42 protein-coding genes and 3 pseudogenes are annotated in these 57,292 nt (G+C 60.6%); 18 read left to right on the top strand and 27 right to left on the bottom strand.

The genetic code is table 11. The annotated features are described in order from the left end of the window. Positions 1–148: pseudogene (locus OC605_RS26900) on the bottom strand (IS5/IS1182 family transposase); the annotation flags it as partial. Positions 149–339: 191 nt separating this feature from the next. Here OC605_RS26900 and OC605_RS26895 point away from each other — a divergent pair. The 3 genes from OC605_RS26895 (at position 340) to OC605_RS26885 (ending at position 2,665) form a co-directional block, all read left to right on the top strand. After that, on the top strand, positions 340–603 hold the full coding sequence (locus tag OC605_RS26895; RefSeq protein ID WP_024014619.1) for a helix-turn-helix transcriptional regulator: 264 nt from the start codon (positions 340–342) through the stop codon (positions 601–603). Continuing rightward, a complete protein-coding gene (locus tag OC605_RS26890; protein WP_262140371.1) occupies positions 596–1,882 on the top strand; it encodes a type II toxin-antitoxin system HipA family toxin in 1,287 nt (428 codons plus the stop codon). The genes OC605_RS26895 and OC605_RS26890 overlap by 8 nt, the downstream gene beginning before the upstream one ends. A 411-nt stretch (positions 1,883–2,293) precedes the next feature. Next, positions 2,294–2,665: a DUF6124 family protein gene (locus tag OC605_RS26885; protein WP_186568943.1), complete on the top strand. Its 372-nt coding sequence runs from the start codon at positions 2,294–2,296 to the stop codon at positions 2,663–2,665. Between the two features lie 128 nt (positions 2,666–2,793). Here the strand turns inward: OC605_RS26885 and OC605_RS26880 are convergent, their stop codons facing one another. Both OC605_RS26880 and OC605_RS26875 read right to left on the bottom strand, forming a co-directional pair. Next, the gene (locus OC605_RS26880) at positions 2,794–7,677 is read right to left on the bottom strand and encodes a hypothetical protein (RefSeq protein ID WP_262140370.1); all 4,884 of its coding nucleotides are present in this window, start codon (positions 7,675–7,677) and stop codon (positions 2,794–2,796) included. 192 nt (positions 7,678–7,869) lie between these two features. Further along, positions 7,870–8,538 carry a polysaccharide lyase family 7 protein gene (locus OC605_RS26875; protein ID WP_186568941.1) on the bottom strand — a complete coding sequence of 223 codons (669 nt, stop codon included), beginning with the start codon at positions 8,536–8,538 and terminating at the stop codon, positions 7,870–7,872. 312 nt (positions 8,539–8,850) lie between these two features. On the opposite strand from OC605_RS26875, the gene OC605_RS26870 reads away from it, so the two are divergent. Genes OC605_RS26870 through OC605_RS26860 form a run of 3 tightly spaced genes read left to right on the top strand, consistent with a single transcriptional unit; the run spans position 8,851 to position 11,828 of the window. Next, positions 8,851–10,974 carry a putative bifunctional diguanylate cyclase/phosphodiesterase gene (locus OC605_RS26870; protein WP_262140369.1) on the top strand — a complete coding sequence of 708 codons (2,124 nt, stop codon included), beginning with the start codon at positions 8,851–8,853 and terminating at the stop codon, positions 10,972–10,974. A 44-nt stretch (positions 10,975–11,018) separates the two neighbouring features. Further along, entirely contained in the window at positions 11,019–11,513 is a 495-nt protein-coding gene (locus OC605_RS26865) for a YgjP-like metallopeptidase domain-containing protein (RefSeq protein ID WP_073476602.1), read from the top strand. Positions 11,514–11,531: 18 nt separating this feature from the next. After that, positions 11,532–11,828, top strand: a complete 297-nt coding sequence (locus tag OC605_RS26860) for a helix-turn-helix domain-containing protein (protein ID WP_003229005.1) — start codon at positions 11,532–11,534, stop codon at positions 11,826–11,828. 96 nt (positions 11,829–11,924) lie between these two features. Here the strand turns inward: OC605_RS26860 and OC605_RS26855 are convergent, their stop codons facing one another. Further along, positions 11,925–12,377 carry a GNAT family N-acetyltransferase gene (locus OC605_RS26855; RefSeq protein WP_056786498.1) on the bottom strand — a complete coding sequence of 151 codons (453 nt, stop codon included), beginning with the start codon at positions 12,375–12,377 and terminating at the stop codon, positions 11,925–11,927. Between the two features lie 255 nt (positions 12,378–12,632). Between OC605_RS26855 and OC605_RS26850 the strand changes: the two genes are divergently transcribed. Beyond that, on the top strand, positions 12,633–13,370 hold the full coding sequence (locus tag OC605_RS26850; RefSeq protein ID WP_186568939.1) for a substrate-binding periplasmic protein: 738 nt from the start codon (positions 12,633–12,635) through the stop codon (positions 13,368–13,370). A 111-nt stretch (positions 13,371–13,481) separates the two neighbouring features. Here the strand turns inward: OC605_RS26850 and yccS are convergent, their stop codons facing one another. The 9 genes from yccS to betI all read right to left on the bottom strand — a co-directional run bounded on the left by yccS (position 13,482) and on the right by betI (position 27,628). Beyond that, positions 13,482–15,674, bottom strand: coding sequence for a YccS family putative transporter (gene yccS / locus OC605_RS26845; protein ID WP_262140368.1), 2,193 nt, complete (start codon positions 15,672–15,674; stop codon positions 13,482–13,484). A gap of 230 nt (positions 15,675–15,904) precedes the next feature. Beyond that, complete coding sequence (locus OC605_RS26840) at positions 15,905–17,083, bottom strand: NAD(P)/FAD-dependent oxidoreductase (protein WP_262140367.1); 1,179 nt, start codon at positions 17,081–17,083, stop codon at positions 15,905–15,907. 153 nt (positions 17,084–17,236) lie between these two features. Then, positions 17,237–18,622 carry an ATP-dependent RNA helicase DbpA gene (dbpA, locus tag OC605_RS26835; protein ID WP_024014613.1) on the bottom strand — a complete coding sequence of 462 codons (1,386 nt, stop codon included), beginning with the start codon at positions 18,620–18,622 and terminating at the stop codon, positions 17,237–17,239. Positions 18,623–18,914: 292 nt separating this feature from the next. After that, the gene (gene mdtD / locus OC605_RS26830) at positions 18,915–20,342 is read right to left on the bottom strand and encodes a multidrug transporter subunit MdtD (RefSeq protein ID WP_042606617.1); all 1,428 of its coding nucleotides are present in this window, start codon (positions 20,340–20,342) and stop codon (positions 18,915–18,917) included. A 190-nt stretch (positions 20,343–20,532) separates the two neighbouring features. After that, on the bottom strand, positions 20,533–21,870 hold the full coding sequence (locus tag OC605_RS26825; protein ID WP_130900721.1) for a TldD/PmbA family protein: 1,338 nt from the start codon (positions 21,868–21,870) through the stop codon (positions 20,533–20,535). Further along, positions 21,870–23,312: a TldD/PmbA family protein gene (locus OC605_RS26820; protein ID WP_262140366.1), complete on the bottom strand. Its 1,443-nt coding sequence runs from the start codon at positions 23,310–23,312 to the stop codon at positions 21,870–21,872. Before OC605_RS26820 ends, OC605_RS26825 begins: the two co-directional genes overlap by 1 nt. 251 nt (positions 23,313–23,563) lie before the next feature. Further along, positions 23,564–25,267 carry a choline dehydrogenase gene (gene betA, locus OC605_RS26815; protein WP_186568934.1) on the bottom strand — a complete coding sequence of 568 codons (1,704 nt, stop codon included), beginning with the start codon at positions 25,265–25,267 and terminating at the stop codon, positions 23,564–23,566. A 206-nt stretch (positions 25,268–25,473) separates the two neighbouring features. Next, on the bottom strand, positions 25,474–26,946 hold the full coding sequence (gene betB, locus OC605_RS26810; protein ID WP_024014608.1) for a betaine-aldehyde dehydrogenase: 1,473 nt from the start codon (positions 26,944–26,946) through the stop codon (positions 25,474–25,476). 88 nt (positions 26,947–27,034) lie between these two features. Beyond that, on the bottom strand, positions 27,035–27,628 hold the full coding sequence (gene betI, locus OC605_RS26805) for a transcriptional regulator BetI (protein WP_008085771.1): 594 nt from the start codon (positions 27,626–27,628) through the stop codon (positions 27,035–27,037). Between the two features lie 486 nt (positions 27,629–28,114). On the opposite strand from betI, the gene OC605_RS26800 reads away from it, so the two are divergent. Beyond that, positions 28,115–30,055 carry a BCCT family transporter gene (locus OC605_RS26800; protein ID WP_223630511.1) on the top strand — a complete coding sequence of 647 codons (1,941 nt, stop codon included), beginning with the start codon at positions 28,115–28,117 and terminating at the stop codon, positions 30,053–30,055. Positions 30,056–30,244: 189 nt separating this feature from the next. Here OC605_RS26800 and choV read toward each other — a convergent pair whose 3' ends face one another. The 3 genes from choV to OC605_RS26785 form a co-directional block, all read right to left on the bottom strand. After that, positions 30,245–31,423 (bottom strand): choline ABC transporter ATP-binding protein, encoded by a 1,179-nt coding sequence (gene choV, locus OC605_RS26795; RefSeq protein WP_016772804.1) that lies wholly within the window; start codon positions 31,421–31,423, stop codon positions 30,245–30,247. After that, positions 31,420–32,265: a choline ABC transporter permease subunit gene (gene choW / locus OC605_RS26790; RefSeq protein WP_016772805.1), complete on the bottom strand. Its 846-nt coding sequence runs from the start codon at positions 32,263–32,265 to the stop codon at positions 31,420–31,422. The genes choV and choW overlap by 4 nt, the downstream gene beginning before the upstream one ends. A gap of 77 nt (positions 32,266–32,342) precedes the next feature. Next, a complete protein-coding gene (locus OC605_RS26785; protein ID WP_016772806.1) occupies positions 32,343–33,290 on the bottom strand; it encodes a choline ABC transporter substrate-binding protein in 948 nt (315 codons plus the stop codon). Between the two features lie 435 nt (positions 33,291–33,725). On the opposite strand from OC605_RS26785, the gene OC605_RS26780 reads away from it, so the two are divergent. Then, entirely contained in the window at positions 33,726–35,102 is a 1,377-nt protein-coding gene (locus tag OC605_RS26780) for an L-serine ammonia-lyase (RefSeq protein WP_262140365.1), read from the top strand. Positions 35,103–35,646: 544 nt separating this feature from the next. Then, complete coding sequence (locus OC605_RS26775; RefSeq protein ID WP_007949927.1) at positions 35,647–36,750, top strand: GlxA family transcriptional regulator; 1,104 nt, start codon at positions 35,647–35,649, stop codon at positions 36,748–36,750. 146 nt (positions 36,751–36,896) lie between these two features. On the opposite strand, the gene OC605_RS26770 is transcribed toward OC605_RS26775, so the two are convergent. The 6 genes from OC605_RS26770 to OC605_RS26745 all read right to left on the bottom strand — a co-directional run bounded on the left by OC605_RS26770 (position 36,897) and on the right by OC605_RS26745 (position 42,472). Beyond that, on the bottom strand, positions 36,897–37,160 hold the full coding sequence (locus OC605_RS26770) for a hypothetical protein (RefSeq protein ID WP_262140364.1): 264 nt from the start codon (positions 37,158–37,160) through the stop codon (positions 36,897–36,899). A 371-nt stretch (positions 37,161–37,531) separates the two neighbouring features. Continuing rightward, positions 37,532–38,695, bottom strand: a complete 1,164-nt coding sequence (locus tag OC605_RS26765; protein ID WP_262140363.1) for a gamma-butyrobetaine dioxygenase — start codon at positions 38,693–38,695, stop codon at positions 37,532–37,534. A 23-nt stretch (positions 38,696–38,718) separates the two neighbouring features. After that, the gene (locus OC605_RS26760; protein WP_262140362.1) at positions 38,719–39,195 is read right to left on the bottom strand and encodes a thioesterase family protein; all 477 of its coding nucleotides are present in this window, start codon (positions 39,193–39,195) and stop codon (positions 38,719–38,721) included. A 240-nt stretch (positions 39,196–39,435) separates the two neighbouring features. Then, a complete protein-coding gene (locus OC605_RS26755) occupies positions 39,436–40,401 on the bottom strand; it encodes an L-carnitine dehydrogenase (protein ID WP_186568930.1) in 966 nt (321 codons plus the stop codon). Positions 40,402–40,534: 133 nt separating this feature from the next. Continuing rightward, on the bottom strand, positions 40,535–41,422 hold the full coding sequence (locus tag OC605_RS26750; RefSeq protein ID WP_123454174.1) for a 3-keto-5-aminohexanoate cleavage protein: 888 nt from the start codon (positions 41,420–41,422) through the stop codon (positions 40,535–40,537). 105 nt (positions 41,423–41,527) lie between these two features. Next, positions 41,528–42,472: a choline ABC transporter substrate-binding protein gene (locus OC605_RS26745; RefSeq protein ID WP_262140361.1), complete on the bottom strand. Its 945-nt coding sequence runs from the start codon at positions 42,470–42,472 to the stop codon at positions 41,528–41,530. Positions 42,473–42,663: 191 nt separating this feature from the next. Between OC605_RS26745 and OC605_RS26740 the strand changes: the two genes are divergently transcribed. Then, a complete protein-coding gene (locus OC605_RS26740) occupies positions 42,664–43,608 on the top strand; it encodes a GlxA family transcriptional regulator (protein WP_262140360.1) in 945 nt (314 codons plus the stop codon). A gap of 136 nt (positions 43,609–43,744) precedes the next feature. Here the strand turns inward: OC605_RS26740 and OC605_RS26735 are convergent, their stop codons facing one another. The 3 genes and pseudogenes from OC605_RS26735 to OC605_RS26725 form a co-directional block, all read right to left on the bottom strand. Next, complete coding sequence (locus OC605_RS26735; protein ID WP_016772815.1) at positions 43,745–44,161, bottom strand: DUF3010 family protein; 417 nt, start codon at positions 44,159–44,161, stop codon at positions 43,745–43,747. A 28-nt stretch (positions 44,162–44,189) separates the two neighbouring features. Next, positions 44,190–44,417: pseudogene (locus OC605_RS26730) on the bottom strand (helix-turn-helix domain-containing protein); the annotation flags it as partial. A gap of 10 nt (positions 44,418–44,427) precedes the next feature. Further along, entirely contained in the window at positions 44,428–44,829 is a 402-nt protein-coding gene (locus OC605_RS26725) for a lysozyme inhibitor LprI family protein (RefSeq protein ID WP_262140359.1), read from the bottom strand. A 231-nt stretch (positions 44,830–45,060) separates the two neighbouring features. Between OC605_RS26725 and OC605_RS26720 the strand changes: the two genes are divergently transcribed. The 6 genes from OC605_RS26720 to OC605_RS26695 all read left to right on the top strand — a co-directional run bounded on the left by OC605_RS26720 (position 45,061) and on the right by OC605_RS26695 (position 52,835). Further along, positions 45,061–46,038, top strand: a complete 978-nt coding sequence (locus OC605_RS26720; RefSeq protein WP_016772817.1) for a dipeptidase — start codon at positions 45,061–45,063, stop codon at positions 46,036–46,038. A gap of 78 nt (positions 46,039–46,116) precedes the next feature. After that, positions 46,117–46,647 carry a 4-vinyl reductase gene (locus OC605_RS26715; protein WP_039757633.1) on the top strand — a complete coding sequence of 177 codons (531 nt, stop codon included), beginning with the start codon at positions 46,117–46,119 and terminating at the stop codon, positions 46,645–46,647. A gap of 15 nt (positions 46,648–46,662) precedes the next feature. Further along, entirely contained in the window at positions 46,663–48,723 is a 2,061-nt protein-coding gene (gene dgcA, locus OC605_RS26710; RefSeq protein WP_024014595.1) for a dimethylglycine demethylation protein DgcA, read from the top strand. Between the two features lie 162 nt (positions 48,724–48,885). Next, positions 48,886–50,835: a dimethylglycine demethylation protein DgcB gene (gene dgcB / locus OC605_RS26705; protein ID WP_073476463.1), complete on the top strand. Its 1,950-nt coding sequence runs from the start codon at positions 48,886–48,888 to the stop codon at positions 50,833–50,835. Then, entirely contained in the window at positions 50,835–52,055 is a 1,221-nt protein-coding gene (locus tag OC605_RS26700; protein WP_262140358.1) for an electron transfer flavoprotein subunit alpha/FixB family protein, read from the top strand. Before dgcB ends, OC605_RS26700 begins: the two co-directional genes overlap by 1 nt. Before the next feature lie 9 nt (positions 52,056–52,064). Beyond that, the gene (locus OC605_RS26695; protein ID WP_186568924.1) at positions 52,065–52,835 is read left to right on the top strand and encodes an electron transfer flavoprotein subunit beta; all 771 of its coding nucleotides are present in this window, start codon (positions 52,065–52,067) and stop codon (positions 52,833–52,835) included. Between the two features lie 874 nt (positions 52,836–53,709). On the opposite strand, the gene gbcA is transcribed toward OC605_RS26695, so the two are convergent. Continuing rightward, positions 53,710–55,005 carry a glycine-betaine demethylase subunit GbcA gene (gene gbcA, locus OC605_RS26690; protein WP_016772823.1) on the bottom strand — a complete coding sequence of 432 codons (1,296 nt, stop codon included), beginning with the start codon at positions 55,003–55,005 and terminating at the stop codon, positions 53,710–53,712. 296 nt (positions 55,006–55,301) lie between these two features. Here gbcA and OC605_RS26685 point away from each other — a divergent pair. Further along, positions 55,302–56,399 (top strand): annotated as a pseudogene (locus OC605_RS26685) (FAD-binding oxidoreductase); the annotation flags it as partial. 66 nt (positions 56,400–56,465) lie between these two features. On the opposite strand, the gene OC605_RS26680 reads toward OC605_RS26685, so the two are convergent. Further along, positions 56,466–56,999, bottom strand: coding sequence for an REP-associated tyrosine transposase (locus OC605_RS26680; RefSeq protein WP_207807493.1), 534 nt, complete (start codon positions 56,997–56,999; stop codon positions 56,466–56,468). Between the last annotated feature and the right edge of the window lie 293 nt (positions 57,000–57,292).

Raw genomic sequence — 57,292 nt, 5'->3', positions numbered from 1 at the left:
GTGCTTTATCAAAGCCCAGTCGAGCCAGATCCAGCTTGGCGACGTAAAGATCGATAACGCGAACGAGGTGATCCTCGGGGATCAACTCTTCCAGCGAGACCGGAAACAGGCTGGTCTGGCTGCGGGACTGTCCCTGGATGTAGGCCATAACGAAAAATGCTCCGTATCTTTCGATACGGAGCATTTTCTTTGAGCGCTGCGCAGATTGCTAGGTTTTCACACAGTCTGGTGAGGCGGGTTTTTTTGTGGTGCAAACGCTGTGACGAGACATCGGGACCCTTTTGCTTGATATGTCACCTAAAGTGGACTTTACTAGCGTTAACCTATTTTAAGTCCGATATGGGTGACATTTTGCTTCTCGATAATCCAGCAACGTTTGCCCAGCGTATTCGCCAATTGCGCAAAGCCAAGGGCTACAGTCAGGCGCTGCTTGCGCATAGGGCTCATTGCAGCCGCAAAACCATAATCGATCTCGAAGCAGGCGAAAACGTCGCTTTTTATACGGTGTTTAGAGTTATTGCCGCGTTAGGCATGGCGTTGGAGATTGTCGATAACCGAATCGATCTCAAATCACTCGCCGAATTGGTGGAGCATGATGAGTAAGGTGAAACGACTGGATGTCATGACGCCTCAGGGCCATTCGGGCGAGTTGTCCAAAGGTTCGCAGTTTTCTTTCGCTTACCAGTTAGCGTCGCCCCTTAGGGAAGTTTCCCTGGTCATGCCCTATGACCCGACACCGTCGGTGAGCAGCGTATTGCAGCCCATCTTCGATATGAATGTGCCTGAGGGATATCTGGCTGACCAAATCAAGCGGCGCATGGCCAAGCATATGCAAGTGGATGAAATGCGCCTGTTGTCCGTGATTGGCGGTAATCAGATCGGTCGCCTCACGTATGAGAATCCAATAGAACCTTCAGGCTCTGTTCGTGCGCAGGTCGGCCTGCGGGAGATCCTGTCGGCGGAGACCTCTCAGCATGTTTTCGGTTTTCTGGTAGAAACCTACTTCGAGTCGGGCATTTCAGGTGTTCAGCCCAAGGTTCTGGTGCCCGATCTGGACAAGCTGACTGGTAGCCGAAAAACAGTGATCAGCTCCGACCTTATCGTCAAATCAGGAGCGGAAGAGTATGAGCACCTGGCTCAAAACGAGTTTCTTTGTCTGGAAGCAGCGCGGCTGGCTGGACTGGACACGCCGCCTTTCTGGCTCTCCGATAACGGTGAGCTGTTTGTCACGGAGCGTTTTGATCTGACGGCGTCTGATCGCCTTGGCTTTGAAGACATGGCGGTACTGCTGGGGTTAAACAAGGATCCCCACGATAACTATAAATATTCGCAGAGCTACGAAACCCTTGCTGCAGTGATCCGTCAGGTATGCAGGCATGCCGACCCGATACGAGAACTGGAGCGATTTTTTTCATCCGTTTGTCTTTCAGTCATGGTGCGTAACGGCGATGCGCATTTGAAAAACTTCGGAGTGACCTACACGCACCCTGCGGCCACTGAAACGGTGCAGTTGGCGCCGGTATACGATGTCACTACCACCACCGTATACGAGAACTACAACCCCAGGACCGGGCGATCGCTGGTTGACCGTACTCTCGCCATCAAGATGAACAAGGCCAAAGCTTATCCGGATCGTCAGCAATTGATTGAGTTTGGTCGTAAACACTGCGCTGTGGATAAGCCAGCACTGATCGTCGAACGGATAGCCGAGGCAATGAGTCAGGCGCTTTTGATTCACCGACCACGGATAGACGTTGAATTGTTTGCAGGGATGCAACGCGAATGGGACACCGGGCGCATGGTTGCGTTGAATGACTCGGTCGGTTCAGGTTTGAAGCGTCATCCTTTATCAGGCGGCAGAAAAGAAAAGTCTGATAAATGATAAGCGGTGTACCGCTGCCGTGACATTTGCTCCTCAAAGTCGCGTATACGCGACATTTCCCCAAGGCAGCGGCCCGCATGTTTAAAAGCTCGTCCTACAGACGCGGCGTCTGAGGTGGAGATTTCCGACATGTTGCGTCGGTTGTTCGTCGGAAGCGCGGTGGATAGGCTCTACAGGTCGCTGCAAATTCAGCGGCCGGGCGTCGCAGTCCGTTCTCTCACTTGGTGCATAATCGCCGCCCCGAATCACAACGCCTCGGTTTTGTTGTTCGGTCGATGGTGGCTGTGCGCGGAATACCCTCGGGTATGCCGGGTTTCCAAGTGATCCGGTCTGCGACCCCGCGTACAGCTGCCTCCTTCCATCGCGTCGCAGCGATCAGTGGCAGCTCAATGCATCACTTGGAGTTTCACGATGATCAAACCCACACCCAATCCGCCTGAAACCGAAACCTCCCCCTACGAATCCCTCGACTCCAGAAAGCTGCACGACGCCGCCGAACGTGCGCTCGATCATTACCTGAAACCGAACGGCAGCGGGCAAAAGCCGCGCACCCCCAGTGCGATGTTCCAGATCGTCGGTGATATGGACAACGAGAGCCTGCTGGCCCACGCCTGTGAATCCCTTGCATCGGCGAGCGTCATGACCAGTGACATTGCCGCGCATGTCGAGAGCCCGCAGCGCCATACGATTCTGGCGATTGCGCAAATCATCATGCTGGCGGAGCTGGCGGTGAACCGGGTGCTGGATAACGTCGAAGTGGCACAGTCTGCGGCGCCCAGCTGAGTTTGCCGGACTGGGCCTGCTGGCGATCGCAGTGAGTCAGTCGGCAAACAGGCTCAATATCCTCCGTCATCGCGAGCGGGCACACTCCCGTAACGAGTGCGCCCGCAGCAACTCGACCCTATAACTCGTCAGGTTGCAGAGCCGGATGGCCCCGCTTGCGGCAGATTCTGTATCAGCCCCAGCCGGTTGACGCGATCGGCCACCGTTGGAACCGTCATCCTGAATTCGCCTTTGGCGTTGACGTACTTCATCCAGGATTGAGCATGGATATCGTTATCGAGTGCGAACTTGACGGTGGCGTATCGGTTCCGGTTTTCCGATTGCAGAGAAAGCTGGTACCAGTCGCGAAAGTGCTGGTCCGTGATGTTCGTGTATTTACCCTCGGGACCTTTTTGCAGCTTTATAGCCCGGATAGTACCTGGGACGGTCAGCTCGCCTTTTTTTGTCACGAACTTGCTCCACATCAACGGGTGAAGGCGGTGAGTACTGGCGAACGTCTCCGCAGCCTCCCTGGTGGGTTGATTCATGGAAAGCCATATCTGAAAAAGCTCGTCCGTCAGCCTCTCGTATTGTCCGGGCCTGAGCATCGAGTAGCCGAGCGTATTGATTTCTCCAGTGTTTTTTTTCACGAATTTGTTCCAGCTCCGTGCCGGAATGTTGCGCTCGTTGAAAAAGGGTACGGGGTCGAGAGTATGCAAGGGATTTGCGGACTGAGCATTGGCAGTGATTCGTGCATCCCATTCCCTGAGCGCCTTGACGACTCTGCTATCGGCCTTGGGTGCGCCTCCAGGTAGCCGATTCAACGTATCGAGTGTCCAGAGCTGATTGGTCATCCTGCGTAGCCGAAAAGAGGTGAGCGCTCCACTCGGTGTCAGCACGGGGGCAACCAACCCATTGGGATCGTAGAGATTGAATGAGTTCTGAATGCGCAATACCTGCTCTTCACCTTTTGCACCGGTGCTGCGTACCAGCAAGGTATTGGATGGGGTGCGATAGATGCCCGAACCTTCGGCCAGAGATGAACCGGCGGGAATACCGCCCGCGACTGCCAGACGGGAGTTTTCCTGGAGAAAGGCTTTCTGGTAGCCCGTCAGGTCCGCCAGTGTTGTGCTTTCGGCCGGTCTGATCAGCAACTGCAGCGGTTTGATGCCGATACCTGTGGCGCGAGCAACGCCGGTGAGCTGAGTGGTGGCCGTTGCGACTTCGATCAATGTTCGATTTGCCGCCCCGCGACGGACAATCAGCCCGGCGACGTTTTGTCCCAGGCTACGCAGGGCATGGACGGTGCTGCGACCCACTCCGCCCAGCCATTTCATCGCGGATGAAGCCAGCTGTCCGCTCCAGGGCAAAGCGCCCAGTACCGTGGTCACCACCTCGATCCCAAACATCACCTGGTTGAACCGGGACTGGTCAAGCAATTCTTCATTGGTCACGCTTTCAGCGTTTGTCCTGGCTAGCAGGTGAAGATAGTTTTGCCGATAAAGCCCGGCAAACACATCGCCTGTATAAGCGACGAGGCGGTGATTGAGCAGGCGGGTTTTGGGCGGTAATCTTGCCTGGAGCCAAGTCTGCCAGGCGGCGCCACGCATCAGTCGGGGCAAGTCGGTTTCGCTGGCGAGTTCGCGCGGGTCCATGCCATCAGGCGCGCTCGGGGTATACAGCACTCGCAAGTCGGTGTTGGCTGCGGACAGAATCAACACGCCGTTCACGCTTTGCCCGCCGCGGCCATCGGGGGCATTACCGGTGGGATTGAACACCAGAGCGTTGGCTATGACCGCTTGCCCATCGACCTGGACGCGTTTCTCGGGATCTGGAGAAGACAGAACTGCCGACATCCATGCGGCGGCAGTCTTTTGCCTATTGTCGCTGTGCAACACCGTGCTGTATGCGTCCGGGCTCAACCGTGCGAACAAGGCCGCGTAGCCAAGTGTCGCCGCCTGAGTCGCCATCCAGGCTTTTTGCAAGGCTTGGCCTTCGGTGGTGGCGGCCTGCGGAGCGAGGTGTTTGTCGAGCACATCCTGCGCATATCGGTGACCGATGTTCAGCGCCTTGACCCATTGTTCAAGGCATTGTTTGTCCAGCGTGACGGCTTTTCCATTGGCGTCACGCACCCAAACACCCTTCGATGTGGTCAGTGTGGCCTCCAGCAGATGTTCTTCACTCCAGGAAAGACTCTTCTGCCAGGGCTGATTATTTTCCAGCAGCAGATTGGTCAGACTCATGCGTGTGCTCGCGACGCTTTCATGCACCGATGCAAATCCTGATTGGATGCCGGCTCCGACGCGGGTTCGGGTAGTGCGGATCACCAAGGTCTGATCCGGATCAATGCCCTCAGGGTAGGCAGCGCGGACCCGTTCATCCGCACCCTTTTCTGCGAGGAAGGCACGAATTTTCAGCAATACCTGTGCCTTGGCATATTCGGCGATGGTCGGCACAAGCGCTTTCCATTGCTGGCTGAGTTGCAACTGTTTTTCCCCCGCTGTCCGGGCCAGATTCTGCAGCGCCGTACGATCGGCCTGACTGAGGCGCTTTTCCCAGTCCGCCTGCCAGTGATCCAGCAAGAGGCGGTTACGCGCCATGAACGCTCCGGCCATATCCAGCAGTTCGAGTATCTGCGGGCGGGCGTTGCCTTCGCGGTCCGACTCGCCATGGGCCAGACCCATGAGGGTATCGATGTCGGACTGCTGTTTGTCCAGCAGCGTCTGGATGCCGTCGGCAACAAAGTCGTCCTCTATCGGCGCAAAGGTAGAGCGCAGATCACTGCCCCACAGGCCACTTTTCATGTGCTGCACCGCCAGCGGCAAGCCGCTGGCAAATAATTTCCCGACTTCGTCGCCGGCATTGATGCGCGCTACGAGCATGTCACGTAATGCTTGCAGATTCGGCAGCTCTTCAAAGCCTTGCTGCGGCGTATACAGCACGACAAGTCCGGCGCCGCTGCTGCCACTCAGGCCCAGCGTGCTCAGGCTCTTGTGGCCATAGGGCCAATGCGGCAAAACCGGGCTGGAGCCGTCGTTCGAGGTCAGGATGAAACTGCCTGCCAGACGTGCGCCTTTGGCGCTGGCGGTATTCACTGTCAATCGATAGATACCGGGGCGCGCGCCAGGCTTGAAATGCGCCTCCCGGCGAGCGAGGGTCGGAAAACCCAGAGCGCGGTCGATCAGCAGTTTGGCCTGGGGGCTCAACGTCTGATCGGCTGAGCGCAGGCAAGCCTGAACGTTCAGCGCCTGGCGGTGCAGGTCGATCAGGCGCGCCTGTGGGCACGCCAGCTCTGCCGCTAACGGCGTTTGCCAGTAGTCGCGGACTTGCTCGGTCATACGGGCTTGCAGAGCGTCAGCCAATTGCGTCAGCGAACCGTTTTGCACGATCTGCTCGGCTTCGTCGCAGACGGTGGGGCTACTGAATACGCCCTCACTGACAGGGTCGGCCTCTGCTTGCGGCCCTGCTTCATGCTCCTCGGCTGGCACCTTGGCGTTTTCCCAAAGCAATAAAGCGCGTAATGCCTCAAGCAAGGGGCGCGACGACTCGAACTGACGAAGACCGTCCGCGCCGGTGCGATAGCGGGTCACGTAGAGCGCCGCTGGTTCGATGTCGGCAGGCAGCTGTGCAAAGGTCTCGTTGAGCAGGGAGGAAAGCGCGTTTTTCAAACAAGGATGTTTCTGCTCTTCAAGTACATCGCCGATTTGCTGATTGAGTGCGTTCCACTGCTGAATCAGGCGTGTCTGCTGTTCAGCATCGGGCAAAGTGTGGGCGAGAGCGGTGACTTTGGTCGGCTCGGCGCTTACGGGCAGCCGTGCGAGCAAGTCAGGACTGCCGTTGAGGGGTAGCGTCAACGCGGTCTGCAACTGCTTGGCCAAGGCGTCGAAGGTGACAGGAGAACCGCTTAACGCATGATCGACTTCGGCATCCTGCTGCTGCCGTCGCTTTTTCAGGAAGGCATTGAATACGTCGTCGGTAACCGCGGTGTAGCGCAAACGCTGCCCCTGCTTCATTTCTTCGCTGGCCCGGGTTCGGTTATTGAACGCAACGTTGTCGAGCAGCAACATTTTTTCCGGATCAGCCACCAGACGCCGCCGCAGAAAATTCTCCATGGCGTTGAAGTGCTCGAAGACTTCGACGCCGAATTGCGGGGTGTACAGCACGGTCGGACGAGTCCCATGCAATCGCTCGGTGATGATGAAGCAGCCGCTAAGCAGTGCCGACCATTCGGGCTCGTCACTGGAGTGGAGAGTAATGCTGACCACCTGCGCGGGCGTGGCGGTTCGCGTGGTCTCGTGGAGTACGAGGTTTTCGATCAGTTGCCTGCCTTCGGTCATCACCTGCAGGTGCGTGCGGATGTTGTCGGCTGTCGTTTGCAGCGACTGGTCTCCAGGCTTTTTCTGCAATGCCTGCTCAGCCTGGATAAGTTGTTGCCGGGCATCATGCAGTTTCAGATCCGCTTCGAGCCTGAACATCACACGTTGCTTTTGGCTCACGGCCTCAAGGACTGTCAGGGCGCCAGTGGTGGCATGGGGCGAAGACCAGAAAACATCGAGCGCTCGCCAGTACAGCAACGAACTGTCTTCTTGCAGGTCGCGGATCAGGGTATTCACGGCTGCGACTTGCAGGGCAGTGATCTCGTTGTCGCGGCCCGTATCGTACGCATGTGGGTAAAAGCCCACGGCCCTGTCGACCAGGCCGGATGGCGGCTCTTTCTCGAGGGCAGTAGGTATTTTCTGACTGACAATAGCTTCGTGAAGGGCCTGTGTCAGGTTGCGCGTTCGCGTCAGGCGACGCACTCGCGCAGCGCCACCCGGAGCATCGGGCGCGGGCCTGTCATAGACATATTCGTTAAGAAAAACCGCGTCAGGGTCCGGCGGGTTTTCAGGCACGAGCGCCGCCAGGCCCTTGCGCAAATGAGCGGCCATTACCGTGGCGAGAGTTGGCTGCGCATCCAGAAGATGTTTGATGGCGGTGGCGCAGAGCGCCAACCGACGCAGCGTGTCTTCGGCAGAATCGAGAGGGGGAGTCATCACCCGGATTTCCTTTCAGGTTGATTGCCGTGCAGCCCGCCGCGACGGACGACGCTGCACACGAATCGATTATTCGATTCGCCCTAACCTAAAGACTCCCGGGAACGGACCCGGCATACATAACTACTACATCGCGCCTCTTGCTGTTGCCGCTTGTGTCGGCAAGCTTTGCCGGGTCCGCTGCCTGTCGTGTCACTTGTTGTGATCAATATCCAGCTTCGAAAACATCACCTGCCCACCCTCACTGGTGTACCCGGTGTTGTCCTGCACGTACACCCCGGCCTTGAAGTACAACGGCTTGTCACGCCACGTCGCGCTGATCTGTGAATCCCACTGATAACCTGCCGCACTTACGCCCAGCGCGCCACCAGGGCTCAAGTGAATGAGGTAGTTGAATTCGCGATCGAGCTTGATCCCGGTGGCGAGGGTGATGACGCGGCTTTCGGCGTCGTCCGGGCGCATGCGCACTTTGATCACCAGATTGCCGGTCTGGGTTTTTTCCTTGTACTGATATTCGAGCTTGACCATTGGCCGCTGGCTCTCGTACGCATGAATCTGGCCGATGACGATCTTGCCGGAGCTCGGCACCTTGTTCACCGTGAGAGTGGCGCGCAGCAGGTTGTCGGCGTCCGGGTAGTACCAGTTGCGCAGGGTGCCGTTGCTGTAGGTTTCGCGCAGTTCGGTACGCGGGTAGATGGCGTTTTCGGTTTTCGAGCCAGTCACCGGGGACCAGAAGAACAGGGTGCCGGTGTCGGAATGGAAGTACTGATCCTTGAAGCCATCCACCAGTTTCGAGGTTTCGACGGTGTACGGCGGGCTGCCAACAGGAACGCTGAGGTTCCAGGTTGCGAGGTCGATCATGACGGTTCTTCCAATCAATTCATCCGGAACGCCGGTGCCAGAAGCTCTAGCCCGCGCGTTTTCGGGCGTCTTTATAAGCGTAGCGGCAATTTTTGTTAATGCCCGCCCGGCGATTACTTGACGTCAAAGTCCTGTCGAAATGCCATCCTTCCCGGTTTTCGGGGGCTGTAGCGGTGACCGTTAGTCGGTTCGATGGAACATTGGCCAAATGATGGCGTGACGACAGCTTCTGCTTTGCGGCATCCGCGTCTAGAGTGAAGGCTCAGTACGTCTATGGTTTTGCCGGCAACCGGTCCCGATAAGAGAAGCAGCATGGAATGCGCGCAACCCCAGCCAGGTGAAGGCAGCTCGGTCCTTTTGATCGTCGATGATTACCCCGAAAACCTGATCAGCATGCGCGCGTTATTGCAGCGTCAGGATTGGCACGTGATGACCGCCGCCTCGGGTTTCGAGGCACTGAACCTTTTGCTCGAATACGACATCGATCTGGTCCTGCTCGATGTGCAGATGCCCGGCATGGATGGTTTCGAGGTTGCGCGGCTGATGCGCGGCAGCCAGCGCACGCGCCTCACGCCGATTATCTTTCTCACCGCCAACGAGCAATCTCAGGATGCCGTGATCAAGGGCTATGCCAGCGGTGCGGTGGATTACCTGTTCAAGCCGTTCGATCCGCAAATCCTCAAGCCCAAGGTCCAGGCGCTGCTCGAGCACCAGCGCAATCGCCGTGCCTTGCAACGCCTCAGTCATGACCTGGAAGTGGCGCGCGCCTTCAATGCCTCGGTGCTGGACAACGCCGCCGAAGGCATTCTGGTGCTGAGCGAGGACGGCGTGATCCGCTTCGCCAACCCGGCGATTTCGCGACTGCTCAACGCGCCGGTGAAGGATCTGGAAGGCAAGGAGTTTCTCGATTTCCTGCAGAAGCCACACATTCCCCTGTGGGCCGATTCCGAGTTCTACGCCGGCTACCAACGTGGCGAAACCCTGCGCCTGCATGATGCGTTGTTGCGTACTGCGCCGGGGCAGCAAGTGCCGGTGGCATTGTCCTGCGCGCCGCTGCCCTCGGAGCAGCACGCGATGGTGGTGACGGTGCTGGACATGTCGGTGGTGCGTCACTTGCACCAGCAACTGGAGTTCCAGGCCGTGACCGATCCGCTGACCGGGCTGCTCAATCGGCGCGGGTTCTACCAGACCGTGGAAAACCTGCTGTTGCGCGGGGAACGCAGCGACAGCAGCTGGGTGTTGCTCTACCTCGATCTCGATGGCTTCAAACGGGTCAATGACTCCCTCGGCCATGACGCCGGCGACCGCGTGTTGCGCTGGGTTTCCGAGCAACTGAAGGCGTGCCTGCGGCCGTTCGATATTCTCGCGCGCATGGGCGGCGACGAATTCACCGCGCTGCTGGATCTGGAGTTTCCCGAGCAAGCGGCGAAGATTGCCGAAAAACTCATCGAACGGGTATCGGTTTGTCAGCAGATCGAAGGCCTGGATATCGTCCTTGGCGCCAGTATCGGTATCGCTACTTATCCCGACTGTGGCCGTAACCTCGACGGCTTGCTGCGCGCCTCGGACATTGCCATGTACGAAGCCAAGCGTGCCGGCCGTCAGCAATATCGCTTCTATGATCATGAAATGAACGGCCGCGCACGCTCGCGTCTGATGCTTGAAGACAGCGTGCGCGAGGCCATCGAGAATCGCGATTTCAATCTGGTCTATCAGCCGCAGGTGGCGATCGGCAGCGGACAGATCCGTGGTTTCGAAGCGTTGCTGCGCTGGCAGCATCCGAGTGTCGGCGATGTGCCGCCGGGGTTGTTTCTGCCGTTGCTGGAAGAGGCGCGCTTGATCAGTCGCCTCGGCAGCTGGATCTATCACCGTGGCGCCGGCCAGCGCAAAGCCTGGGAAACCTTGTTCGCTGAAGATCTGGTGCTCGGCGTAAGCCTGAGCAATACCCAGTTCGGCCTGCTGAATCTGGTCACTGAATTGCGCCAGGTCATGGAACGCCATGCGCTGCAACCGCGGCAACTGGAAGTCGAGGTCACCGAAGAAGCGTTGATGCAAAACCCGGACGAAACCCGTAAGCAACTGCGGCTGCTGCGTCATCTCGGGGTGCGCGTGGCGCTGGATGATTTTGGTTCGGGACCGTGCTCGCTGGCGCATCTGCGCGATCTCGAACTGGATACGCTGAAACTCGACCGCCACTTGATCGCGCGCTTGCCGGACTCGCCACGAGATGCGGCGCTGGTGCGCATGGTCATCGACCTTTGCAAGCAATACGGCCTGCTGGTAATCGCCGAAGGAGTGGAAACCCTCGAGCAATATCAGTGGCTGCAAGCCCATGGTTGCGAGTACGTGCAGGGCTTCCTCGTCGCGCGGCCGTTGATCGCCGAAGACGCGGTCAGCTTCGTCGAACCGTTTGACTGGAGCGCGTTGCCCGGTTGAATTCGCTACACTGGCGGACCTTTTTCGAACCGCGTCGCTCGTCCATGACTGTGTTGAAGTACCTCCAAGCCTACCCCGCACAATTGCAGGATCAGGTGCGCCAACTGATAGCCGAAGGGCGCCTGGGTGAATACCTGAATCAGCGCTATTCAGGGCGACACGACGTGCAAAGCGACAAGGCCTTGTACAGCTACGCGCTGGATCTCAAGCAGCAGTACATGCGCAATGCGCCGGCCATCGACAAAGTGCTGTTCGACAACCGCCTCGACCTGACCCACCGCGCGCTCGGTCTGCACAGCACGGTGTCACGGGTGCAGGGCGGCAAGCTCAAGGCCAACAAGGAAATCCGCATCGCCGCGCTGTTCAAGGACGCCGCGCCGGATTTTCTGAAGATGATCGTCGTGCACGAGCTGGCGCACTTCAAGGAATCGGACCACAACAAGGCGTTCTATAAACTGTGCGAGCACATGCTGCCGGGGTATCACCAGATCGAGTTCGATCTGCGCGTGTACCTGACGTGGCGGGATATGCAGGCTTGACCAATCAGGAAGGTGTGGATGGACGTCAGCAAGACCAAAAGCAGTTTCTATCGCCGTTTGTACGTGGCCTATCTGATCGACAGTGGCCTGGCGCCGAGTGTGCCGGCGTTGACCGAAGTCACCGGCATGCCTCGACGCACCGCCCAGGACACGATTGCCGCGCTGGCCGATCTGGATATTGTCTGTGAATTCGAACAGGAGGAGGGCGCGCGCAATCATGCGGGGCGCTATCGGATTCGTGAGTGGGGAGCGATTGATCGCGGGTGGATCGAGCGCAATTTGCGGCAGATAAAAGCGGTGCTGGAATACCCCTGATTTCTGCGCCGACGGTTCTTACGCCTTCGCGAGCAGGCTCGCTCCCACAATGGATATACATTCCCTGTGGGAGCGAGCCTGCTCGCGAAAGGGCCCTCAAGAACGACGCATGCCGATGTGCGGAATGTCATCCTCGAGATATTCCTCGCCGACTGCGACAAACCCGTACTTGCCGTAATACCCCTGCAAATGCGCCTGCGCCGACAGATAGATCGGCACCTGCGGCCAGTGCTTTTCGGCCTGCTTCAGCGCCTGTTCCATCATCGCGTGGCCCAACCCTTTGCCACGGCCGGCGGGCGCCGTCACCACGCGGCCAATCACCACGTCGCCGCCCTGGGATTCCGGGTCCAGCAGGCGCAGATAAGCCATCAGCTGATCATCCTCCCAACCCATCAGGTGATGGGTATCGCCCTCCAGATCCTGGCCGTCGAGGTCCGGATAAGCACATTTCTGTTCGACCACGAATACGTCAGAGCGCAGCTTCAACAGGGCGTACAACTGCTCTTTGCCCAGATCACGATGATGTTTGCAGATCCACTCGATTGTCATTTTTCGATTCCTTGACCATGTCGCCCGATACTAAGCGCAGCAGCGCCGTATGTCTGTATGGCGCAACAGTCTGTGATAAAGGTCAAAATGCCACTATTCCTTTCTCACGCTGGCTGCGACTTTGTGTAATCTGCTCAAGAGCACTGTCCACTGGCTCCCATGAGCTAATGTTCAATGCTTGGGTTTTGCCGGTAAGGGGTCTTGGGTTTTGACGTGAAACCACGTCGGGCGGTTGCCCGCTGAGGATGTTCAAGCATGCTGCGATTGCTTCAAGCCGTTGCTTTGATCGGACTGCTGGTGCTCGGCCAGGATGCTGCGGCGCAGAAGCTGCGGCTGGCGTTCGATAACTGGCCGCCGTTTACCGACGATGCATTGGTCAACGGTGGACTGGCCACCGACATTGTCAGCACCGCACTGGCTCGCGCCGGTTATGCCAGCGGTTACGAGCAAGTGCCGTGGGCGCGCGCATTGCTGGGGATTGGCGAGGGGCGTTACGACGTGCTGGTCAATGCCTGGTACAACGACGAGCGCACGCAGATCGGCCAGTTTTCCGGTGAGTACCTGATCAACCGCATCCGCTTCCTCAAGCGCAAAGACGCACCCATTGAATACAACAGCCTCGAGCAATTGCACACCTATCCGATCGCGGTGGTGCGCGGCTATGCCTATTCCGTCCCGTTCGATGCCGACACGGCGATGCAGAAAGTGCCCGTGCACAACTTCGCCATGGGCGTGCGCATGCTCGCGGCGGATCGGGTCAAGCTGACGCTTGAGGATGAGTACGTAGCGAAGTATTACCTGGCCCGGGAATCGGCCAAGGTGCGCAATTCGGTGGAGTTTTTACCCAAACCGTTGAGTGAAAACAGCCTGCATATTCTGGTCAGCCTGAAGAATCCGCAGCATGAGCAGATCGTCGCCGGGTTTGACCGGGCGATTGCAGCGATGAAGGCTGACGGGACTTATGAGAAGTTATTGCGGCGGCATGGAATGTGAAGGGTGATCCGGCATTTTCTTTGTGGCTGATGACCTCTTCGCGAGCAGGCTCGCTCCCCCAATTTGAAATGCATACCCTGTGGGAGCGAGCCTGCTCGCGAACGCGTCGTCTCAGGCGCCGCTGATTTCGGCAGTGTCCTTAATCAAATGCGCCGCCAATGTCCGAAGCGGCCCCAACTGCCGGCAAATCAGCGCCAGCTGCGTCTGCACCAACCGCTGCCCTTCATCGATTTCATCCGGCATCTGTTCCAGCTCATTGGCCAGCGCTTCTTCTTCATCACTCTGAATTGCAATCGGCTGCTTGCTCGCAAGGCCTTGAGCGATTTCGTCGATGCTGGTCGCCAGTTTCACCCCGGCGCCTCCGATCAGATGCTCGCGCACATCCGCCGGCAGTTGCGTTTCACGGTGCGCACCGAGCCCGGACAGGTAACTGAGCAAAGTGTGCGACAGCACCAGGAAGCGGAAGCCGACATCCGCCTCCTTACGGAAATGCCCCGGCTCCATAAGCATGTTCGCCAGTGTCGTCGACAGCGCCGCATCGGCGTTATGCGCGTTGCGTCGGGCCAGGCGATAGGCGAGGTCGTCGCTCTTGCCGGCGGCGTATTGCTGCATGATCTGGCGCAGGTAGATGCTGTTGCAGGTCAGGGTGTTGGCCAGCACTTTGTTCAGGCGCCGACCCTGCCAGTCCGGCAGAAACAGGAACACCGCCAGACCCGCAATCAAACTGCCGAGCAAGGTATCGAACAACCGTGGCAGGAACAGCCCGTAGCCATCGCCGACCTGATTGAAGCAGAACAGCACCATGATCGTGATCGCCGCCGTCGCCAGGGTGTAGCGAGTGGTGCGATTGGTGAAGAACACCACGCCGGCAGCAATGGCGAAGCACGATTGCACTACCGGGTTGGGGAACAGATCGAACAGCGCCCAGGCCACCGTCAGGCCAATGGCCGTGCCGATGATCCGCTGGCCGAGTTTGCGCCGGGTGGCGCCGTAATTCGGCTGGCAGACGAACAGCGTGGTGAGAATGATCCAGTAGCCTTGCGACGGGTGGATCAGGTGCACCATGCCGTAGCCGATGCTCAGTGCCAGCGGCAGGCGCAGGGCATGGCGGAACAGCAGCGAGGTCGGCGTCAGTTGCGTGCGCAGGCGAATCCACACGTCCTTGAGATTGCGCGGTGAACGGTCGAGCAGGCTGCTGTCAGTGGCGTCCGCCAGAGCATCGGGGTTACTGGCGTCGCTGAGCAGGCGGTCGAGGGTGCCGAGGTTGGCCGCCAGGGCGCGCAGCGAGCGCAGCAGGCCGCGCCATGCCGGGTTGCTCTGGATGCGCAAGTGTTCGAGGGAGGCATGCAGGTCGTTCAGGGCTTCGGCGAAACTGGCGTCGTAGATGAACGGCTGGCGCATCTGGATTGACTCGGCCAAGGCCCGGCAGGCCTTGCCTTGCTGGCGCAGCAGGCGCTGGCAGCGGAACAGCACGTCGCTGTGGAAGAACGCCTCGGCCAGCGCGTTGTAAGGGTAGTGCGAAGAGCTGGCGCGTTCGTGAATGTCCTGCGCGAGGAAATACAGCTTCAGATAGCGGCTGACTTTCGAGCCGGGCCGACCGTTACCGACCCGGTGCAGGATGATTTCCTTGGCCGTGTTCAGTGCGGCGACCACCCGGCCATTCTGCTGCGCCAGTTCGAGGCGGCGGGCTTCGACGTCCATCTGCCGGATCGGCTCGAACAGCGAGGATTTCAGCTTCAGGTACAGGCCCAGTTCGCGGAACAGCCGCGCCAGACTCTGCTGCACCGGTTGATTGGAAAACAGCGCCTGCCACAGCACCGACAGCAGGCCGTACCACGCCGCGCCAGCGACCAGCAGCATCGGTTCATGCCAGAAATCGGTAACCGCGCCGCCGCGCTGATCGACGCCGATCATCGTGTACACCGAGAGAATCAGGGTCGCCGAGGCGATCGCACCGTATCGCTCGCCCAGCGCGCCGAGCATGGTCAGGCCGAAACTGGCCAGCGCCAGGGCCACGGCAAAAATGATCGGGTAGGGAAAGAGCAATTCCACCGACAGCGCGGCGATGCTGAAACACACCAGCGTCACCGCCAGAGCGTTGAGACGCCCCTGCCAACTGTCGTCGGTCTCGGCCAGGGCGCTGGCGATGATGCCGAGGAACAACGGGATCAGCAGGCCCATTTCATCCTGATACCAGCACAGCGCCATGCTGCCGGTCAGGGCGATGAATACCCGCACGCTGTAGCTGAATTTATCCAGCGCCCACAGGCGCCGCAAAGACTGACGAAACGAGGTCGAGGACATGAAGTGCGAAGGCCTTCCGAGGCGATGCCGCTAAATTGAGCCAGTAATGACGCCGACGCAATGGCGCCGAGCACATCTGACAGCAAAAAGTGTTCCTTTTACTTACACCATAAACCACTGTGGGAGCGAGCCTGCTCGCGAAAGCGGAGTGTCATTCAACATTGATGTCGACTGGTACACCGCATTCGCGAGCAGGCTCGCTCCCACAGGTTTTTGTATTTGGCCTTGAGTTAAGCGTACTGCGCCGCAGCGTAGCCCGAGGCCCAGGCCCATTGGAAATTGAAGCCGCCCAGATGCCCGGTGACGTCGAGCACTTCACCAATAAAGTACAGCCTCGGGCTTTTCAGCGACTCCATGGTCTTGGACGACACCTCGCGGGTGTCGACGCCGCCCAGGGTCACCTCAGCCGTGCGATAGCCTTCAGTCCCCGCCGGCACAACCTTCCAGCTGCCGAGTTTCTCGGCAATCTCCGCCAGTTCGGCGTGGGTGTACTGCTTCATCGGTTTGGAGACAAACCAGTTGTCCGCCAGCAGATTGGCCATCTTCTTGGTGAAGATCTCGCCAAGCAAAGTCTTCAGCTCGCTGTTCGGACGCTCGGCGACTTGCTGTTGCAACCAGCTCGCCGCGTCGTGATCCGGCAGCAGGTTGATCTCTACCGTATCGCCAGACTCCCAGAACGAGGAAATCTGCAGAATCGCCGGGCCGCTGAGGCCACGGTGAGTGAACAGAATGTTCTCGCGAAAGCTCTGCTCGTTGCAGCTGACCAGACAATCCACCGAGGTGCCGGACAGCTCTGTGCACAACTCTTTGAGCTGGTCGGTGATGGTGAACGGCACCAGACCGGCGCGGGTCGGCAGCAGTTCATGGCCGAACTGTTTGGCGACTTGATAACCGAAACCGGTGGCGCCCAGGGTCGGAATCGATAGCCCGCCGGTGGCGATCACCAGCGACTGGCACTGGACTTGGCCGAGGGTGGTGTCGAGCAGATAACCGCTGTCGGTTTTTTCGATGGTCTGGATCGAGGTGTCCAGGTGCAGCTCGACGCCGGCCTGATCGCACTCATCAAGGAGCATGCCGAGAATGTCGCTGGATTTGTTATCGCAGAACAGCTGGCCGAGTTTCTTCTCGTGGTACGGCACGCCGTGTTTGCCGACCAGGCCGATGAAATCCCACTGGGTGTAACGCGCCAGCGCCGATTTGCAGAAATGCGGGTTCTGCGAAAGGAAATTGCTCGGTTCGGTGTACATGTTGGTGAAATTGCAGCGGCCACCGCCGGACATGAGGATTTTCTTGCCGGCCTTGTTCGCGTGGTCGAGCAGCAACACCTGACGCCCGCGCCCGGCGGCGGTCAGGGCACACATCAAGCCGGCCGCGCCAGCGCCAATGATCACGACTTCGGTAGAGCGCAAAACGGTGTCCTCTTGGTGGGTCGCTACAAAACAAACTGTGGGAGCGAGCCTGCTCGCGAAAGCGTTGTGTCGTTCAACAATGATGTCGACTGACAGTTTGCATTCGCGAGCAGGCTCGCTCCCACAGGGGATCTCCTATGGATGGGAGATCGCTTACAGAATACGCACGCGCAACGAGCGGCCCTTGATCTTGCCGTCGTTCAGGCGCTGCAAGGCCTGCATGGCCACGGTGCGTTCAACGGCGACGTAGGCCTGGAAATCGAAGATCGCGATCTTGCCGACCTGCGCACCGGGAATGCCCGCTTCGCCGGTCAGTGCGCCAAGAATGTCGCCCGGGCGCACTTTGTCTTTACGGCCAGCGCCGATGCACAGGGTGGTCATCGGCGGTTGCAGCGGTGCCAGGCCCTGGGACTTGAGGTTGTCGATCTGATCCCAGTTCAGCGGCGCTTTCTGCAGTTGTTCGATGGCTTGCGCACGATGAGCTTCGGACGGCGCGACCAGGCTGATGGCGATGCCTTTCTCGCCCGCGCGACCGGTACGGCCGACGCGGTGAATGTGGATTTCCGAATCGCGCGCCAGCTCGACGTTGATCACCATGTCCAGCGCATCGATGTCCAGACCACGGGCTGCGACGTCGGTGGCGACCAGCACCGAGGTGCTGCGGTTGGCGAACATCGCCAGCACCTGATCGCGGTCACGCTGTTCCAGATCGCCGTGCAGGCCGACGGCGGAAATGCCTTTGGCGGTCAGGTGATCGACGGTTTCCTGCACTTGCTGCTTGGTGAAGCAGAACGCCACGCAGGACGCCGGACGGAAGTGGTGCAGGACTTTGGTCACCGCGCTCATGCGCTCTTCCGGAGAAATCTCGTAGAAGCGCTGCTCGATCTGCGTGTCGTCGTGGAAGGCTTCAGCCTTGACGGTCTGCGGATCGCGCATGAATTTCGAAGCCAGTTGCTTGATGCCCACCGGGTAGGTCGCGGAGAACAGCAGAGTTTGCCGGCGCTCCGGGGTCTTGATGATGATGTCTTCGATGGCGTCGTAGAAACCCATGTCGAGCATGCGGTCGGCTTCATCGAGGATCAGCGTGTTCAGGCCATCGAGCACCAGCGAACCCTTGCGCAAGTGCTGCTGAATGCGCCCCGGAGTGCCGACGATGATGTGCGCGCCGTGTTCCAGCGAAGCGATCTGCGGGCCGAACGACACGCCGCCGCACAGGGTCAGGACCTTGATGTTGTCTTCGGCGCGGGCCAGACGGCGGACTTCCTTGGCCACCTGGTCGGCCAGCTCGCGGGTCGGGCAGATCACCAGCGCCTGGCAACCGAAGTAGCGCGGGTTGATCGGGTTGAGCAGGCCGATGCCGAACGCGGCGGTCTTGCCGCTGCCGGTCTTGGCCTGGGCGATCAGGTCCATCCCCTTGAGGATCACCGGCAAGCTCTGCGCCTGGATTGGCGTCATCTGGGCATAACCGAGTGATTCGAGGTTAGCCAGCATGGCGGCGGACAGCGGCAGAGTATTAAAAGCGGTGGCGATGGTGGTCACGGGACTGGCCTGCAAAACAAAATGTCGCGCAGTGTAGCAGCCCCGTGCCCGTTTCCTCGACAGTTCTGGACGAACAGCGATTGAACCCGAGGCAGGGATTACCTGTGGCGAGGGGATTTATCTGTGGCGAGGGGATTTATCCCCGCTGGGGTGCGCAGCACCCCCAATACCTGCCACCTCAATTCATCAGGCTGACCGCATCCAACCTTTTTGGGGCTGCTGCGCAACCCAGCGGGGATAAATCCCCTCGCCACGGAAGTCCTTCAGCAGCCACAGATGTCCTCCAGCACAATCAGTGTTCGATGTGCTCCTGTGGCCGTTTCGCCCGGCGCCCGTCTTCCTTGGACAGCTGCGAGAAAATCGTCGCCGCCAGCATCGCCATCACGCCGACCGTGACGAAGGTCAGTTGGAACGCGCCGAGCACGGTTTCCACGCCATCGTTGCCGACCTTCGCAGTGAAGCCGCCGAGCAGCGCACCGGCGCAAGCCACGCCGAGGCTCAGCGACAACTGCGCTACCACCGACAGCAGACTGTTGCCGCTGCTGGCGCTGGCATCGTCGAGGTCGATCAGCGTCACCGTATTCATCGCGGTGAATTGCAGCGAGTTGATTGCACCCAGCACGGCTAGCAGGCACAGCAGCAGCCAGTACGGCGTCTGCTCGCTGACCAGGCCCATGCTCGCCAGCATGATCCCCAGCGCCAGCGTGTTGCCGGTGAGGACGATGCGATAGCCGAGGCGTTCGATCAGCGGCCGCGCGACCCACTTGGCGATCATCGCCGCAGCGGCCAGCGGCAACATGCTCATCCCCGCTTGCGACGGCGAATAGCCCAACGCCACTTGCAGCAGCAACGGCACCAGGAACGGCAAAGCGCCGCTGCCCAGTCGCGCGAACAGGTTGCCGAGAATGCCGACGGCGAAGGTGCGGGTCTTGAACAATGACGGCGCGAACAACGGGTTTTCGATGTGCCCGGCGCGCAGCCAGTACGCCGCCAGACAGGCCATGCCGGCGAACAGCAGCAACATCACCCGCAGGTGCGGCAGGTGCAGTTCACCAAGACCTTCCATGGCAATGGTGATGAGGATCATCGCCGCGCCGAACAGCAGAAAGCCGAGGCTATCGAAGCGCGTGCGCTCCGTGCCGCGCAGGTCGGGAATGAATTTCCACACCGCATAACAGCCGATCACCCCGACCGGCAGATTGATCAGGAAGATCCAGTGCCACGTCACGTATTCCACCATCCAGCCGCCCATGGTCGGGCCGATCAGCGGGCCGAGCAGGCCGGGAATGGTGATGAAACCCATGATCCGCACCAGTTCCGAGCGCGGGTAGGCACGCAGCACCACCAGTCGCCCGACCGGCAGCATCAGCGCACCGCCGAGGCCCTGAATCACCCGTGCACCGATGAGCATGCTCAGGCTGCTGGACAAAGCGCAGAGCAACGAGCCGAAGCTGAACAGCAGAATCGCGCCGAAGAAGATTTTCTTGGTGCCAAAGCGGTCGGCGATCCAGCCGGAGGCCGGGATCAGCAGGGCCACGGTGAGCATGTAGGCGATGATCACACCCTGCATGCGCAACGGGTCTTCGGCCAGATCGCTGGCCATGGCCGGCAGCGCGGTGTTGAGGATGGTCCCGTCGAGGGACTGCATGAAGAACGCAATGGCGACGACCCACGGCAACCAGCGGGCGGTGATGGCGTCGAGAGGCGGGCGGTTGGGCATGGAACCTCGTGTGGGTGGTTAATCCAGATTTTTGTTCAAACATGAAACCCTGTGGCGAGGGGATTTATCCCCGCCGGGGCGCGCAGCGGCCCCCAAAAAACGGGACTGCTGCGCAGTCCATCGGGGATAAATCCCCTCGCCACAGTTTCTATTCCAACAGGTGATCCCCTGTGTGCCGGGGATCTTTGTTTTACAGCGTTAGGGTCAACCGGCTGACCAGCGCCCCCGGCAACAGCGATGACGAGGTATTGCGCTGGCTGTAGGTACTCGCCGACAGGAGCAATTCACGCTCGGTAGTCAACGCTTCCAACTGCGAGCCGAGCAGGTTGTAGGCGCTGTCGTCGAAACGCATGGTGCTGACCGGCGCCTGGATTTCGCCGTTCTCGACCCAGAAGGTCGCGAAGCGGGTCATGCCGGTCATGCGCGCCGCCGGTTGATCCGAGTAGTTCAGGTACCACAGGTTGCTGATGTACAGCCCGGTGCCCAACTGCTTGAGGATCTGTTCTTGCGACAGATCACCGGCGGCCATGTTCAACGCACTGGGCATTTCGCCGCCGCCCGCACCGTTCGCCGCCAGACCATATTCCGCCGCGCTGCGCGAGCCGACCAGTTGATCACCGGCCCGGCCTTCGATGATCAGACGCAGATCGCTGCGCGGATATCCCTCGGCGGAAAACGCCGGACTCAGGGATTCGCTGACTTTCTCATCCAGCGACACCAGCGGACTGAACGCCTGATCGCCGACGTAGAGTTTCTGCAACGGACTGCTCTTGCTGGCGATTGATTGCGCCGAGAACCCGCCCCAACTGAGCATGCCCATAATTTCTTCCAGTGCCGCCGGTGCCAGATAGGCGCGGTACTGTCCCGGTGCCAAAGTGCGTAACGGTCGGCCGAGAAACTCCAGCTGTTCGCGGGCCTGGGCGAAACGCCGGGCGAAACCCTCGTCGCTCCAGTCGTGCCCGGCGTAGCTGGCCTTCACCGCTTCGCCGTTTTCGTGGAACAGGCTGAAGTCGAAGTTGAAACTGTTGGCTTCATGCCAGCCGAACGCGCCGGCGGAGCTGGCGAAACCGCGGCTGATCGGGCCGGCAGCATAGAAACCGACCAGATCGAGACCTTCAGCGGCGGCGCAGATTTGCCCGACGACATCTTCGGTGTCCGGCAGCGGATGCGCTTGTACGTGCGTGCTCTGCCAGCTGTTGTGATTGAGCAGCAGGTACGGATCCTGCGGCAGCAGCGGCAAGGTTTCGCGCAGTTGTTGCAAGCCTTCGGCGAGGCGTTGCAGATCGGCTTCCTGATCCCCGGACAAGGTGATCTGCAGGTCGGCGTGGCGACCGTCGTCGATCAGTTTCAGGCCGACGTTGGCCTGTTGCACTTGCCCGGCCTGGCGCACCTTGGCGTGATTGAAGCGCACGAACGCCGAGGCTTCGGCGGCGTAGCTGAGCGTGAACTGTTCCGGCTCGCGCACGCTGTCGCGCAGCCAGTTGACCATGACCTTGAAGGCGTCGGACTGACGCTTCGAAATGCTCATCAGGCGTCTCCCCCAAACACATCAATGTTGCTGAATACGCAGGCCGGCGAAGCGTGGCCGACGCGAATCACCTGGTTCGGTTCGCCCTTGCCGCAGTTCGGCGTGCCCAGCACCTTGACGGTGTTGGCATCGCCGACGGCGCGCAGGCTCTTCCAGAAGTGCGCGGAAATGGCCCGGTAGTTGGGATTTTTCACCACGCCTTTAAGTTCACCATGCTCGATCAACTGGCCCCATTCGCAGCCGAACTGGAATTTGTTGCGCGCATCGTCGATCGACCACGAGCGATTGGTGCTCATCAGAATGCCGTGCTCGATACCGCCGATCATCTGCTCCAGCGTCTGATCGCCCGGCTCGATGTTGAGGTTGGCCATGCGGTCGATCGGCGGCCGGTTCCAGCCGCAGGCGCGGCTGTTGGCAACGCCTTCGAGGCCGGCGCGATACTGCGACAGCGCCCCGCCCAATGGGCGCAGCAACAGGCCGTCGCGAATCAGGAATTGTTTGCTCGCCGCAGTGCCGTCGTCGTCATGGCCGTAGCTGGCAAGTTCTTCGGGGATGCCCGGGTCGAAGGTTACGTTGAGCAGGTTCGAGCCGTATTGCAGGCTGCCGAAATCGCTGGTCTTGACGAAACTGGTGCCGGCGTAATTGCGCTCATCGCCGAGGATGCGGTCGAGCTCCAGCGGGTGACCGATGGATTCATGGATCTGCAGCATCATCTGATCGGGCATCAGCAGCAGGTCGCGCGGGCCTTGCGGGGTGTTCGGCGCGAGCAGCAGTTGCAGGGCCTGGTCGGCGACTTGCGGACCGGCACCGACCAGGCCGCAGCGGCTGATGACATCAGCGCCACCCTGTTGGCCGAAGTTCTCGCGGCCGAGGCTGCGGGTCTGGCTGTCGTTGCCGTCGTAGGCGGTGACGTCGAGGCTCGGATAGACGAAGCGCTGGGCCTGGCGCAATTCGGCGCCGGCGCTGCTCAGGTAGATCTGCTCGACATGGGTGATGCCGATGCTCACCTGCCAATTGACCAGGCGTTCATCCTTGGGCACCGAGGCGGATTCCGCACCGAGCAGATCGAAGCATTCGCTCAGGGACGGGAAGGGCTGTTCGAGGTTGGGTGAAAAATAATCAGCGCGGTCACTGGAAAGCGTCTGCTCGCGCAGATCGAGCAAGGCGTGCGGCTTGAGCCGGCGGGCCTGTTGCTCGGCGCGCTCGAGGGCGGCTTGCAGGCCTTGTTGCGAGAGGTCATTGGTCGCCGCGTAGGCTTCGACGCCATTCACGCGCACGGTGAGCATTGCGCCTTCATCGCGGCTCAGGCTCGGCGGTTCGGCGACGTTCTTGCGCACCGACAGAAACTGCCCGGACTCGCGCACATACCGCAGGGAAAAAAATTCAGCGCCCGTGCGCAAGGCAGCAAAGCGCTGCTTGAGCTGGGGGTGGAAATTGAACATTCGAGAACCTCCTTGTAATGGAGTAGCGGCATGGCGACAGCGGGGAGGGGTGAAACGGTTACGCGAGGTCTAGAGTAGGCCTGCGTGGGGGTAGGATCAAGTGAAGAGGGGGTGTAGGGGAATTTACAGTGCAGCGGGGAATTGTGTGTTGCTGTGAGGGCCTCTTCGCGAGCAGGCTCGCTCCCACAGTTGAAATGCATTCCAATGTGGGAGCGAGCCTGCTCGCGAAGGTCGCGCCTCGGTATTACGTCTTACTGAGCCGCAGGGGTAATATCCCGCATCGGCTTGCCTTTGACCGGCGCGCCGTTCGCGACGTAATAAGCAGCGTTGCTGCGCGGCAGCGGCTTGCGGCCACGGATCCTGTCGGCGATTTTCTCGGCCATCATGATCGTCGGCGCGTTGAGGTTGCCGGTGGTGATGATCGGCATGATCGAGGCATCGACCACGCGCAGGCTCTGCATGCCGTGCACACGACCTTCGCCATCGACCACGGCCATCTCGTCGGTGCCCATCTTGCACGAGCAGGACGGGTGGAACGCGGTTTCGGCGTGTTCGCGGATGAACTTGTCGAGCTGCTCATCGGTTTGCACGTCGATGCCCGGGCTGATTTCGCGACCACGGAACGCGTCGAGGGCCGGCTGCTGCATGATTTCGCGGGTCAGGCGGATGCCGTCGCGAAATTCCTGCCAGTCCTGCTCGGTGGCCATGTAGTTGAACAGGATGCTCGGGTGCTGGCGCGGATCCTTGGATTTGACCTGGATGCGGCCACGGCTCGGCGAGCGCATGGAACCCATGTGCGCCTGGAAACCGTGCTCTTTCACACCGTTGCTGCCGTTGTAGTTAATCGCCACCGGCAGGAAGTGGTACTGGATGTTCGGCCACTCGAATTCCGGACGCGAACGAATGAAACCGCCGGCCTCGAACTGGTTGCTGGCGCCGATGCCGGTGCCGTTGAACAGCCACTCGGCACCGATCGCCGGCTGGTTGTACCAGAGCAGCGACGGATACAGCGAAACCGGTTGGGTGCAGGCGTATTGCAGGTACAGCTCAAGGTGATCCTGCAGGTTTTCACCGACGCCCGGCAGATCGTGGACCACCGGGATGTCGAGACTTTCCAGCAATTTCGCCGGGCCGACACCGGAGCGCTGCAGAATCTGCGGCGAAGCGATGGCGCCGGAGCACAGCAGGACTTCCTTGCGCGCCTTGGCTTCAACACGTTCTTCAGCGTCGCCGATCAGGTAACGCACGCCGACCGCGCGCTTGCCTTCAAAGAGAATCTTGTCGGTCAGGGCGTGGGTGACGATGGTCAGGGTCGAACGCTTCTTGGCGATGTCGAGGTAGCCACGGGCGGTGGAAGCACGGCGGCCGTTCGGCGTCACGGTGCGGTCCATCGGGCCGAAGCCTTCCTGCTGGTAACCGTTGAGGTCTTCGGTACGCGGGTAACCGGCCTGCACGCCGGCTTCAACCATGGCGTGGAACAGCGGGTTGTTGCCGGCTTTCGGCGTGGTCACGCTGACCGGGCCGTCGCCACCGTGGTAATCGTTCGGGCCGATGTCACGGGTTTCGGCTTTGCGGAAGTACGGCAGGCAATCGAGGTACGACCAGTCTTCCAGGCCCGGCAGTTTCGCCCAGCCGTCGTAGTCCATGGCGTTGCCACGGATGTAGCACATGCCGTTGATCAGCGAAGAGCCGCCGAGGCCTTTGCCGCGACCGCATTCCATCCGGCGCCCGTCCATGTGTGGCTCTGGATCGGTTTCGTAGGCCCAGTTGTAACGACGACCCTGCAGCGGGAACGCCAGCGCAGCGGGCATTTGGGTACGGAAGTCGAGGCGGTAGTCCGGCCCCCCGGCTTCGAGCAACAGAACGGTGACGCCTTCGTCTTCAGTCAGACGGGTCGCCAGGGTGTTACCGGCCGAGCCGGCACCGATGATGATGTAATCGAATTCTTGGGACATTGAATGCACCCTCTTTGAAGTTGGTCAGGTCAACTGTGACCGCGCACCTGTGGCGAGGGGATTTATCCCCGTTCGGCTGCGCAGCAGTCGCAGAGTCGGCGACTGGTTCTGTCTGGAGAATTGCAGTGTCTGGAGGGGGGCCGCTTCGCAGCCCGACGGGGATGAATCCCCTCGCCACAATGGCCCCACCCGGACTCTGAGTCTGATCAGAACACCGAGACGTAATCGCCCAGCTCGACCTGTACCGATTTGATGCGGGTGAAGTTGTTCAGCGAGCTGATCCCGTTCTCACGGCCAACACCCGACTGCTTGTAGCCGCCGACCGGCATTTTTGCGTCGGACTCGCCCCAGGCGTTGATCCAGCAGATACCGGCTTCCAGTTGATGGATCACGCGGTGCGCGCGGTTCAGGTCTTTGGTAACGATACCGGCGGCCAGGCCGAAGTCGGTGTCGTTGGCACGGCGGATCACTTCTTCTTCGGTTTCGTAGGAGAGGATCGCCATCACCGGGCCGAAGATCTCTTCGCGCACGATGGTCATGTCGTCGGTGCAGTCGGTGAACACGGTTGGCGCAACGAACGCGCCTTTGGCGAATTCGCCGTCGGTCAGTCGACCGCCGCCGCACAGCACGCGTGCGCCTTCTTCTTTACCCTTGGCGATGTAAGCCAACACGCTTTCCATGTGCGGGAAGCTGACCAGCGGGCCGAAGTTGGTGTTTTCGTCTTCCGGGTTGCCAACGCGGATGCGCGCAACGCGCTCAACGATCTTGGCCTCGAACGCGGCTTTCAGATGCGCCGGTACGAATACGCGAGTGCCGTTGGTGCAGACCTGACCGGAGCTGTAGAAGTTGGCCATCATCGCCGTGTCGGCGGCGCGATCGAGATCGGCGTCGTCGCAGATGATCAGCGGCGACTTGCCGCCCAGTTCCATGGTCACGTCCTTGAGCGACGAAGCCGAGGCGCTGGCCATGACTTTCTTGCCGGTGTCGGTGCCACCGGTGAAGGAGATTTTTTCGATGCGCGGGTGCTCGGTCAGCCAGGTGCCGACTTCGCGGCCGCTGCCGGTCAGGACGTTGAACACGCCGTTCGGCACGCCGGCTTCGGTGTAGATCTCAGCCAGTTTCAGAGTGGTCAGCGAGGTGACTTCGCTTGGCTTGAAGATCATCGCGTTACCGGCCGCCAGGGCTGGAGCGGATTTCCACAGGGCGATCTGGATCGGGTAGTTCCACGCGCCGATACCGGCGACCACGCCCAGCGGCTCGCGACGGGTGTAAACGAACGAGGTGTCACGCAGCGGGATCTGCTCGCCTTCGATGGCGGGCACCAGGCCTGCGTAGTATTCCAGCACGTCAGCGCCGGTGACGATGTCGACGTACTTGGTTTCGGAGAAGGATTTGCCGGTGTCCAGGGTTTCCAGCGCGGCCAGCTCATCGTTGCGCTCGCGCAGGATGTCGACGGCGCGGCGCAGGATGCGCGAACGCTCCATGGCGGTCATCGCGGCCCAGATTTTCTGGCCCTTTTCGGCGCTGACCACGGCGCGCTCGACGTCGTCTTTGGTCGCACGTTGCACCAGTGCGAGGACTTCACCGTTCGCCGGGTTGATGGCTTCGAAGGTGGCGTCGCTGCCGGCGTCGGTGTACGCGCCATCGATGTAGAGTTTTTGCAGTTCGAAACGGGCCATAGTGTCCTCGCAAGTGCATTGGTGGTTGGCGTTGACCACCGCGATCACGCTGCGGTGGAGTTCAGGGGCCGAGCATATTCTGTGTGCTCTAGCTCACCTTCTTGGCCAATTGGAAATCCATGTATTCGTAAGCGATCTGTTGCGCCTGCGCCGTGTCGAAAGCGTCTCCCGACAGCGCGCCGCGCAACCACAAGCCGTCAATCAACGCTGCCAGACCCCGGGCGGCGCTGCGCGCATCTTCGAGCGGCAGCACACGGCGGAACTGGCAGCACAGGTTGGAATACAGACGGTGATCGTTGATCCGCTGCAACCTGTGCAAAGACGGCTGGTGCATGCTGGTGGCCCAGAAGGCCAGCCAGGTTTTCATTGCCGGGCCATTGACCTGGCTGGCGTCGAAGTTGCCTTCGATGATCACCTGCAGATGCGCCCGTGGGCTGTCATCGGCCAGCGCCTGACGGCGAGCGGTGACGCTCTCGCTGAGGGCGGTCATCAGGTACCGCATCGTGGCGGCGATCAGGCCGTTCTTGTCCTGAAAGTAATGACTGATGATGCCATTCGAGACACCGGCCAAACGGGCGATCAGCGCAATGCTGGCGTCCCCCATTCCGACCTGATCGACCGCTTGCAAAGTGGCTTCGATCAATTGTTGGCGGCGGATGGGTTGCATACCGACCTTGGGCATCTTGCACATCTCCTTAGGCCTTCCGAGGGGCGAATGACGCCGATCGGATTGAGGGCCAGTCTATTTTGTTTTGATTGAACGTTCAATCAACAAAGAATAAGATCTGCGACAATTCGTCGCTGCCTACAGAAAATTCCTACGCGTAATGACGATAAAAACCGACACCTGAAACGGCTCGAAACCTGCGTGGGGCATGGCGCGGTTCGCGATTCGAAGGACGTGTTGAAAGGGCAAGACGCTCGGGGCCAGGTTTCGGATGAACGTCCGTCGCCTCTGGCCACGAAAGCGAATACGCAACGCCATTTCGGCAGGTTCGGGCTTTTTTCGGAGTGTCTTTATATCACCCGCCGGTCGGCTGCCAACTAACCGATTGGTCGGGTTCCGTGATGCCTTGTGTTCTTCTCTCGCACTGCCTGGAGCATTTGTGCCATGAGTTCTGCCTCGCTAATAAAGACCCCGCCCGAGAAGGTGACGGTCAACGGTTGGGTGTTCTACACCTCGACCGCGCTGATTCTGTTGTTGACCGCCATTCTGATCATCGCCCCGCAAGAGGCCGGCAGAATGTTGGGCATGGCCCAGGCCTGGTTGTCGCGCAGCTTCGGCTGGTACTACATGGTGGTGATCGCCGCCTACCTGGTGTTCGTGGTCGGTCTGGCGTTTTCCTCGTACGGCAAACTCAAACTGGGCAGCAAGGACGACACCCCGGATTTCAGTTACGGCGCCTGGGCGGGGATGCTGTTCTCCTCGGGCATCGGCATTTCGCTGTTGTACTTCGGCGCGTCCGAGCCGCTGGATCACTACTTCAATCCGCCGGAAGGCACCTCGGCCACCAACATGGCCGCGCGTCAGGCAGTGCAACTGACCTTCCTGCACTGGGGCCTGCACGGCTGGGCAATTTACGCTTTGGTCGGCCTGGCCGTGGCGTATTTCGCCTATCGGCATAACCAGCCGCTGGCGCTGCGTTCGGCGCTGTATCCATTGGTCGGCGAGCGTTGGGTCAAAGGCGCTGCCGGTCACGCGGTGGACGGCTTCGGCATGTTCGTGACCCTGCTGGGTCTGGTGACCAACCTGGGGATTGGCTCGCTGCAAGTGTCGTCCGGGCTGGAAAACCTGTTCGGCATGGAGCACAGCAACACCAACCTGCTGATCGTCATCATCGTCATGAGCACAGTAGCGACCATCGCCGCTGTGTCGGGTGTGGAAAACGGCATCCGTCGTCTGTCCAACCTGAACATCGTGCTGTTCAGCGGCCTGCTGATTTTCGTCCTGCTGTTCGGCCCGACCCTGCACCTGCTCAACGGTTTCGTGCAGAACATCGGTGACTACCTCAACGGCGTGGTGCTGAAGACCTTCGACCTGTACGTCTATGAAGGCGACAGCGCCAAGTCCGACCGCTGGCTGGGCCTGTGGACGCTGTTCTACTGGGCGTGGTGGATTTCCTGGGCGCCATTCGTGGGCATGTTCATTGCGCGGATTTCCCGTGGTCGCAGCGTGCGTGAGCTGGTTGCTGGCGTGCTGCTGATTCCGCTGGGCTTCACCTTGGCGTGGCTGTCGATCTTCGGCAACTCGGCGCTGGATCTGGTGATGAATCAGGGCGCGGTGGAGCTGGGCAAGACGGCGCTGGAACAGCCGTCGATGGCGATCTATCAGTTGCTTGAGCATTACCCGGCGTCGAAAGTCGTGATTGGTGTGTCGATCTTCGTCGGCTTCGTGCTGTTCCTGACCCCGGCCGACTCCGGCGCGGTAATGATGGCGAATCTTTCCTGCAAAGGCGGCAACGTCGATGAAGACGCGCCGCACTGGCTGCGGATCTTCTGGTCGGTGGTGATCACCCTGGTGACCATCGGCCTGCTGTTCGCCGGCAACTTCGAAGCCATGCAGACCATGGTCGTGCTGGCCGGCCTGCCGTTCTCGGTGGTGCTGATCTGCTTCATGTTCGGCCTGCACAAGGCGATGCGCCAGGACGTGCAGATCGAGCAGGAGCAAGCGCAACTGGCCGAGCGCGGACGCCGTGGTTTCAGCGAGCGCCTGACGCAACTGGATCTGCAGCCGAGCCAATCGGTGGTGCAGCGCTTCATGGACAAACACGTCACCCCGGCGCTGGAAGATGCAGCGGCGCAATTGCGCAATCAGGGCATTGAAGTGCAGACGCTGCTGGGCAAGGCCAAGCGCTGCATGGGCGTGCGGGTCGAGATGGAAGAGGGCAACCCTTTCGTTTACGAAGTGAGCCTGGATGGTTATCTGGCGACTCCAACTGAGTCGGCGCAATCGGATGAGGCGCGTCAGCGTTATTATCGGGCTGAGGTGTATCTGCACAACGGCAGCCAGGATTATGACTTGATGGGCTTTACCCCGGAGCAGATTACGCGGGATGTGCTGGATCAGTTTGAAAGCCATCGGCAGCTTCTTGGCCGGGTGTACAGCTAAACAGCTAAAACAAAAGGGGCTCGATTGAGCCCCTTTTGCATGATCGTTCCCACGCTCTGCGTGGGAATGCATCAATGGACGCTCTGCGTCCGCTGTTGTGGGACGCGGAGCGTCCCGGGCTGCATTCCCACGCGGAGCGTGGGAACGATCACGCCGCGATCGTCTCGCGGCGTTTTGTGTCTGCGGGGTTTACCCCAGATTCTTGCCCAACAACGCGTGATACAACTCGCTGTCGCCGAGAATCCCCACCACATGATTGTTATCGTGCAGCACCAGCTTGTTGCCGGTCTGATAACGGATCTGCAGCGCATCACGCATGCCGATGTTCGAGTCCACCAGCGTTGGCTTGCGCTCCAGGCCTTCCACTGCTTGCCCCGGTGCCCAGTTCTGCAGATTCAGCACCGAGCCGTTCTGCCGCGCGCCTTTGATGGTGTTGCCTTCGGCCAGGTCCAGCCACGAGTCGCCGCCAGGATCCAGGCACACCGAGCCGTTGATGCGTTTGCACTTGTCCAGCGTGCGCATCAGGCTGCGGCCGCAGAGCACGTTGAGCGGGTTGGTGTGGGCGACGAAGGTGCGCACATAGTCGTCCGCCGGGTTGAGGACGATTTCTTCCGGCACGCTGTACTGGATGATCCGGCCGTCTTTCATGATCGCGATGCGGCTCCCGAGTTTGAGAGCTTCATCAAGGTCGTGGCTGACAAACACAATGGTCTTGCTCAGCTTGCGTTGCAGTTCCAGCAATTCGTCTTGCAGGCCCTGGCGGATCAGCGGGTCGAGAGCCGAGAACGGTTCGTCCATCAGCAGAATGTCGGCGTCCATGGCCAGCGCGCGTGCGAGGCCGACGCGCTGCTGCATGCCGCCGGAGAGTTCGTCCGGCTTCTTGTTGCGCCATTGGGTCAGGCCGACCAGTTCGAGTTTTTCGTCGACCAGTTTTTTGCGTTCCTTCTCCGGTCGACCCTGCATTTCCAGACCGAAACTGATGTTCTCGCGCACCGTCAGCCACGGCATCAGGGCGAACTTCTGGAACACCATGGCAATGCGCTTGGTGCGCATCATCTTCAGTTCGGCGGGCGTGCAGGACGCGATGTCGATCTGGCGGTTTTCATGCTCGACGAATAGCTTGCCGCGGCTCACGGTGTTGAGGCCGTTGATGCAGCGCAGCAGGCTCGACTTGCCCGATCCGGACAGGCCCATCAGCACGCAGATCTCGCCTTTGTTGATGTCCAGCGTGGCTTTTTCCACGCCGACGATCTGACCGGTCTTCTTCAGGATCTCGTTGCGGGTCATGCCCTGATCGAGCAGCTTGAGTGCCTCGCGCGGGTCCTTGGAGAAGATTACGTCGACGTCTTCGAAGCGAATTATGCTCATGCGTCACCCCCTACTTTGGCGTCGGGTTGTTTGCAGATACGGTCGAGCATGATCGCCAGCAGTACGATTGCCAGGCCTGCTTCGAAGCCCAGCGCAATATCAGCAGTGTTCAGTGCGTTGACCACCGGTTTGCCGAGTCCGTCGGCGCCGACCAGTGCCGCGATCACCACCATCGACAGCGACAGCATGATGCACTGGGTGATGCCGGCCGCGATGCTCGGCATGGCGTGCGGCAGCTCGATCCTCGAGAGCAATTGGCGACGCGAGCAGCCGAAGGCCTTGCCGGCGTCCATCAGTTCTTGCGGGACATCGCGGATGCCCAGGTAGGTCAGGCGGATCGGCGCCGCGATGGCGAAGACCACCGTGGAGATCAGGCCCGGAACCACACCCAGCCCGAAGAGGGTCAGGGTAGGAATGAGGTAAACGAAGGTCGGTACGGTCTGCATCAGATCGAGCACCGGCCGCATCATGGTGTAGAACATCGGTTTGTGCGCGGCGACGATGCCCAGCGGCACGCCGATCAACACGCAGACCAGGGTGGCGAACAGCACCTGGGCGAGGGTTTCCATGGTTTCCTGCCAGTAACCCAGGTTGAGGATCAGCAGGAACGAGGCGACCACGAACGCGGTCAGGCCCCACTTGCGTTGAATCAGATGAGCGATGATGGCAATCAGGCCAATCAGCACCAACGGGTTGAACCAGGTCAGCGCAAACGTCACGCCGTGGATCATCGTTTCCAGTGTCACGGCGATTGCGTCGAAGGTGTTGGCGCCGTGTTGCGTCAACCATTCGACGAAGCCCGCGATGTACTGGCCTAAAGGTATTTTCTGATCAATCAGCATGGTAGTGAACGTCCGCATGCAAGGAAATTAACAGCCCGGGCAGGCACGCCTGCCCGGCATAAGCGGTGCCTTTCAAATCAAGGCGCGAGCTTGGCTTTCACGGCCTCCAGGCCTGGTTTACCGTCAATGGTGGTCACGCCAGCGAGCCAGGTATCGAGCACCTGTGGATTCTTTTTCAGCCAGGCCTTGGCGGCCGCGTCAGGCTTCATCTTGTCGTCGAGGATGTTGCCCATCAGTTCACTTTCCATGTCGACGGTGAACTCCAGGTTTTTCAACAGCTGACCGACGTTGCTGCATTCTTCGGCGTAGCCCTTGCGGGTGTTGGTCGCCACGGTGGCTGCGCCGAAATCGGGGCCGAAGAAGTCGTCGCCGCCGGTCAGGTATTGAATCTTGAAGCGCTTGTTCATCGGGTGCGGTGCCCAGCCGAGGAAGACCACGGCGGTGTCGCGCTTCTGCGCCCGGTCGACTTGCGAGAGCATGCCGGCCTCGGAAGATTCGACGATCTTGAAGCCTGCGGTTTTCAGGCCGAAGGCATCCTTGTCGATCATGCTCTGGATCAGCCGGTTGCCGTCGTTGCCCGGCTCGATGCCGTAGATCTTGCCGTCGAGCTCTTTCTTGAATTTGGCGATGTCGGCGAAGTCATGCAGGCCTTTGTCGTACAGGGCTTGCGGCACGGCGAGGGTGTATTTGGCGCCCTTGAGGTTGGTGCGCACGGTGTCGACGGTGCCGGCATCGCGATACGGCTTGATGTCGTTCTCCATGGTCGGCATCCAGTTGCCGAGAAACACGTCCATGTTCTTGCCGTCGGCCAGCGACTTGTAGGTCACGGGCACGGAGATCATGGTGGTCTTGGTCTTGTAGCCGAGGGCGTTGAGAACAACGGAAGTGGTGGCGGTAGTAGCGGTGATGTCGGTCCAGCCGACATCAGAGAAGTTAACGAGGCTGCACTGTGCCGGTTCTGCGGCTTGCGCCAGTAACGGCAGACTCAGCAGGGCGGCCAACAACAACGACGGGGAACCTTTCATGGATGGACTCCTTGGTGTTTTTTTTGGCAGTGTTCCGACTGTGGACCACCGCACTTATGGGTTGCGGTTGGTGGCGTTCTGACGACAGCTCTACCGCAGCGCCTTGCAATCGAGTCATCCCGATCATGTACCAGTGAAAATCTGACGCCTACAGGGAGGGTCGTATCCAGTACAGGGATGGTCGCTTCCAGTGTCGGTGACGTCGCTTACAGCTTTTTTCCGCCCCCGATGACCTGCTCAACGGCATAAAAACGGCGTATTTGCGGGGCGAAAACGTAACGACGCTGCTGGACATGACTGCGTCGGTGTCAGACGCCGAGCGCGCCGACAAAAGCCCGATGATGCCGGCATTCGGCGGATCGCAGCTTGAGCGTAGCAGCTCCGCCAGCGGGCGCTTTTGCCGCCCGGACCGGTATTCTCAGGAGCTTCGCAGCAATGGCTATCAGCGTTTTCGACCTGTTCAAAATCGGCATCGGCCCTTCCAGTTCCCACACCGTCGGGCCGATGCGCGCCGCCGCATTGTTCGTCGAGTCGCTGCGCGGCAAGCATCAGCTGGAACAGGTGCGGCGCATCGAGGTGCAGTTGTTCGGATCGCTTTCCGCCACCGGCATCGGTCACGGCAGCGACAACGCAGTGATCATGGGCCTGATGGGCGAGTGGCCGGACGCAATCGACCCGGCGCAGATCGGCCCGCGCATTCAGGCGCTGCGCGAAACCCATACGTTGTTATTGGATGGCCGTCTGGCGGTGCCGTTTGTGTGGGCGCGGGACATGCGCCTGATCGATGAAAACCTGCCATTCCATCCCAACGCCATGACGCTGGTGGCCGAAGGCGAGTTCGGTGAGCTGCACCGTGACACCTACTATTCGGTCGGCGGCGGATTCGTCGTTGATGAGGCGCAGGCCAGCAGCGGTGTGGTCGATCTGGATCGCACCGAATTACCCTACGATTTCTCCAGTGCGGTCGAGCTGCTGGAGTTGTGCAAAACGCACAACCTGCGTGTTGCCGAACTGATGATGGCCAACGAAAAGGTCTGGCGCAGCGAAGAAGAGATCCGTGCCGGGCTGATGAAACTGTGGCGGGCGATGCAGGATTGCGTCGAGCAAGGCCTCAAGCACGAAGGCATTCTGCCCGGCGGCTTGAACGTTCGCCGGCGTGCGGCGAAGTTGCACCGCAGCCTGCAAGAGCTGAACAAGCCCAATGTCATCGGCTCGACCCTGAGCGCCATGGAGTGGGTCAACCTGTTCGCCCTGGCCGTCAATGAAGAGAATGCCGCCGGCGGGCGCATGGTTACCGCGCCGACCAACGGCGCGGCGGGGATCATCCCGGCGGTGCTGCACTACTTCATGAAATTCAGCGAAGCGGTCACCGACGCCAACGTCGTCGACTATTTCCTCGGCGCGGCGGCGGTCGGCATTCTGTGCAAGAAGAACGCTTCGATCTCTGGGGCCGAGGTCGGCTGCCAGGGCGAGGTCGGTTCGGCCTGCGCGATGGCAGCGGCGGGGCTGGCGGAGATTCTCGGCGCCACGCCCGAGCAATTGTGCAACGCGGCGGAAATCGGCCTGGAGCACAATCTGGGCCTGACCTGCGACCCGGTCGGTGGCCTGGTGCAGGTGCCGTGCATCGAGCGCAATGCAATCGCGGCAGTGAAAGCGATCAACGCGGCGCAAATGGCCCTGCGCGGCGACGGGCAGCACTTTATCTCGCTGGACCGGGTGATCCGCACCATGCGCGATACCGGCGCCGATATGCATGACAAATATAAGGAAACTTCGCGCGGTGGCTTGGCGGTCAGTGCGGTTGAGTGTTGACCCCGCCACACCGAGGTGGATTCTTCGCGAGCAGGCTCGCTCCCACAATAGATCTCCAGTGAACACAATATTTGTGAACCCCAGATTCCAGTGTGGGAGCGAGCCTCGCGAAGGCGCCAGACCAGTCAAAACTGCTCAACAAAAGAACACCCCGATCCAGCCACGCCACCTTTTGGCGCGTCGCAATCAGACAAGCCTCACTGTCAGTCGTGACTTATCGGTCGTTACGCGACCGTCCGTCGTCCGTGCTTGCGGTGACACTCTGTGCAAATCCTCTGCAGGCCAGTTCCCACAAGTGCTACCGATCTGCTCACAGGCTGCGCGGCAGGGCTCTGGCGGCGCTTGATGGCACTTCGAAATGGCATGTTCCGAGGTCTCGTATAGACGCGTCGCGAGGTCGTTTTCAGGAGTTATTGAATGGCCGTCCAATTTCAGGCACGGCAATTGCTCTGTCATAACAAAGCCTGCTTTCTCCGTGAGACGCGGGCAATAACAAGAGCCTCCGCCTGAGGCCGCCACCCGCTTTGTGTGAGGAGATACCGCGATGACGTCGTTCAACTCCGGGGCCCAACCCCAGAACCGTGCGCCTCAATCCATCGGCTTTCTGCTGCTGGACAATTTCACGCTGATTTCCCTGGCGTCCGCCGTTGAGCCGCTGCGCATGGCCAACCAGTTGTCCGGTCGCGAGCTGTATCGCTGGAGCACCCTCACCGTCGATGGCGGCCAGGTCTGGGCCAGTGATGGTCTGCAAATCACCCCCGACGCCTCCATGCACAAAGCCCCGCCCCTGGACACGGTGATTGTCTGCGGCGGCATCGGCATTCAACGTACCGTAACCCGTGAACACGTCTCGTGGCTGCAAAGCCAGGCGCGCCAGTCCAAGCGCCTGGGCGCGGTGTGCACCGGCAGTTGGGCGCTGGCCTGCGCCGGTCTGCTCGACGGCTTCGATTGCAGCGTGCACTGGGAATGTCTGGCGGCGATGCAGGAAGCTTTCCCGCGCGTGGCCATGAGCACACGTCTGTTCACCCTCGACCGTAACCGCTTCACCAGCTCCGGCGGCACCGCGCCACTGGACATGATGCTGCACCTGATCAGTCGCGATCACGGTCGTGAACTGTCGGCAGCGATCTCGGAAATGTTCGTCTACGAGCGCATCCGCAACGAACAGGATCACCAGCGTGTGCCGCTCAAGCACATGCTCGGCACCAACCAGCCGAAGTTGCAGGAAATCGTCGCGCTGATGGAAGCCAATCTGGAAGAGCCGATCGATCTGGATGAACTGGCGGTGTATGTCGCGGTGTCGCGTCGACAACTGGAGCGGTTGTTCCAGAAATACCTGCACTGCTCGCCGTCGCGCTACTACCTGAAGCTGCGCCTGATCCGCGCCCGGCAACTGCTCAAGCAGACGCCGATGTCGATCATCGAAGTGGCGTCGGTGTGTGGGTTCGTCTCCACGCCGCACTTCTCCAAGTGCTACCGCGAGTACTTCGGCATCCCGCCGCGTGACGAGCGCGTCGGCTCCAACACCACCCAGCAAGTGGCGATGTTGCCACTGCCGCAAGCCATCGTGATGTCGCCGCTGTCGGGGCCGATGTCAGCGCTGAGTCAGGCGCGCAATGAGTCGACGTTTGCCAGCGTAAGGCTGTAGACCGAGTCTGATCGTTCCCACGCTCTGCGTGGGAATGCAGCCCAGGACGCTCTGCGTCCCAAAAGGCCGAACGCGGAGCGTCCGTTGAGGCATTCCCACGCAGAGCGTGGGAACGATCAGGTAGGCTGCGATCTTTTGATCTTTTCTCAGGCGCTGTGGGACTGCTGATAATCCGAGAGGGCCGGCAACAATTGCTTGTCGATCGCCTGACGCACCGCCGGCTGAATGCTGGCGCCACTGGTGTACATGTCCTTGACCATCTTGCGCAGTTCAAATGCGCGAACATTGTCCAAGCCACGCACCGCACACTCGCAGGCCTGCTGGGCGGTGGTACCGCTCGGCACCTGAATACCCAAGGCCTTGAGCTGGCCCAACAGATCTTCCTGGTCAATCAAATCGGCGTACATCATTACGCAAATCCTTCTGTGGCAACGGAGGTCTTGGCTCGATTCTGGTGGCCCCGACCGGACGCGGCAAGGGCGTTTTGTCGCGGTGGCCGGGACGACTATGAACAGGTCGTTTTCGGCTAACCGACTGGATGGGCGACTAGGCACACTGGCCCCAGCTCGCTTCACGAAGGTTTGGTCACCCTCGCCTGGCAGCTCCTCAACAGTACCCTCCTCAGCTCCGATCCTGTCACGGCTTGATCGGAGTTTTTTTTGCTTGTGAATCAGCCAGAGATTGGTTGTTCCCGCTGACGCTTTCGCGAGCAGGCTCGCTCCCACTTTGCAATGCGTACCCCTGTGGGAGCGAGCCTGCTCGCGAAGAACGATGACGCGGTTCAACGCTGCAACACCAGAACCCGCGACAACAACTCATCCCGGTCGACATAGCAGCCCTGAAAATGCCGCGCCCCGGTCGCTGGATCAAAGGCATTGCGCGCATGCAGCGTGCGGCGGTTGTCAAAGCACCACAACTCGCCCGGCTTGAGCCGCTGCATCAGCCGAAACCGCGGCTCGCGGGTCATCGCAATAAAGCGCCGATAGGCTCGATACAGCAACGGCATCTGCGCCACCGACGTATCGAACGCCCCGCGCAGAAAGTTGGCCATGCGAATCTCCGCCACCCGGCCCAGCGCATCCACAGCGATGATCGGCGCCAGGCAGCGATAATCGCTGTGCCGGTCCTTGTTACGAAATTCCACAGGGATTTCACACAGGGCCTCAAACAGCTGCGGCTCCTCCTGACGCAAGGCGTCGGCGATCGCAAAACCATCTACGAAAATGCTCTCGCCACCCTCGGCATCATTCACCAGGCAATGCAGAAATTGCAGCCCCGGTTGCAGCTCGCGAGTCGGCAAATCCGTGTGCAATGGCAAGTTGAAGGCGGTGTAGGCGTTGCTGTCGGCGTCGGCTTTGGATTGCACATTGAACAGCACGCCGAAATTGCTTTCGCGAATGAAGGAAATCCGCTGCGCGATGAGCTTCAGCGAGCCCGGCTCGGTGGGCACGCCACGCACTTGGGTCAGGCCGATGTCGCGCACGGCGAGCAACCATTGCAGCAGCGCGGCGTTGTCGTTCATCAGCGCGATGTAGTCGAACACCGGCAACTGCAGATCGCTGTGCCACAAACGGGGCTGCGGTTTGCCGGCCAGGCGTTCGGCGCGGGATTCATCGTCATAGGCATGTGCGCGCAACCAGCCCGGGTCAAAGCGGCTGAGGTGACCGTCCTGCCAGTCGATACGCAGGCAACCATCGCTGTCGATGCGCGTGGCCAGCGGTCGCAAATCCTCGGCGGCATCGACGCTCTCGAAAACCTGCTCGCGAGTGACGCTGTAGACACATTGATCACACGGGCAATTGTCGCGCAACCATACGTGGTGAAACGGGCTGACACGTCCGTCAGCCCATTCGATGACAACGCGATCCGCCAGACCCTGCACGCCACCGAGCGCGCTGATCAACGGATAAGTACGAAAATCGGCAACAGCGACGGCGGTGTTCATGACGGCTCCTTGGCAGTGGGGATTTACCGAGAGGGTGGCAGCGCGATCACGCGGCCGATGTAAGCGGGAGCGGGCAGGTCGGTCTGATCGGCGACGATGGCCTGCAAGCGATGCAACGTATCGGGGCTGAACGGCGCCGAGCGCGGGCCGGTGAGGTCGACGTGCAAAAGCATCTGTTCATTGCCGGCCAACTCTTGCTCATCGCCGACCTTGTGCAGGCTGTGATAGAGGTGCAGGCGCTTGCTGTCGTGGCCGATGATTTGCGTGCGCACTTGCACCTCAGTGTCGAGCTTCACTTCGTGCAGATAATTGAGGTGCAGCTCAAGGGTGAATAGCGAATGGCCGCTGGCCTCGCGGTTGCTGCTGTCCATGCCGAGGCGGTCCATCAGCGCATCGGTGGCGTAGCTGAAGATCAGCAGGTAGAAGGCGTCGCGCAGGTGGCCGTTGTAGTCGACCCAGTCGGGGATGATGGTGGTTTGGTAGGTGGTGAGGTGGGGCATGGTTTCGGTTTCCGCAGTTGATGGGTGAAGATCAAGAGCAACCCCCTCACCCCAGCCCTCTCCCCCAGGGGGGGCGAGGGGGAAAGGGAGCCGATTTTCGAGCTTTTCAAGTCCAGAGTTCGACGCAGTGGTGCAAGTCGGCGTAGCTTGCAAAAACACCTCGGTCAGTCCCCCCTCCCTACGGGCGGTCCGACGTTTCGGGAGGGTTAGGGTGAGGGCAGCGGTGCCATGTCATACGCATTACTCGCTGAAACTCATTCCATGCTTTTCCTTGGTGGTCTTCACCGCATCGAGCACCGCCAGCAAACAGTCATCACGATAGCGTTCCAGCGCCGAAATGCTGTGCCGACCGAGCTGATCGGTGGTGCCATCGACCACATCATCGATCAGCTTGTCGGTCAGCTCCGGTGCTGGCAGATACGTCCACGGCAACTGCAGCGCCGGGCCGAATTGCGACATGAAGTGGCGCATGCCGGCATCGCCGCCGGCCAGGGTGTAAGTCAGGAAAGTGCCCATGAACGACCAGCGCAGACCGGCGCCAAAGCGAATCGCATCGTCGATCTCGCCGGTCGTCGCCACACCGTCGTTGACCAGGTGCAACGCCTCGCGCCACAGCGCTTCGAGCAGGCGATCGGCGATGAAACCCGGCACTTCCTTGCGCACATGCAACGGGCGCATGCCGAGGGATTCGTAGACTTGCATCGCCGCTTGCACCGCTTGCGGCGCGGTGTTTTTGCCGCCGACCACTTCCACCAGTGGCAACAGATACACCGGGTTGAACGGATGCCCGACCACGCAGCGTTCAGGGTGCGTCGAACTCTCGTAGAACTCGCTTGGCAAAAGGCCTGAAGTGCTGGAGCCGATCAGCGCATCGGGCTTGGCTGCGGCGCTGATCTTGCTGTGCAGATCGAGTTTCAGTTCCAGCCGCTCCGGGGCGCTTTCCTGGATGAAATCGGCGTCACGCACGCACTCCTCGATGGTTGCGACAAAACGCAGACGGTCCTGCGAAGCGCCGGGCGCCAGGCCGTTCTTCTCCAGCGCGCCCCAAGCATTGGCTACGCGTTGGCGCAATGCCGCTTCGGCGCCGGGCGCCGGGTCCCAAGCCACCACGTCGAGGCCGTGGGCGAGGGCGCGGGCGACCCAGCCACTGCCGATGACACCGCTGCCGAGAGCGGCGAAGGTTTTGATTTCAGTGATAAAGCGCATGGTGATGTCCTGAAGAGTTCGAAGAGCCCTGTAGGAGCTGCCGGAGGCTGCGATCTTTTGATCTTGCTTCTAAAAAATCAAAGTCAAAAGATCGCAGCCTTCGGCAGCTCCTACAGGTGAAATGGGTGATGGATCAGCCGCGCTGGGTCAGGCCCATCTTTTTGCGACCTTCGGCCGGCGTAAGCACGCGGGCACCGAGGCGGCTGAGGATCTCGCTGGCGCGCTCGACCAGTTGGCCGTTGGTCGCCAGCACACCTTTGTCCAGCCACAAGTTGTCTTCCAGGCCGACCCGCACGTTGCCGCCCAGCAGCACCGCTTGCGCCGCCATCGGCATCTGCATGCGGCCAATGCCGAAGCCGGCCCAGACCGCGTCGGCGGGCAGGTTGTCGACCATAGCTTTCATCGTGGTGGTGTCGGCCGGCGCGCCCCACGGGATGCCCAGGCACAGTTGAAACAGCGGGTTGTCGAGCAAGCCTTCCTTGATCATCTGCTTGGCGAACCACAGATGCCCGGTGTCGAAAATCTCCAGCTCGGCCTTCACACCCAGCTCGGTGATGCGCTTGGCGCCGGCGCGCAGTTGCGCCGGGGTCGAGACGTAAATGGTGTCGCCGTCGCCGAAGTTCAGCGTGCCGCAATCGAGGGTGCAGATTTCCGGCAGCAGTTCTTCAACATGGGCGAGACGGGTCAGCGGACCGACCAGATCCGTGTTCGGGCCGAACTCCATCGGGTTCTCGCCCGCGCCGATTTCCAGGTCGCCACCCATCCCGGCGGTGAGGTTGACGATGATGTCGACGTCCGCCTCGCGGATGCGCTCCATCACTTCGCGGTACAGCGCCACGTCACGGCTGAACTTGCCGGTCTGCGGGTCGCGCACATGGCAGTGCACGACGGTGGCGCCGGCCTTGGCCGCTTCCACCGCGGCAGCGGCAATCTGTTTCGGGGTGACCGGCACGTGTGGGCTCTTGGCGGTCGTGTCGCCAGCACCGGTGAGTGCGCAGGTGATGATGACGTCGTGGTTCATGGTGCGTTTCCTTCAGCCGTGATGGGTCTGTCCGCAGCCCGCTACCGGGCTGCGAAGCGTGGTTCAGTGGCCTCTCCCATCTGGGAGAGGGGGGGTCAATAAAGGTTATTTGCTGGTCAGCTGGAGGTTTTCAGCAGCCGGTTTGCCATCGAAAGTCGTCACACCTTCAAGCCAGCGCTGCTTGTCTTCGGGGTGATCCTTGAGCCACTGCTTCGCCGACTCGAAGGCATCCTTGTGATCGAGCAGCGGCTGCATCATCCGGCTCTCGGATTCGGCGGTGAAGGTCAGGTTGGCCAGCAGGCGGCCGATGTTCGGGCATTGCTCGGCGTATTTCGGCGCGGTGACCGTCCACACCGTGGCCATGCCTTCGTTCGGGCCGAGGGCGTCTTCGCTGCCGGTCAGATAGGTCATCTGAATGTTGACGTTCATCGGGTGCGGCGCCCAACCGAAGAACACTACGGCTTCCTTGCGGCGCACGGCGCGGTCGACGGCGGCGAGCATGCCGGCCTCGCTCGATTCGACGAGCTGGAATTTGCCCAGGCCAAACTGGTTCTTGGCGATCATCGCTTTGATCTGCGTGTTGGCGCCCGAGCCTGGCTCGATGCCGTAGATCTTGCCGCCCAATTCCTTCTCGAATTTGGCGATGTCGGCGAAGGTTTTCAGGCCCTTGTCAGCCAGATAGGTCGGCACGGCGAGGGTGGCGCGGGCGTCTTTCAGGCTCGGTGCTTCGAGCACTTTCACCTGATTGGCCTCGACGAATGGCGTGATGGTCTGGGTCATCAGCGGGTTCCAGTAGCCGAGGAACAAGTCCAGGCGCTGATCGCGAATCCCGGCAAAGATGATCTGCTGCGAGGCGCTGGTCTGTTTGGTGCTGTAGCCGAGGCCGTCGAGCAGGACCTGGGTCATGGCACTGGTGGCGATCACGTCAGTCCAGTTGACCACGCCCATGCGTACGTTCTTGCAGGAGGTCGGTTCGGCCGCCATCACGCCGGTGCTGAAGAAAGCGGTACCGCTGAGTGCAAGAACGCAGCTGCTGATCAGTCGTTTCATGTCGGGTTCCTCGGCAGTTCGATTATTGTGGTTCCCGGCATCTGCGCGCCGGTGAGGCCAAGTTACGCAGCTATGCACCCGTGAAAGCGCACTGCGGCGACTGGCATTTGCACTGTAGCGACCTGCACGCTTGAACGCCGCCGATAATCGGCGTATCAACGAGCCACGCGACCCGCCAACCGAGTGCGCCCATGCCCCAGGATTTCTACTTTTTGCTGATGCCGGGGTTCTCCGCCATCGGCTTTATTTCCGCGATCGAACCGTTGCGCGTGGCCAACCGCTTTCGCGGCGAGTTGTACCGCTGGCATGTGCTCAGCGCCGATGGCGGCGCGGTACTGGCGAGCAACGGCATGTCGGTCAACGCCGATGCGGCACTGGAGCCGCTGAAGAAAGGCGCGACCTTGCTGGTGGTGGCCGGCTTCGAACCGCTGAAGTTCATCACGCCGACGCTGGAGCACTGGTTGCGCAGGCTGGACAAGGACGGCGTAACCCTCGGCGCCATCGACACCGGCAGCTTCGTCCTCGCCGAAGCGGGCCTGCTCGATGGCCATCGCCTGACCCTGCACTGGGAGGCGATCGATGCGTTCAAAGAGTCTTATCCACAGCTCAGCGTCACTCAAGAGCTGTTCGAGATCGACCGGCGGCGGATCACCTCGGCGGGAGGAACGGCGTCGATTGATCTGATGCTCGACCTGATCGCCCAGGCCCACGGCCCGCAACTGGCGATTCAGGTCAGCGAGCAGTTTGTGCTCGGGCGCATACGCCCGCGCAAGGATCACCAGCGCATGGAAGTCGCCACGCGTTACGGGATCAGCAACAAGAAACTGGTGCAGGTGATCGGCGAAATGGAACAGCACAGCGAACCGCCGCTGACCACGCTGCAACTGGCCGAGTCGATCAAGGTGACCCGGCGGCAACTGGAGCGCTTGTTTCGGCTGCACCTGAACGATACGCCGAGCAACTTCTATTTGCGGTTAAGGCTTGAGAAGGCCCGGCAACTGCTGCGCCAGACCGACATGAGCGTGCTCGAAGTCAGCATTGCCTGCGGGTTTGAATCACCGTCGTATTTCACCCGCAGTTATCGCGCGCGTTTCGCCCGCTGCCCCCGCGAAGACCGGCGTACCGCGCAGGCGTGAATGGGCCTGCATGAAAACAATGTGGGAGCGAGCCTGCTCGCGAAAGCGGTCTGTCATCCAACACTGATGTTGCCTGACACATTGCATTCGCGAGCAGGCTCGCTCCCACATTTAATTTTCGGCGTCTGAGAGAGGGCTATTTCTTCACCAACGCCGAGCACGCCGCCTTGTAAGCCTCATGCTGATACTTGTTCAACGTCCCCGGCAGTTCAAAGTTGTGCTTCTTGGCCTGGGCATTGATCGTCTGTGGCGACAGCAGCGTCACCTCACAGCCATCAAGCAACTGAAACACACCCTCGATCTTGAACGTCGTCGGCCCACCGGCAAACTCGCCCTTTTTGCTGCGCTTCTTGATCGCGATCCGGTCCACCGAGTTTTCCCGCACAAACGACGCCACCTGCGCCGCGAACCGCCGCACGTTCGCCGCCTCGTCATCGTCATCCAGAGCAATCTTTTTCGTGGCGAGAGGGACGTGGCTCAACGTCGAACCGTCGAGCGCCGCCACGGCGATGATCGCTTCGCTGCCTTTGATTTCAATGCCGCAGATGTTCATGGGAATTCCTTTGAATAAAGAGGGCAGCCTACAGCTCAAGCTGACTGGCTGTGATGCCGAACGCGGCGGCGATTTTCGCGCGGGTGGCCTTGCGGGGTTTGGCGACTGTTTCCTGCTGGGCAAACGCCGGTTGCGAGATGCCCATGCGCTTGGCCACTTCTTCCTGCGTCAGGTTGAGATGTTCGCGCCAGGCGCGGATCGGTGTTGCGCCGTCAACCATATGGCTGACCACTTCATGAGGAATCATTGATTTATCCTTTGTATGTTTATTCCTGCCCGATCGACTCCAAAAACTCCGACCGTTCATCACTCATCCGCGCCACGCAATCATTCTGCGCAATGGTGAAGGCCTTGCTTCCCGCCGTGGCCGGGAACGCCTCCACCGCGCAATCCGCATCCCGCGTCTTCAACCATTGCTGCTGGGCGGTTTTCAGTTTGGCGGTGATGTCGGCCAGTTGCGTCGGGTTCTTGCCGTAGGCGGCCTGCATGCGTTCGCTGAGGCTGGCGTAGTTGTCTTTGAGCAGGTCTTCGGCGGTGCTGCGGCTGTAGGCGGAGCATTCCAGGGTCTGGATGTCGTTTTCCACCGCGTCGCACGGGTTGTTCTCGGATTCTTCGGCGGCGTGGGCGCCGGTCGCAATCAGTGCCAGGGCGAGGAAGATCGATTTCATTGGGGGCGCTCTAATCCGTTGGTAGGTGCAGGCTGCGGCAGATTCTGGCGCAAGCGCGCGGGCTTGAACAGCCAGCCGAGGAGGGCGGCCGACGACCCTTTGTCGCGGATTGACGCTTTCGGCAATTCCCCTGTCGTTTTTGCACCCGGTCGCCCCGGCACCGAGGCATATGCTGGCCCCAAAGCGCCGGCAGACGATTCGGCGCATGAATCGCCAATAAGGGGACGCCTGATGAGCCCAGCCGAATTACACGCCGACAGCATCGTTATCGACGGTCTGATCATTGCCAAATGGAACCGCGAGCTGTTCGAAGACATGCGCAAGGGCGGTCTGACGGCGGCCAACTGCACTGTGTCGGTGTGGGAAGGCTTTCAGGCGACCGTGAACAACATCGCTGCCAGCCAGAAACTGATCCGTGAGAACAGCGATCTGGTGATGCCGGTGCGCACCACCGCCGACATCCGTCGCGCCAAGGAGCAGGGCAAGACCGGCATTCTCTTCGGCTTCCAGAATGCCCACGCTTTCGAAGACCAGATCGGCTATGTCGAGGTGTTCAAGCAGCTCGGCGTTGGCATCGTGCAGATGTGCTACAACACCCAGAATCTGGTCGGCACCGGGTGCTACGAGCGTGATGGCGGCCTGTCGGGTTTCGGTCGCGAGATCGTCGCCGAGATGAACCGCGTCGGTGTCATGTGCGACCTGTCCCACGTCGGTTCCAAGACCTCCGAAGAAGTCATTCTCGAATCGAAAAAACCGGTCTGCTACTCGCACTGCCTGCCGTCGGGTCTCAAAGAGCACCCGCGCAACAAATCCGATGCAGAGCTGAAGTTCATTGCCGACCACGGCGGTTTCGTCGGCGTGACCATGTTCGCGCCGTTCCTCGCCAAGGGCATCGATTCGACCATCGACGATTACGCCGAAGCGATCGAATACACCATGAACATCGTTGGCGAAGACGCCATCGGTATCGGCACCGATTTCACTCAGGGTCACGGCCAGGACTTCTTCGAATACCTGACCCACGACAAGGGCTACGCCCGCCGCCTGACCAGCTTCGGCAAGATCATCAACCCGCTGGGCATCCGCACCGTCGGCGAATTCCCCAACCTCACCGAAACCCTGCTCAAGCGCGGCCATTCCGAGCGCGTGGTGCGCAAGATCATGGGCGAGAACTGGGTAAGCGTCTTGAAAGATGTCTGGGGCGAATAAGCCGCCGCACTTCTGAATCCTTTCCCCCGGCCATCCGCGTCGGGGGCAACACACAAAATTTTCTGGAGTTAAGTTTCCATGGCCAAGATCGCCCCGCAATTGCCTATCGAAGTCGACAGCGAGACCGGTGTCTGGACCTCCGACGCCCTGCCAATGCTGTATGTGCCGCGTCACTTTTTCGTCAACAACCACATGGGCATCGAGGAAGTGCTCGGCGCTGAAGCCTATGCCGAGATCCTCTACAAGGCCGGCTACAAATCCGCCTGGCACTGGTGTGAAAAGGAAGCCGAATGCCACGGCCTGGAGGGCGTCGCGGTGTTCGAGCACTACATGAAGCGCCTGTCGCAGCGCGGCTGGGGCCTGTTCAAGATCCAGGACATCGACCTCGACAAAGGCACCGCCAGCGTCAAGCTCGAGCACTCGGCATTCGTCTATGTCTACGGCAAGGTCGGGCGCAAGGTCGATTACATGTTCACCGGCTGGTTCGCCGGCGCCATGGACCAGATTCTCGAAGCCCGTGGCAGCAAGATCCGTACTGTCGCCGAACAAGTCTACGGAGGCTCCGAAGAGGGCCACGATGACGGCTTGTTCATCGTCAAGCCGTTGTAAGCCGAGGACCGTGCCATGGCTTTCGAAGCAATGTTTCAGCCGATCCAGATCGGCAAACTGACCATCCGCAACCGCGTTCTCAGCACCGCGCACGCCGAGGTCTACGCGACTGACGGTGGCATGACCACCGACCGCTACGTCAAATACTACGAAGAGAAAGCCAAGGGCGGTATCGGCCTGGCCATCTGCGGCGGTTCGTCCGTGGTGGCGATCGACAGCCCGCAGGAATGGTGGAGTTCGGTCAATCTGTCCACCGACCGGATCATTCCGCACTTCCAGAATCTGGCCGACGCCATGCACAAGCATGGCGCCAAGATCATGATCCAGATTACCCACATGGGCCGTCGCTCGCGCTGGGACGGTTTCAACTGGCCGACCTTGATGTCGCCGTCGGGCATCCGTGAACCGGTGCACCGCGCCACTTGCAAAACCATCGAGCCGGAAGAGATCTGGCGAGTGATCGGCAACTACGCCCAGGCTGCGCGCCGGGCCAAGGCTGGTGGCCTCGATGGCGTCGAACTGTCGGCCGTGCACCAGCACATGATCGACCAGTTCTGGAGCCCGCGCGTCAACAAGCGTACCGATGAATGGGGCGGCACCTTCGAAGGCCGAATGAAGTTCGGCCTGGAAGTTCTGAAAGCCGTGCGCGCCGAGGTCGGTGACGACTTCTGCGTGGGCATGCGCCTGTGCGGTGACGAGTTCCACCCGGACGGCTTGTCCCACGAGGACATGAAGCAGATCGCCAAGTATTACGACGACACCGGCATGCTCGATTTCATCGGCGTGGTCGGCTCGGGTTGCGATACCCACAACACCCTGGCCAACGTTATTCCGAACATGAGTTATCCACCGGAGCCGTTCCTGCACCTGGCTGCCGGGATCAAGGAAGTGGTCAAGGTGCCGGTGTTGCACGCGCAGAACATCAAGGACCCGAACCAGGCCACGCGCATCCTTGAGGGCGGTTACGTCGACATGGTCGGCATGACCCGCGCGCACATCGCTGACCCGCACCTGATCGCCAAGATCAAGATGGGCCAGATCGACCAGATCAAGCAGTGCGTCGGCGCCAACTATTGCATCGACCGTCAGTATCAGGGTCTGGACGTGCTGTGCATCCAGAACGCCGCGACCTCCCGTGAATACATGGGCGTGCCGCACATCATCGAGAAATCCACCGGGCCGAAACGCAAGGTGGTGATCGTCGGTGCCGGCCCGGCCGGGATGGAAGCCGCGCGCGTGGCTGCCGAGCGTGGCCACGATGTCACGCTGTTCGAGAAAAAAGACTTCATCGGCGGGCAGATCACCACCGCATCGAAAGCACCGCAGCGTGACCAGATCGCCGGCATCACCCGTTGGTTCCAGCTGGAACTGGCGCGGCTGAAAGTCGATCTGCGCCTGGGCACGGCGGCGGATGCCGACACCATCATGGACTTGCGTCCGGACGTGGTGGTGCTGGCGGTCGGCGGTCATCCGTACCTTGAGCAGAACGAGCACTGGGGCGCGGCCGAAGGGCTGGTGGTCAGCAGCTGGGACGTGCTCGACGGCAAGGTTGCGCCGGGCAAGAACGTGCTGGTCTACGACACCATTTGCGAGTTCACCGGCATGTCGGTCGCCGACTTCCTCGCCGATAAGGGCAGCCAGGTCGAGATCGTTACCGACGACATCAAACCGGGCGTGGCCATCGGCGGCACATCGTTCCCGACCTACTACCGCAGCATGTATCCGAAAGAAGTGATCATGACCGGCGACATGATGCTGGAGAAGGTCTACCGCGAAGGCGACAAGCTGATCGCGGTGCTAGAGAACGAATACACCGGCGCGAAAGAGGAACGGGTGGTCGATCAGGTGGTCGTCGAAAACGGCGTGCGCCCGGACGAGGAAATCTACTACGCCCTCAAGGACGGCTCGCGCAACAAGGGCCAGATCGACGTCGAAGCGCTGTTCGCGATCCAGCCGCAACCTTCGCTGAGCGAAGCGGGCGACGGCTACTTGCTGTTCCGCATCGGCGACTGCGTGGCGCAGCGTAATACCCATGCCGCGATCTATGACGCACTCAGACTGTGTAAAGACTTTTAAGGCTGGCTAACCGATCGTTCCCACGCTCTGCGTGGGAATGCCTCACTGGACGCTCTGCGTCCGCTTTGGGACGCGGAGCGTCCCGGGCTGCATTCCCACGCAGAGCGTGGGAACGATCATCGAACGCCGTGTTTCTCCAGGCTGTCTGGTGGGAGCTTCACCATGTTGAACACCCTTCTTCCAATCCTGTTGTTCGCAGCCCTGGGCCTTGCGGTCCTCGGCGCGTTGCGGCGGATGAACATGTGGCGCCGGGGGCGGGCGGCGAAGGTCGATCTGCTCGGCGGTCTGCTGGCCATGCCCAAGCGCTACATGGTCGACCTGCACCACGTCGTCGCGCGGGACAAATACATTGCCAACACCCACGTCGCCACGGCGGGCGGTGCGGTGGCGTCGATTGTGCTGGCCATTCTTGTGCACGGCTTCGGCCTGCATAACCGCATCCTTGGCTACGCCTTGCTGCTGATGTCGGCGGTGATGTTCGTCGGCGCGATCTTCATGTACCTGCGCCGCGTCAATCCGCCTGCGCGTCTGTCGAAAGGCCCATGGATGCGCCTGCCGAAAAGCCTGCTGGCCTTCTCCGCGTCGTTTTTCCTGGTGACCCTGCCGGTGGCCGGGATCCTGCCGGAAAACTTCGGCGGCTGGGTGCTCGCCGCCATTCTCGGTGTTGGCGTGCTGTGGGGCGTGTCGGAACTGTTCTTCGGCATGACCTGGGGCGGGCCGATGAAACACGCCTTTGCCGGAGCGCTGCACCTGGCCTGGCACCGTCGCCCGGAACGCTTCGGCGGCGGGCGCTCTACCGGTCTGAAGCCGCTGGATCTGAACAATCCCGATGCGCCACTGGGCGTGGAAAAACCCAAGGATTTCACCTGGAACCAGTTGCTCGGTTTCGACGCCTGCGTGCAGTGCGGCAAGTGCGAAGCAGCGTGCCCGGCCTTCGCCGCCGGCCAGCCGCTGAACCCGAAAAAACTGATTCAGGACATGGTCGTCGGCCTCGCCGGCGGCACTGACGCGAAGTTCGCCGGCAGCCCGTATCCAGGCAAACCGATCGGCGAGCATGGCGGCAACCCGCACCAACCGATCGTCAACGGTCTGGTCGATGCCGAAACCCTGTGGTCGTGCACCACCTGCCGTGCCTGCGTCGAGGAGTGCCCGATGATGATCGAGCACGTCGATGCGATCGTCGACATGCGCCGGCATCTGACCCTGGAAAAAGGCGCGACGCCGAACAAGGGTGCCGAAGTTCTCGAGAACCTTATTGCAACCGACAACCCTGGCGGTTTCGCCCCGGGCGGGCGGATGAACTGGGCGGCGGACCTGAATCTCAATCTGCTCAGCGAAAAGAAATCCACCGACGTGCTGTTCTGGGTCGGCGACGGCGCCTTCGACATGCGCAACCAGCGCACCCTGCGCGCGTTCGTCAAAGTGCTGAAAGCGGCCAACATCGACTTCGCCGTGCTCGGCCTCGAAGAGCGCGACAGCGGCGATGTGGCGCGGCGTCTCGGCGACGAGGCGACGTTTCAGTTGCTGGCCAAGCGCAACATCCAGACGTTGGCCAAATACAGCTTCAACCGCATCGTCACCTGCGATCCGCATAGTTTCCATGTGCTGAAAAACGAGTACGGCGCCTTCGACGGCAACTATCTGGTGCAGCACCACAGCACCTACATGGCGGAAATCATTCAGGCCGGCGCGCTCAACCTCGGTCAGCACAAAGGCAACAGCGTGACCTATCACGATCCGTGCTACCTGGGCCGCTACAACGGCGAGTACGAAGCGCCGCGTGAAGTGCTGCGCGCCCTCGGCATTGAAGTCAAAGAGATGCAACGGTCCGGCTTCCGCTCACGCTGCTGCGGCGGCGGTGGCGGCGCGCCGATCACTGACATTCCGGGCAAGCAGCGCATCCCCGACATGCGCATGGAAGACATCCGCGAGACCGGCGCCGAACTGGTGGCGGTGGGTTGTCCACAGTGCACGGCGATGCTCGAAGGTGTGGTCGAACCGCGTCCGCTGATCAAGGACATCGCCGAACTGGTGGCCGACGCGCTGCTCGAAGACGCCGCGCCAAGCAAGCCAGCCACCCCGGCCAAACGTGAACCTGCGGAGGTGCACTGATGAGCGACATTATCCGCCGCGACCCGCGCGCCGAATGGATTGCGCGCAACCGCCTGCACCCGCTGCACGCGGCGATGCAACCGGCGCAGCACAGCTGGATGGGGCCCAACGGCGTCATTCGCAAGAATCTGCACGGCCTGGGTTTTATCGGCCCTAACGGCATCAAACGCATTGACCGCAGCGGTGCGCAACAGGGTGGGGCGGTCAAACGCTCGGCTGCTGTTGAAGTGCAGTTGCCGCTGCATCAGATACCGGCCCCTGCGTTCTACATCAGTGTGGTGCCGGATATGGTCGGCGGCCGCCTGAGCAGCCACGACCGCGATCTGCTCGGCCTCGCTCACCAACTGGCCGGCAGCGATGGTGCGGTGCTTGCTGTGGTGTTCGGCGAGCACAAGGAAAGCACGTTCGAAACTGCTGGCGTCGATCGCCTGCTGGTGCTCGAAGGCGAGGAGTTCAGCGGTTATGCACCGGAACAACGGGTACAGGGTTTGCGCGCTGTGGATAACGAGTTCAACCCGCGTCATTGGTTGCTGCCGGACAGCCGCAGCGGTGGCGGCGAACTCGGTCGGCGCTTTGCTGCTGCGCTGGGCGAGCGCCCGGCCACGCGGGTCTGGCAGGTCAAGGATCAGGAATGCATCGGCCGCGCCGGGGCCGGATTGCAAGACCTGGCGCGTCCAGTGGCGCGGTTGATTCTCGCGGCTGCCGAATGCGCAGAGCCGGTCAGCGAAACCCGTCACGAAGCGTTGCCAGTGGAGTTATCCACAAGCGTCGCGCGCAGCTTGTCGCGAATCGAGGATCTTGGTGCCGTGGCAGTGGATCCGGCAGCGATCCCGATGGCCGAAGCCGAGTTCATCTTCTCCGGCGGCAACGGCGTCAAGGACTGGCAGCTGTTTCACGAAACAGCGGCGGCCCTCGGCGCCACCGAAGGCGCTTCGCGGGTTGCGGTGGACGATGGCTTTATGGCCCGGGATCGTCAGGTCGGCGCGTCCGGCACCTGGGTCACCGCGCGGGTCTATGTCGCTGTGGGTATCTCCGGCGCGATCCAGCACCTGCAAGGCATTGGCGCCTGCGACAAGGTGGTGGCAATCAACCTCGATCCGGGTTGCGACATGATCAAGCGTGCCGACCTCTCGGTGATCGGCGAAAGCGCAGAGATTCTGCAAGCGTTGATCGAAGCGGTCGCGGCTTACCGCAACGAAGCCAAGCGCGATGCGGCTTAAGGAAACCCTATGAACACGAACGTTATCAGTCTGGTCTCGATCGGCGCTCACCCGACCTCAGGTCGGCCACGGCGCGCCGATCAGGATGCGCGCGCGGTGGAACTGGGCCTGCAACTGGCTGGGGATAACCTGCAAGTGCTGCACGCCGGTGATGTTGCCGAACCGGCCCTGCGTGCCTATCTGGGCATGGGCCTGGAACAGCTGCATGTGCTGGAACAACCCGCTGGCGCCGATGCCTTGCCGGCGCTGACCGCATACCTGCGCGATGCCGGAGCGCAAGTGGTGCTGACCGGCAGCCAGGCGGAAACCGGAGAGGGTTCGGGGATGTTGCCGTTCCTGCTGGCCGAAGGTCTGGGCTGGCCGCTGGTGGTGGGCCTGGCGCAGGTCGAATCGATCAATGACGGGTCGGCGCTGGTCCTGCAAGCGTTGCCGCGCGGCCAGCGACGCCGCTTGAAGGTCAAACTGCCGTTTCTGGCCACTGTGGATAACGCCGCACCGAAGCCTCGGCAAAGTGCATATGGCCCGGCACGACGGGGCGAATTGGCCGCCGATGACGTTGAAGTGGTGGAGGACCAATTGTTGGCCGTCGCCTCACTGCAACCGGCCAAGCCACGGCCCAAGCGCTTGAAGGTGATCAAGGCCAAGAGCGGCGCCGACCGGATGAAGGCCGCTACGGCCAAAGCCAGTGGCGGCGGGGGGCAGGTGCTCAAAGGCGTCACCGCACAGGCTGGGGCGGAGGCGATTCTGAAGCTGCTGATTGAAGAGGGCGTCGTCCGCTAGTCACCCTCTTCCTGGCATGGAATAACCACTGTGGGAGCGAGCCTGCTCGCGAAAGCGATGGGTCGGTCGATACATGTATCAACTGATAGTCCGCTTTCGCGAGCAGGCTCGCTCCCACATCTGGTATTCATTCACAGCCAATCTTTACCGTTACCCACAATCCCTGTTGGCGAAGCTGTGGATAACGTGTTCGCCCTTGCTCGCACCCCACGCCATTCAAGCCTTTCAGCCATAAGATCAAAAAACGATCAGCGTAAGTCACGGATTTATCGAGCTTTTCCTTCGGTATAAATGGACAAGTTGCCCCCAATCTCTGTTGGCGCTTCTGTGGATAAGATGTTCGCTCTCAGCTGTAGGCCATATGGAGCAGGGCTTACATGGGTTTGATCAATTATTGATCAAATGCGATCCCCGGACGTGGAGAGCTGTTAAGACGAAGGGGTTTTCCCCAGTCGTAGGTGTTTTCCACAGAAGATTGAAAGTTGTCCCCGATCTCTGTTGGCGCTTCTGTGGATAACATGTTCGCCACCCGCTGGAGGCCTTTGAAACCGTGTTCTGCATGGGATTGATTAAAAAACGATCGATCGTTTTCAGAAACTGTGATTCAGAATAAGTCACGGTTTTTCTTTGCAAATCAGCAAGATATTTTTTGACTCATCCACAGTTACCCCCAATTGCTGTGGGCGGGTATGTGGATAACTTGTTTGCGGAAGGCTGGAGGGCTTGCTGGGTATGGGGGCGGGGGTGGTTGATCGGAAATTGATCAATCAGGCTTGTGATCTAGGTAAGGACGCCTTCGCGAGCAGGCTCGCTCCCACAGGGGAATGCGTTCCACCTGTAGGAGCTGCCGCAGGCTGCGATCTTTTGCTCTTGATCAGCCCTGAACCGGAACGCCTTTGAGGTAAGGCGCAGGCTCTGCTCCGAGGTTGTTGAGCATCCGCTCGCTGTACCAATCCACGAAGTTGACCACGCCAAACTCGTAGGTCTTCGAGTAAGGCCCAGGCTGGTAAGCGGTGGAGTTGATCCCGCGCTGGTTTTCCTCGGCCAGACGGCGGTCCTGATCGTTGGTCGCGTCCCACACCTGGCGCATGCGCTCGACGTCGTAATCGACACCTTCCACTGCATCCTTGTGCACCAGCCACTTGGTGGTGACCATAGTTTCCTGAGCGCTGATCGGCCACACGGTGAAGACGATGATGTGATCGCCCATGCAGTGGTTCCACGAATGCGGCAGGTGCAGGATGCGCATCGAGCCCAGGTCCGGGTTCTTGATCCGGCCCATCAGTTTTGCGCAGCCCTGCTTGCCGTCGAGGGTCATCGACACGGTGCCCTTGAGCAGCGGCATGCGCACGATGCGGTTGCGCAGGCCGAAACTGGCGTGGGCGTAAGGGATCTTTTCCGCTTCCCAGGCTGCGGCGGACGCAGCAACGTGATCCTTGAACGCCTGATCGGCGCGCGGGTCGGTGACGTCGTCCCACTCCAGCAGGGTTTTCAACAGTTCCGGGTGCGACGCATTGCAGTGGTAGCACTCGCGGTTATTTTCCAGCACCAGTTTCCAGTTGGCCTTTTCCATCAAGGTGGTGGTGATCGCCACCTTGGTGTTCTCCATGTCGTACGGTTCCATGTAATGGTTGAGCGTCGACAGGAAGTCATCGATGGCCGGCGGATTTTCCGCCAGGCTGATGAAGATGTAACCGCCAGCTGTTTTCACATTCACCGGTTTCAGGCCGTACTGCTTCATGTCGAAGTCGGCGCCCATCTCGGTGCCGGCGAACAGCAGGCGCCCGTCCAGTTCGTAGGTCCACTGGTGGTAATGGCAGACCAGTTTGGCGACCTTGCCTTTTTCACTGGTGCACAGGCGCGAGCCACGGTGGCGGCAGACGTTGTGGAACGCATGCACCACGCCCTCTGCGCCGCGAATGACGATGATCGGGTTCTTGCCGACCTGCAGGGTCAGGTAGTTGCCCTTGGCCGGGATCTCGCAGGTCATGCCGGCGATCAACCATTCCTTCTGGAAGATCTCCTGCATATCGATATCGAACAGGCGCTCGTCGCTGTAGAACGGCTGTGGCAGCGAAAAAGTGCGCTCGCGCTCCTGGAGCATTTGTGCGGTGGCCTTGCGTGCGGGTTCCAGCGGATCGCCCAGGCTGATTTTTGCGGTGACGTCCATCGATGTAATCCTCATGGCCCTCTGCGTGGCCGGCGAAAGTGGCTGATCAGGTGTGCTGCAAAACGGTTGCTACGCAAGGTGTAAAGAAGTCGTCTTGTGTTGGGGCGAGTGTGGGGCCGGCGCTGGGTGGAACCTTATCCATGCGCGACATGGCGCAATCTGTTCCCGACGCGCAAGCCCCGGTGTTCAAGGGCTGGTCGCGATAAGTATGTCAATGTCGCGGATAGGTAAACGCGCGGTCTGCGCTATACGCAGAATCGCCGACAAGAGGCCGACAGTCGGCCGTGGAGAACAGCATGTCCAACAGCTTCCTGAATCCGGTCACCACCCAGACCTGGGCCAATGGCCGACACATTGTCCGTTGCGTCAAAGTCATCCAGGAAACCTGGGATGTGCGCACTTTCTGCTTTATGGCCGACCAGCCGATCCTGTTCTTCTTCAAGCCGGGGCAGTTCGTCACCCTGGAGCTGGAAATCGAAGGCCAGCCGATCATGCGCTCGTACACGATTTCCAGCTCGCCGTCGGTGCCGTACAGCTTTTCGGTGACGATCAAACGCGTGCCGGGTGGCAAGGTCTCGAACTGGCTGCACGACACCCTGCATGAAGGTCAGGAACTGGCGGTGCACGGCCCGGTCGGGCTGTTCAACGCGATCGACTTCCCGAGCCCGAAGGTTCTGTATTTGAGCGGCGGCGTCGGCATCACGCCGTGCATGTCGATGGCGCGCTGGTTCTACGACACCAACGCCAATGTCGACATGACGTTCGTGCACAGCGCGCGGTCGCCGAAAGACATCATTTACCACCGCGAGCTTGAGCACATGGCGTCGCGGATCGACAACTTCAGCCTGCACCTGATCTGCGAAAAACACGGCCTCGGTGAGCCATGGGCCGGTTATCGCGGTTACCTGAACCACAAGATGCTCGAACTGATGGTTCCGGACTTCCTCGAACGCGAAGTGTTCTGCTGCGGCCCGACGCCGTACATGACCGCGGTCAAACGCCTGCTGGAAGCGGCCGGCTACGACATGTCGCGCTACCACGAAGAATCCTTCGGCGCCACGCCACCCGAGGCCCGCGCCGACGCGGTGGAACAGGCCGAACAAGCCGCCGATGCGCCGGAAATCGACGCCGCGGATCTGCATCAGGTGGAATTCACTGCCTCCGGCAAAAGCATTCGCGTCGGCCCGGGCGAAACCGTCCACGCAGCCGCCGCCAAACTCGGCCTGATGATCCCGAAAGCCTGCGGCATGGGTATCTGCGGAACGTGCAAGGTGATGAAACTGGGCGGCGAAGTGGAGATGGAGCACAACGGCGGGATTACCGAGGATGACGAGGCTGAAGGGTTTATCTTGTCGTGCTGCAGCGTGCCGAAGGGGGATGTGCGGATTGAGTTCCGAGGCTTTTATGATCGTTCCCACGCTCCGCGTGGGAATGCCGCCCGGGACGCTCCGCGTCCCATTTCAATACCAGCGCTGAACCTCGATCATACCCTCGATTCCCGCGTAGTCCCTGGCACTCGAATAACGCCAATGCTCCGGTAAATCCACATATCCGCGTTTCACCGGGTTGTTGTGGATGTATTCAAGTTTCTGGCGCATCACAGATTCGCTGTAGACCATTTCCGCGTGCGTGCCTTCTTGCCACAGTTGATACACCCGGTCCTGCTTATGCGCGCGTTTGCTGAAGCGCAGGCGCTGCAAGGCTTTGTCGGCGCCTTTTGTTTGCAAGTCATTGATGATTTGTCGCGCGGTGAAGGACTTGAACTGGCTGAGGCATTTGCTCAGATCGGGTGCTTGGGCGACGAAGTGCAGGTGGTTTTCCAGAATCACGTAGCCGTATAGCTTCAAGTCATGATGAGCCTGTTGATATCGCCAGCAGTTGAGCAGGTGCTCAACGATGTACGGGCGAATGAATAACGGCAACCACTCCATTACGGTGCAGGTCAGGAAATGCGGTTTGTCGGCTTCGGTAATCGTATAGCGGCTGCGGCCCATGGGATTCGATCCTTGAATCTTGCGGTGCGAATGAGATGGAACGCGGAGCGTCCCGAGATGCATTCCCACGCGGAGCGTGGGAACGATCAGAATGGGGCGGGCGACATAATTGCGCTAGAAGAGGCTTCTGGTACCACGGTGGGAAAAGTCAGCCCGGACCGAAGCTCGTTCCCACGCTCTGCGTGGGAATGCAGCCACTGACGCTCCGCGTCATAGCGGTTTTCAGCCTGTCGCCAAGGGTGAAGCTGGAACGCGGAGCGTCCCGGGAGACATTCCCACGCGGAGCGTGGGAA

The organism is Pseudomonas sp. Marseille-Q5117 (genome assembly GCF_946901175.1).
Classification (GTDB): domain Bacteria; phylum Pseudomonadota; class Gammaproteobacteria; order Pseudomonadales; family Pseudomonadaceae; genus Aquipseudomonas; species Aquipseudomonas iranensis.
This window is presented reverse-complemented; position numbering and strand designations above follow the sequence as displayed.

What these genes read in the sequence shown, in the direction of transcription:
- OC605_RS26755 (WP_186568930.1), bottom strand. Translation starts at nt 40,401, where the DNA reads ATGCGCTTTATCACTGAAATCAAAACCTTCGCCGCTCTCGGCAGCGGT.
- OC605_RS26775 (WP_007949927.1), top strand. Translation starts at nt 35,647, where the DNA reads ATGACGTCGTTCAACTCCGGGGCCCAACCCCAGAACCGTGCGCCTCAA.
- yccS (WP_262140368.1), bottom strand. Translation starts at nt 15,674, where the DNA reads ATGTCCTCGACCTCGTTTCGTCAGTCTTTGCGGCGCCTGTGGGCGCTG.
- OC605_RS26870 (WP_262140369.1), top strand. Translation starts at nt 8,851, where the DNA reads ATGGAATGCGCGCAACCCCAGCCAGGTGAAGGCAGCTCGGTCCTTTTG.
- OC605_RS26715 (WP_039757633.1), top strand. Translation starts at nt 46,117, where the DNA reads ATGGCCAAGATCGCCCCGCAATTGCCTATCGAAGTCGACAGCGAGACC.
- OC605_RS26850 (WP_186568939.1), top strand. Translation starts at nt 12,633, where the DNA reads ATGCTGCGATTGCTTCAAGCCGTTGCTTTGATCGGACTGCTGGTGCTC.
- OC605_RS26735 (WP_016772815.1), bottom strand. Translation starts at nt 44,161, where the DNA reads ATGAACATCTGCGGCATTGAAATCAAAGGCAGCGAAGCGATCATCGCC.
- OC605_RS26720 (WP_016772817.1), top strand. Translation starts at nt 45,061, where the DNA reads ATGAGCCCAGCCGAATTACACGCCGACAGCATCGTTATCGACGGTCTG.
- OC605_RS26855 (WP_056786498.1), bottom strand. Translation starts at nt 12,377, where the DNA reads ATGACAATCGAGTGGATCTGCAAACATCATCGTGATCTGGGCAAAGAG.
- choW (WP_016772805.1), bottom strand. Translation starts at nt 32,265, where the DNA reads ATGCTGATTGATCAGAAAATACCTTTAGGCCAGTACATCGCGGGCTTC.
- OC605_RS26780 (WP_262140365.1), top strand. Translation starts at nt 33,726, where the DNA reads ATGGCTATCAGCGTTTTCGACCTGTTCAAAATCGGCATCGGCCCTTCC.
- OC605_RS26895 (WP_024014619.1), top strand. Translation starts at nt 340, where the DNA reads ATGGGTGACATTTTGCTTCTCGATAATCCAGCAACGTTTGCCCAGCGT.
- betB (WP_024014608.1), bottom strand. Translation starts at nt 26,946, where the DNA reads ATGGCCCGTTTCGAACTGCAAAAACTCTACATCGATGGCGCGTACACC.
- OC605_RS26740 (WP_262140360.1), top strand. Translation starts at nt 42,664, where the DNA reads ATGCCCCAGGATTTCTACTTTTTGCTGATGCCGGGGTTCTCCGCCATC.
- OC605_RS26860 (WP_003229005.1), top strand. Translation starts at nt 11,532, where the DNA reads ATGGACGTCAGCAAGACCAAAAGCAGTTTCTATCGCCGTTTGTACGTG.
- OC605_RS26700 (WP_262140358.1), top strand. Translation starts at nt 50,835, where the DNA reads ATGAGCGACATTATCCGCCGCGACCCGCGCGCCGAATGGATTGCGCGC.
- OC605_RS26820 (WP_262140366.1), bottom strand. Translation starts at nt 23,312, where the DNA reads ATGTTCAATTTCCACCCCCAGCTCAAGCAGCGCTTTGCTGCCTTGCGC.
- choV (WP_016772804.1), bottom strand. Translation starts at nt 31,423, where the DNA reads ATGAGCATAATTCGCTTCGAAGACGTCGACGTAATCTTCTCCAAGGAC.
- OC605_RS26880 (WP_262140370.1), bottom strand. Translation starts at nt 7,677, where the DNA reads ATGACTCCCCCTCTCGATTCTGCCGAAGACACGCTGCGTCGGTTGGCG.
- OC605_RS26725 (WP_262140359.1), bottom strand. Translation starts at nt 44,829, where the DNA reads ATGAAATCGATCTTCCTCGCCCTGGCACTGATTGCGACCGGCGCCCAC.
- mdtD (WP_042606617.1), bottom strand. Translation starts at nt 20,342, where the DNA reads ATGCCCAACCGCCCGCCTCTCGACGCCATCACCGCCCGCTGGTTGCCG.
- dgcB (WP_073476463.1), top strand. Translation starts at nt 48,886, where the DNA reads ATGTTGAACACCCTTCTTCCAATCCTGTTGTTCGCAGCCCTGGGCCTT.
- OC605_RS26875 (WP_186568941.1), bottom strand. Translation starts at nt 8,538, where the DNA reads ATGATCGACCTCGCAACCTGGAACCTCAGCGTTCCTGTTGGCAGCCCG.
- OC605_RS26695 (WP_186568924.1), top strand. Translation starts at nt 52,065, where the DNA reads ATGAACACGAACGTTATCAGTCTGGTCTCGATCGGCGCTCACCCGACC.
- betA (WP_186568934.1), bottom strand. Translation starts at nt 25,267, where the DNA reads ATGTCCCAAGAATTCGATTACATCATCATCGGTGCCGGCTCGGCCGGT.
- OC605_RS26770 (WP_262140364.1), bottom strand. Translation starts at nt 37,160, where the DNA reads ATGATGTACGCCGATTTGATTGACCAGGAAGATCTGTTGGGCCAGCTC.
- OC605_RS26750 (WP_123454174.1), bottom strand. Translation starts at nt 41,422, where the DNA reads ATGAACCACGACGTCATCATCACCTGCGCACTCACCGGTGCTGGCGAC.
- OC605_RS26865 (WP_073476602.1), top strand. Translation starts at nt 11,019, where the DNA reads ATGACTGTGTTGAAGTACCTCCAAGCCTACCCCGCACAATTGCAGGAT.
- OC605_RS26825 (WP_130900721.1), bottom strand. Translation starts at nt 21,870, where the DNA reads ATGAGCATTTCGAAGCGTCAGTCCGACGCCTTCAAGGTCATGGTCAAC.
- OC605_RS26885 (WP_186568943.1), top strand. Translation starts at nt 2,294, where the DNA reads ATGATCAAACCCACACCCAATCCGCCTGAAACCGAAACCTCCCCCTAC.
- OC605_RS26765 (WP_262140363.1), bottom strand. Translation starts at nt 38,695, where the DNA reads ATGAACACCGCCGTCGCTGTTGCCGATTTTCGTACTTATCCGTTGATC.
- dgcA (WP_024014595.1), top strand. Translation starts at nt 46,663, where the DNA reads ATGGCTTTCGAAGCAATGTTTCAGCCGATCCAGATCGGCAAACTGACC.
- betI (WP_008085771.1), bottom strand. Translation starts at nt 27,628, where the DNA reads ATGCCCAAGGTCGGTATGCAACCCATCCGCCGCCAACAATTGATCGAA.
- OC605_RS26760 (WP_262140362.1), bottom strand. Translation starts at nt 39,195, where the DNA reads ATGCCCCACCTCACCACCTACCAAACCACCATCATCCCCGACTGGGTC.
- OC605_RS26785 (WP_016772806.1), bottom strand. Translation starts at nt 33,290, where the DNA reads ATGAAAGGTTCCCCGTCGTTGTTGTTGGCCGCCCTGCTGAGTCTGCCG.
- OC605_RS26680 (WP_207807493.1), bottom strand. Translation starts at nt 56,999, where the DNA reads ATGGGCCGCAGCCGCTATACGATTACCGAAGCCGACAAACCGCATTTC.
- OC605_RS26890 (WP_262140371.1), top strand. Translation starts at nt 596, where the DNA reads ATGAGTAAGGTGAAACGACTGGATGTCATGACGCCTCAGGGCCATTCG.
- OC605_RS26745 (WP_262140361.1), bottom strand. Translation starts at nt 42,472, where the DNA reads ATGAAACGACTGATCAGCAGCTGCGTTCTTGCACTCAGCGGTACCGCT.
- gbcA (WP_016772823.1), bottom strand. Translation starts at nt 55,005, where the DNA reads ATGGACGTCACCGCAAAAATCAGCCTGGGCGATCCGCTGGAACCCGCA.